The 57,671-nt window shown below is 47.7% G+C and carries 52 protein-coding genes (1 of these 52 running past the window's edge); 27 read left to right on the forward strand and 25 right to left on the reverse strand.

From position 1 onward, the window contains the following. A partial coding sequence (locus J4G07_09420; protein ID MCE2414211.1) for a hypothetical protein occupies positions 1 to 196 on the reverse strand: 196 nt, incomplete at its 3' end. Between the two features lie 496 nt (positions 197 to 692). Between J4G07_09420 and J4G07_09425 the strand changes: the two genes are divergently transcribed. The 7 genes from J4G07_09425 to J4G07_09455 all read left to right on the forward strand — a co-directional run bounded on the left by J4G07_09425 (position 693) and on the right by J4G07_09455 (position 6,701). After that, a complete protein-coding gene (locus J4G07_09425; GenBank protein ID MCE2414212.1) occupies positions 693 to 1,544 on the forward strand; it encodes a phytanoyl-CoA dioxygenase family protein in 852 nt (283 codons plus the stop codon). 67 nt (positions 1,545 to 1,611) lie between these two features. After that, on the forward strand, positions 1,612 to 2,460 hold the full coding sequence (locus tag J4G07_09430) for a phytanoyl-CoA dioxygenase family protein (protein ID MCE2414213.1): 849 nt from the start codon (positions 1,612 to 1,614) through the stop codon (positions 2,458 to 2,460). A 31-nt stretch (positions 2,461 to 2,491) separates the two neighbouring features. Next, positions 2,492 to 3,541 (forward strand): pectate lyase, encoded by a 1,050-nt coding sequence (gene pelA / locus J4G07_09435; protein ID MCE2414214.1) that lies wholly within the window; start codon positions 2,492 to 2,494, stop codon positions 3,539 to 3,541. A gap of 25 nt (positions 3,542 to 3,566) precedes the next feature. Then, on the forward strand, positions 3,567 to 4,424 hold the full coding sequence (locus tag J4G07_09440; GenBank protein ID MCE2414215.1) for a phytanoyl-CoA dioxygenase family protein: 858 nt from the start codon (positions 3,567 to 3,569) through the stop codon (positions 4,422 to 4,424). A 177-nt stretch (positions 4,425 to 4,601) separates the two neighbouring features. Next, positions 4,602 to 5,387: a phytanoyl-CoA dioxygenase family protein gene (locus J4G07_09445; GenBank protein MCE2414216.1), complete on the forward strand. Its 786-nt coding sequence runs from the start codon at positions 4,602 to 4,604 to the stop codon at positions 5,385 to 5,387. A gap of 25 nt (positions 5,388 to 5,412) precedes the next feature. Next, positions 5,413 to 6,012 carry an HD family phosphohydrolase gene (locus J4G07_09450; GenBank protein ID MCE2414217.1) on the forward strand — a complete coding sequence of 200 codons (600 nt, stop codon included), beginning with the start codon at positions 5,413 to 5,415 and terminating at the stop codon, positions 6,010 to 6,012. An 11-nt stretch (positions 6,013 to 6,023) separates the two neighbouring features. Beyond that, positions 6,024 to 6,701 (forward strand): alpha/beta hydrolase, encoded by a 678-nt coding sequence (locus tag J4G07_09455; protein MCE2414218.1) that lies wholly within the window; start codon positions 6,024 to 6,026, stop codon positions 6,699 to 6,701. 186 nt (positions 6,702 to 6,887) lie between these two features. Here the strand turns inward: J4G07_09455 and J4G07_09460 are convergent, their stop codons facing one another. Next, positions 6,888 to 7,067 (reverse strand): hypothetical protein, encoded by a 180-nt coding sequence (locus J4G07_09460; protein ID MCE2414219.1) that lies wholly within the window; start codon positions 7,065 to 7,067, stop codon positions 6,888 to 6,890. Between the two features lie 326 nt (positions 7,068 to 7,393). On the opposite strand from J4G07_09460, the gene J4G07_09465 reads away from it, so the two are divergent. The 4 genes from J4G07_09465 to J4G07_09480 all read left to right on the forward strand — a co-directional run bounded on the left by J4G07_09465 (position 7,394) and on the right by J4G07_09480 (position 10,514). Beyond that, the gene (locus J4G07_09465; GenBank protein MCE2414220.1) at positions 7,394 to 8,536 is read left to right on the forward strand and encodes a mandelate racemase/muconate lactonizing enzyme family protein; all 1,143 of its coding nucleotides are present in this window, start codon (positions 7,394 to 7,396) and stop codon (positions 8,534 to 8,536) included. Between the two features lie 338 nt (positions 8,537 to 8,874). After that, positions 8,875 to 9,405 (forward strand): hypothetical protein, encoded by a 531-nt coding sequence (locus J4G07_09470; protein ID MCE2414221.1) that lies wholly within the window; start codon positions 8,875 to 8,877, stop codon positions 9,403 to 9,405. Next, a complete protein-coding gene (locus J4G07_09475) occupies positions 9,402 to 9,629 on the forward strand; it encodes a hypothetical protein (GenBank protein ID MCE2414222.1) in 228 nt (75 codons plus the stop codon). The genes J4G07_09470 and J4G07_09475 overlap by 4 nt, the downstream gene beginning before the upstream one ends. 117 nt (positions 9,630 to 9,746) lie before the next feature. After that, positions 9,747 to 10,514 carry a LamG domain-containing protein gene (locus J4G07_09480; GenBank protein ID MCE2414223.1) on the forward strand — a complete coding sequence of 256 codons (768 nt, stop codon included), beginning with the start codon at positions 9,747 to 9,749 and terminating at the stop codon, positions 10,512 to 10,514. Positions 10,515 to 10,681: 167 nt separating this feature from the next. Here the strand turns inward: J4G07_09480 and J4G07_09485 are convergent, their stop codons facing one another. From J4G07_09485 to kdsB, 7 genes are all read right to left on the reverse strand, one after another. Further along, positions 10,682 to 11,968, reverse strand: coding sequence for a TRAP transporter large permease (locus tag J4G07_09485; GenBank protein ID MCE2414224.1), 1,287 nt, complete (start codon positions 11,966 to 11,968; stop codon positions 10,682 to 10,684). Further along, the gene (locus J4G07_09490) at positions 11,968 to 12,495 is read right to left on the reverse strand and encodes a TRAP transporter small permease (protein MCE2414225.1); all 528 of its coding nucleotides are present in this window, start codon (positions 12,493 to 12,495) and stop codon (positions 11,968 to 11,970) included. The genes J4G07_09485 and J4G07_09490 overlap by 1 nt, the downstream gene beginning before the upstream one ends. Beyond that, positions 12,485 to 13,744 carry a DUF2088 domain-containing protein gene (locus J4G07_09495; GenBank protein MCE2414226.1) on the reverse strand — a complete coding sequence of 420 codons (1,260 nt, stop codon included), beginning with the start codon at positions 13,742 to 13,744 and terminating at the stop codon, positions 12,485 to 12,487. The genes J4G07_09490 and J4G07_09495 overlap by 11 nt, the downstream gene beginning before the upstream one ends. 264 nt (positions 13,745 to 14,008) lie before the next feature. Beyond that, positions 14,009 to 14,485, reverse strand: coding sequence for a hypothetical protein (locus tag J4G07_09500; GenBank protein MCE2414227.1), 477 nt, complete (start codon positions 14,483 to 14,485; stop codon positions 14,009 to 14,011). Then, a complete protein-coding gene (locus J4G07_09505) occupies positions 14,440 to 15,072 on the reverse strand; it encodes a DUF2088 domain-containing protein (protein ID MCE2414228.1) in 633 nt (210 codons plus the stop codon). The genes J4G07_09500 and J4G07_09505 overlap by 46 nt, the downstream gene beginning before the upstream one ends. Beyond that, entirely contained in the window at positions 15,069 to 16,703 is a 1,635-nt protein-coding gene (locus J4G07_09510; protein MCE2414229.1) for a CTP synthase, read from the reverse strand. Before J4G07_09510 ends, J4G07_09505 begins: the two co-directional genes overlap by 4 nt. 10 nt (positions 16,704 to 16,713) lie before the next feature. Continuing rightward, on the reverse strand, positions 16,714 to 17,445 hold the full coding sequence (gene kdsB / locus J4G07_09515) for a 3-deoxy-manno-octulosonate cytidylyltransferase (protein ID MCE2414230.1): 732 nt from the start codon (positions 17,443 to 17,445) through the stop codon (positions 16,714 to 16,716). A gap of 207 nt (positions 17,446 to 17,652) precedes the next feature. Here kdsB and J4G07_09520 point away from each other — a divergent pair, with 207 nt between their 5' ends. The 3 genes from J4G07_09520 to J4G07_09530 all read left to right on the forward strand — a co-directional run bounded on the left by J4G07_09520 (position 17,653) and on the right by J4G07_09530 (position 20,916). After that, positions 17,653 to 18,489, forward strand: coding sequence for a LamG domain-containing protein (locus tag J4G07_09520; protein ID MCE2414231.1), 837 nt, complete (start codon positions 17,653 to 17,655; stop codon positions 18,487 to 18,489). 73 nt (positions 18,490 to 18,562) lie between these two features. After that, positions 18,563 to 19,378, forward strand: a complete 816-nt coding sequence (locus J4G07_09525) for a LamG domain-containing protein (GenBank protein MCE2414232.1) — start codon at positions 18,563 to 18,565, stop codon at positions 19,376 to 19,378. 92 nt (positions 19,379 to 19,470) lie between these two features. Continuing rightward, positions 19,471 to 20,916 (forward strand): sulfatase-like hydrolase/transferase, encoded by a 1,446-nt coding sequence (locus tag J4G07_09530; GenBank protein MCE2414233.1) that lies wholly within the window; start codon positions 19,471 to 19,473, stop codon positions 20,914 to 20,916. On the opposite strand, the gene J4G07_09535 is transcribed toward J4G07_09530, so the two are convergent. After that, positions 20,858 to 21,148: a helix-turn-helix domain-containing protein gene (locus J4G07_09535; GenBank protein MCE2414234.1), complete on the reverse strand. Its 291-nt coding sequence runs from the start codon at positions 21,146 to 21,148 to the stop codon at positions 20,858 to 20,860. The genes J4G07_09530 and J4G07_09535 overlap by 59 nt on opposite strands. 277 nt (positions 21,149 to 21,425) lie before the next feature. On the opposite strand from J4G07_09535, the gene J4G07_09540 reads away from it, so the two are divergent. The 5 genes from J4G07_09540 (at position 21,426) to J4G07_09560 (ending at position 25,957) form a co-directional block, all read left to right on the forward strand. Beyond that, positions 21,426 to 21,857, forward strand: coding sequence for a phosphatase PAP2 family protein (locus J4G07_09540; protein MCE2414235.1), 432 nt, complete (start codon positions 21,426 to 21,428; stop codon positions 21,855 to 21,857). A gap of 107 nt (positions 21,858 to 21,964) precedes the next feature. After that, positions 21,965 to 22,738, forward strand: coding sequence for a hypothetical protein (locus J4G07_09545; GenBank protein MCE2414236.1), 774 nt, complete (start codon positions 21,965 to 21,967; stop codon positions 22,736 to 22,738). A 77-nt stretch (positions 22,739 to 22,815) separates the two neighbouring features. Beyond that, complete coding sequence (locus J4G07_09550; protein MCE2414237.1) at positions 22,816 to 24,003, forward strand: ABC transporter substrate-binding protein; 1,188 nt, start codon at positions 22,816 to 22,818, stop codon at positions 24,001 to 24,003. Between the two features lie 84 nt (positions 24,004 to 24,087). After that, the gene (locus tag J4G07_09555; GenBank protein MCE2414238.1) at positions 24,088 to 24,957 is read left to right on the forward strand and encodes a branched-chain amino acid ABC transporter permease; all 870 of its coding nucleotides are present in this window, start codon (positions 24,088 to 24,090) and stop codon (positions 24,955 to 24,957) included. Between the two features lies 1 nt (position 24,958). Continuing rightward, entirely contained in the window at positions 24,959 to 25,957 is a 999-nt protein-coding gene (locus tag J4G07_09560; protein ID MCE2414239.1) for a branched-chain amino acid ABC transporter permease, read from the forward strand. A gap of 109 nt (positions 25,958 to 26,066) precedes the next feature. Here the strand turns inward: J4G07_09560 and J4G07_09565 are convergent, their stop codons facing one another. The 4 genes from J4G07_09565 to J4G07_09580 all read right to left on the reverse strand — a co-directional run bounded on the left by J4G07_09565 (position 26,067) and on the right by J4G07_09580 (position 31,594). Then, on the reverse strand, positions 26,067 to 27,086 hold the full coding sequence (locus J4G07_09565) for a VWA domain-containing protein (GenBank protein ID MCE2414240.1): 1,020 nt from the start codon (positions 27,084 to 27,086) through the stop codon (positions 26,067 to 26,069). Positions 27,087 to 27,335: 249 nt separating this feature from the next. After that, positions 27,336 to 28,325, reverse strand: a complete 990-nt coding sequence (locus J4G07_09570) for a DUF91 domain-containing protein (protein ID MCE2414241.1) — start codon at positions 28,323 to 28,325, stop codon at positions 27,336 to 27,338. 89 nt (positions 28,326 to 28,414) lie between these two features. Continuing rightward, positions 28,415 to 30,097 carry a glycerol-3-phosphate dehydrogenase/oxidase gene (locus tag J4G07_09575; protein MCE2414242.1) on the reverse strand — a complete coding sequence of 561 codons (1,683 nt, stop codon included), beginning with the start codon at positions 30,095 to 30,097 and terminating at the stop codon, positions 28,415 to 28,417. Positions 30,098 to 30,172: 75 nt separating this feature from the next. Next, positions 30,173 to 31,594 (reverse strand): DegT/DnrJ/EryC1/StrS family aminotransferase, encoded by a 1,422-nt coding sequence (locus J4G07_09580; GenBank protein MCE2414243.1) that lies wholly within the window; start codon positions 31,592 to 31,594, stop codon positions 30,173 to 30,175. Between the two features lie 313 nt (positions 31,595 to 31,907). Between J4G07_09580 and J4G07_09585 the strand changes: the two genes are divergently transcribed. Both J4G07_09585 and J4G07_09590 read left to right on the forward strand, forming a co-directional pair. Continuing rightward, positions 31,908 to 33,035 carry an ABC transporter permease gene (locus J4G07_09585; protein ID MCE2414244.1) on the forward strand — a complete coding sequence of 376 codons (1,128 nt, stop codon included), beginning with the start codon at positions 31,908 to 31,910 and terminating at the stop codon, positions 33,033 to 33,035. A 146-nt stretch (positions 33,036 to 33,181) separates the two neighbouring features. Next, positions 33,182 to 34,012: an ABC transporter permease gene (locus tag J4G07_09590; GenBank protein MCE2414245.1), complete on the forward strand. Its 831-nt coding sequence runs from the start codon at positions 33,182 to 33,184 to the stop codon at positions 34,010 to 34,012. Between the two features lie 132 nt (positions 34,013 to 34,144). Here J4G07_09590 and J4G07_09595 read toward each other — a convergent pair whose 3' ends face one another. The 3 genes from J4G07_09595 to J4G07_09605 form a co-directional block, all read right to left on the reverse strand. Continuing rightward, the gene (locus J4G07_09595) at positions 34,145 to 36,502 is read right to left on the reverse strand and encodes an AAA family ATPase (GenBank protein ID MCE2414246.1); all 2,358 of its coding nucleotides are present in this window, start codon (positions 36,500 to 36,502) and stop codon (positions 34,145 to 34,147) included. A 101-nt stretch (positions 36,503 to 36,603) separates the two neighbouring features. Then, the gene (locus J4G07_09600; protein MCE2414247.1) at positions 36,604 to 37,824 is read right to left on the reverse strand and encodes a polysaccharide biosynthesis/export family protein; all 1,221 of its coding nucleotides are present in this window, start codon (positions 37,822 to 37,824) and stop codon (positions 36,604 to 36,606) included. 613 nt (positions 37,825 to 38,437) lie between these two features. Continuing rightward, the gene (locus J4G07_09605) at positions 38,438 to 38,827 is read right to left on the reverse strand and encodes a hypothetical protein (GenBank protein ID MCE2414248.1); all 390 of its coding nucleotides are present in this window, start codon (positions 38,825 to 38,827) and stop codon (positions 38,438 to 38,440) included. Between the two features lie 338 nt (positions 38,828 to 39,165). On the opposite strand from J4G07_09605, the gene rfaE1 reads away from it, so the two are divergent. The 6 genes from rfaE1 (at position 39,166) to J4G07_09635 (ending at position 48,075) form a co-directional block, all read left to right on the forward strand. Then, a complete protein-coding gene (rfaE1, locus tag J4G07_09610) occupies positions 39,166 to 40,185 on the forward strand; it encodes a D-glycero-beta-D-manno-heptose-7-phosphate kinase (GenBank protein ID MCE2414249.1) in 1,020 nt (339 codons plus the stop codon). Between the two features lie 349 nt (positions 40,186 to 40,534). After that, on the forward strand, positions 40,535 to 41,116 hold the full coding sequence (gene gmhB / locus J4G07_09615) for a D-glycero-beta-D-manno-heptose 1,7-bisphosphate 7-phosphatase (protein ID MCE2414250.1): 582 nt from the start codon (positions 40,535 to 40,537) through the stop codon (positions 41,114 to 41,116). A gap of 76 nt (positions 41,117 to 41,192) precedes the next feature. Next, a complete protein-coding gene (locus tag J4G07_09620) occupies positions 41,193 to 42,518 on the forward strand; it encodes a nucleotide sugar dehydrogenase (protein MCE2414251.1) in 1,326 nt (441 codons plus the stop codon). Positions 42,519 to 42,691: 173 nt separating this feature from the next. Then, entirely contained in the window at positions 42,692 to 44,326 is a 1,635-nt protein-coding gene (locus J4G07_09625) for an NYN domain-containing protein (GenBank protein ID MCE2414252.1), read from the forward strand. 134 nt (positions 44,327 to 44,460) lie between these two features. After that, positions 44,461 to 45,945 carry a hypothetical protein gene (locus J4G07_09630; GenBank protein MCE2414253.1) on the forward strand — a complete coding sequence of 495 codons (1,485 nt, stop codon included), beginning with the start codon at positions 44,461 to 44,463 and terminating at the stop codon, positions 45,943 to 45,945. A gap of 159 nt (positions 45,946 to 46,104) precedes the next feature. Next, entirely contained in the window at positions 46,105 to 48,075 is a 1,971-nt protein-coding gene (locus tag J4G07_09635; protein MCE2414254.1) for an alkaline phosphatase family protein, read from the forward strand. A gap of 99 nt (positions 48,076 to 48,174) precedes the next feature. Here the strand turns inward: J4G07_09635 and J4G07_09640 are convergent, their stop codons facing one another. From J4G07_09640 to J4G07_09675, 8 genes are all read right to left on the reverse strand, one after another. After that, on the reverse strand, positions 48,175 to 50,106 hold the full coding sequence (locus J4G07_09640; GenBank protein MCE2414255.1) for a PHP domain-containing protein: 1,932 nt from the start codon (positions 50,104 to 50,106) through the stop codon (positions 48,175 to 48,177). 162 nt (positions 50,107 to 50,268) lie between these two features. Then, positions 50,269 to 51,126: a permease-like cell division protein FtsX gene (locus tag J4G07_09645; GenBank protein MCE2414256.1), complete on the reverse strand. Its 858-nt coding sequence runs from the start codon at positions 51,124 to 51,126 to the stop codon at positions 50,269 to 50,271. Between the two features lie 229 nt (positions 51,127 to 51,355). Next, positions 51,356 to 52,003, reverse strand: coding sequence for an ATP-binding cassette domain-containing protein (locus J4G07_09650; protein MCE2414257.1), 648 nt, complete (start codon positions 52,001 to 52,003; stop codon positions 51,356 to 51,358). Further along, positions 52,000 to 52,188: a hypothetical protein gene (locus J4G07_09655; GenBank protein ID MCE2414258.1), complete on the reverse strand. Its 189-nt coding sequence runs from the start codon at positions 52,186 to 52,188 to the stop codon at positions 52,000 to 52,002. The genes J4G07_09650 and J4G07_09655 overlap by 4 nt, the downstream gene beginning before the upstream one ends. Then, positions 52,172 to 54,457, reverse strand: coding sequence for a type I DNA topoisomerase (gene topA, locus J4G07_09660; protein MCE2414259.1), 2,286 nt, complete (start codon positions 54,455 to 54,457; stop codon positions 52,172 to 52,174). Before topA ends, J4G07_09655 begins: the two co-directional genes overlap by 17 nt. A gap of 289 nt (positions 54,458 to 54,746) precedes the next feature. Then, the gene (locus J4G07_09665; GenBank protein ID MCE2414260.1) at positions 54,747 to 55,520 is read right to left on the reverse strand and encodes an acetyl-CoA carboxylase carboxyl transferase subunit beta; all 774 of its coding nucleotides are present in this window, start codon (positions 55,518 to 55,520) and stop codon (positions 54,747 to 54,749) included. Positions 55,521 to 55,644: 124 nt separating this feature from the next. Next, positions 55,645 to 56,421: a LamG domain-containing protein gene (locus tag J4G07_09670; protein ID MCE2414261.1), complete on the reverse strand. Its 777-nt coding sequence runs from the start codon at positions 56,419 to 56,421 to the stop codon at positions 55,645 to 55,647. 376 nt (positions 56,422 to 56,797) lie between these two features. Continuing rightward, a protein-coding gene (locus J4G07_09675) for an AAA family ATPase (protein MCE2414262.1) crosses the window boundary here: on the reverse strand, positions 56,798 to 57,671 show its 3' end. 1,034 nt of this gene lie beyond the right edge of the window; only the last 874 of its 1,908 coding nucleotides appear in the window; its start codon lies off the right edge, out of view — the gene reads right to left on this strand; it ends in the stop codon at positions 56,798 to 56,800.

A 57,671-nucleotide genomic window follows, 5' to 3' on the forward strand; every position in this document is an offset into this window, starting at 1 on the left:
CGTTGGCTGAGAAAATGGCGTTGTAACCGTCATCTGATTCAGGTTCACCATCGTCTTCTGGGTCGGTTAGGTCTCCTCCAAGCAGTGAATCCGTTCCTTCTCCCAAGACTTCCTCCGCCTGTGCCATGTCGCTCGTGCTGATAACACAAAAAGCTATCATCAACACAAATCCTGCTAATACTGACATAATTTTCATGCTGTTCAATCTCCTATAGAAATGAATCTCACTTTTACGTGAGTTTCCACTTCTCATATAACTCTAACGTGAATCTGATAATAAAATGCGAGTTCGCTTTAATCACTTTTCATCTGTAAAAAAGGTGGATTATTGTAGCATAAACTGTTAGTTTGTACCGTTTTTTGCCAAAACTGACTGAGGACGCTACGGGTATTTTTTTTAAACTCACATTAACTCTAAAATACACTGATAGAATAACACATACACAACCCCATTTTCAAGGAAATGAACAGAATCTTTCAAGGCATCGCACACCAAACACCGTTGAACATAATCCATAACCAAAAGCGGGTGTGAAGTCTACTTATGACCCCGCCTACGTAGAGATATTACCAGAGAAGAAATTGTTTGAATGCATAGGGAATCCTATTGTATACTAAGGAGTAGAGTCTACAGCGTATACAACTCAACCAAGAAAACCGCTTATTGCAAACATTTATTAAAAGGAGAATGAATGGATACAAATACGACTCCTGAAGAGCAGAATTTTGGACTGACGCCTGAAGAACGAACCTCTTGGGATGAGAACGGATACTTTATCCGTTACGACGTTTTTTCAAAAGAAGAAAACGACCTTTTAACCCAAGTCGCTGATGACATTGCTCTCGGCAAAATCCCCTTCCCAGATCATCGTATCTTTCAAAACGCTTTAGTCAGAGATGGGAAAGTTGAAGCATCGGGTGTCAACGCGATGCACAGTATCCATCAAATGAACCTTTATTCTCCTGAATTTCTCGCACGCACACGTGATCCGCGTCTCACCGACCCCGTTGTGGACATACTCGGTCCAGATCTCCTCGGTCTCAACAGTCTTTATATTTGGAAACCACCAAAAATTGGTCTCGGTTTTCCATGGCATCAAGATAGATGGTATACTCGACCCCAGTTCAAAACCGAAACGACTGTCGGAACATGGACTGCGATTGATACGTCAGATACGGAAAACGGGTGTCTCTACGTTATCCCGGGTAGCCACAAAACAGGCATTCTTGAGCATGATGACCTTGAAGGCTCACAACAACAGGAGTTTAAACAGGCACTCGGTGCCAAGGACGAAGATGGAGTCGCTGTTGAAATTCCACCCGGAAGTGTCATTTTTTTCGACAATCGAATCCTCCATAAGAGCACGGATAACAACACAGAACGTTTTCGACGAAGTAACATCGCGCATTATATCAGTGCCAAAGCAGAACGAGTTCCACATAAGAATTACATGCGTCCTCTTATGTGGGTTAGAGGTAAAATATACCCAACGCTGTCTGATGGCATCTACTGTGACCCTTTACCGATTACAGAATCCGAGTAGTATAGCATAGGGTGAATGGCTGAGAATCCAGAACCATACCGTATAGAATTCATCAATAGGAGAATGAGTGAATACAAAAACAACATCCGAAGAACAGAAATTTAGACTGACGCCTGAAGAACGCTCCTCTTGGGAGGAAAACGGGTACTTTGTTCGTTACGACGTTTTTAAAAAAAAAGAAAACGACTCTTTAGCGCAAATCGCTGATGACATCGCTCTCGGAAAACGCTCCTTCCCAGACTATCATATCTTTGAAAACGCTTTAGTCAGAGACGGTAAAATCGAAGCACAAGGTGTCCACGCGATGCACAATATCCAATATGTGAGTTGTAATTGTCCAGAATTCCTCGCACGCACGCGCGATTCCCGTCTCACCGACCCTGTTGTTGACATCCTCGGTCCAGATCTCCTCGGTCTCAACAATCTCTATATTTGGAAACCGCCAAAAATCGGTCTCGGTTTCCCGTGGCATCAAGATAAATGGTATTTTAACCATCAGTATAAAACCGGAACGACAGTCGCAACATGGAGCGCGATTGATGACGCAGATGAAGACAACGGGTGTCTCTACGTTATCCCGGGTAGCCACAAGTATGGAGTTCGTGACCACGTTGAACTTGAAGGTTCACAACAAGGGGAGTTTAAACAGGCACAAGGGGCTCGTGATGAAGATGGTGTTGCGGTAGAAGTTCCTGCTGGGGCGGTCATCTGGTTTAACAGCCAAGTCCTCCATAAAAGTACGGATAACCACAGTGAACGTTTCAGACGCGCAAACATCGCACACTATATCAGCGCAAAAGCGGAATGGACACGTCCGGAGGCTATAAATAAAAAACGCCCTCCTATGTGGATTCGGGGGGAAACCTATCCCGGTATGACGGATGAAGTTCAATGGGATGTAATATCAATTCTATAATCCGATTGGCTACTAACGGAAGAATACTCTCATGAAACTACGATTGACTACCATCTGGGTCTTGCTTCTTCTTTTATTTTTCTCATCTTCCGATGCAACCGTTCCTTCTAAATACGCCAAGCAATCCGTCGAATGGTTCCAGAGCGAGGAAGGTCGTCGTATTGCCGACAACGTCCTCACCTGGCAGACACCACACGGCGGTTGGCCCAAGAATAGAGACACGGCGTCTGAACCGTTTGATGGGAAAAGTGAGGATCTGCACGCAACGTTCGACAACGGTGCGACCACTAACGAACTACGGTTTCTTGCCCGTGCGTTTCGTGCGACAAACGAGCCGCGCTACCAACACGCATTTCTCAAAGGTCTTTCGCATATCCTTGAAGCGCAATACCCGAATGGCGGGTGGCCACAGTTTTATCCGCTAAGCAAAGCTTACCCTCGTCACATCACGTTCAATGACAATGTTATGGTCCGCATTCTCGAACTTCTCCGAGATGTCTCTGAATCTTCCGACTATCGGTTCCTGAAAACAGAGGAGCGCACTAAGGCTGAAACTGCTGTAACCAAGGGCATTGACTGCATCCTGCGCACGCAAATCAAGCAGAATGGCAAACTCACCGTCTGGTGCGCGCAGCATGACGAGAAAACGCTTGCGCCTGCGTGGGCACGTTCCTATGAGCCACCATCGCTCTCAGGTGCCGAAAGCGTCGGCGTCGTGCGATTCCTGATGTCAGTTGAAGAACCCACGCCAGCGATCATCGCCGCTGTTGAAGGATCCATCGAGTGGTTCAGGAGCGTCGCTATCCACGGCATGCGTCTTGACAAGTTCACCGACGCAGAGGGGCAGGACGATAAGCAAATCGTAGCGGATCCCGACGCAGGACCGCTCTGGGCGCGTTTCTACGAAATCGGCAGCAACCGTCCAATCTTTCTCGACCGCGACTCGGTGGTCCGCTACTCGTTTTCCGAGATTGGGCAGGAACGCCGCACCGGATACGCCTACTACGGGAGCTGGGCCGCCAGACTCCTCGCAGATGAATACCCACGGTGGAGAGAAAAGCACAAGTTCCCAGAGGAATGACCGAACCCTATCAATAGGAGAATTAATGGACACGAATACAGCATCTGAGGAACAGAAGTTTAGACTGACACCTGAAGAACGAACTTCTTGGGACGAAAACGGGTATTTCATCCGTTACGACGTTTTCACCAAAGAAGAAAACGACGTGCTACGTCAAATCGCTGATGACATTGCCGCAGGAAAACGCCCTTTCCCGACAGGGAATATTGATCAAAACGCATTGGTCAGAGACGGAAAAGTTGAAGCCTCCGGTATCCACGCGATGCACAAGATCCATCATGTGAGTTGTTTTTGTCCCGAATTCCTCGCACGTGTCCGTGACCCGCGTCTCACGGATCCGATTGTTGATTTACTCGGTCCAGATCTCCTCGGTCTCAATAATCTGTATATCTGGAAAGCACCCAAGATTGGCTTAGGGTTCCCGTGGCACCAGGATAAATGGTATTTTAACCACCAGTATAAAACTGAGATGACAGTTGGAACGTGGACTGCGATTGATGCAGCAGATGTAGATAATGGGTGTCTATATGTTATCCCGGGTAGCCACAAATATGGCATTCTTGAGCATAGGGACCTTGAAGGCTCACAACAGAATGAGTTTAAAATAGCACGCGATGCCAAGGACGAAGACGGTGTTGCAGTTGAAGTGCCACCTGGAGCGGTGGTTTGGTTCAACAATCAGCTCCTCCATAAGAGCACTGACAACCGTAGTCTTCGCTTTCGGCGTTGTAATGTTGCCCATTACATTAGGGCAAATGCAGAACGTGTCCCTTCTAAGAATGTAAAGACCGTGCGTCCAGTCATGTGGGTTCGGGGTGAGACATACTCAGAGAAGATGGAACCCGTCTATCGGGACGTTTTACCCATCCCAGAGTCCGATTGATAGCGATAGTGTAAATAAATATTTCGGTAATTCTGTCCCAGAAAACCACTGTAGGGGCAGGTCTTGTGCCTGCCCGTATATTACTTCATTTAACCGCACCTAAACCCTGAAATTTGACAAAAGATTTCCGCTGCGCTATACTGACATACAATAGGATTATTCGTAAGGAAGAGGGTTATGTCTTACCTTAGTTCCGAACGCCACCGAGATTGGAAAACCAACGGCTACTTGAAAATCCCCGGCTTTTTCTCCGCCGAAGAGGTAGACGATTTACAAGCATGGGTCTCTGAAATATCGGGATGGGAACCGACACTCGACAAGTGGATGCACCATTATGAATCCACGCCAGCCGGACCACGACTCTCTCGCTCAGAAAATTTCGTGCCCTACCACACCGATATGAGAGCCACCGTGACAGATGGCAAAGTATTAGATGTTGTCTCCGGTGTGATGGAAGAACCGGCAGTTCTCTACAAAGAGAAAATCAACTACAAATATCCTGGCGGTGGTGGTTACGCGGCACATCAGGACGCACCCGCTTACGAATTTATTAACTACCATATCACCTGTCTAATTTCGGTGGATTCAGCGACTCCTGAAAGTGGATGTCTCTATTTCGCGCCGGGTAGGCACAACGAAGGATTCATCGCGTTGGACGAAAAGGGATGTGTCGCTCCTGAAACCGCTTCAGCGATGGAGTGGGTCGCTGTACCTACAGATCCGGGTGACATTCTTCTCTTCGGCTCTTACATCCCACATAAGAGTCCGAGCAACCGTGCAGATCGACCAAGACGCATTATCTATCTCACTTACAATGCCAGTTCCGAAGGCGATTGGCGCGAGCAGTATTACGCAGACAAGCGGCAGGCTTTCTCGCAATACGCAAAAGATGGCTCAAACCGAGACAAACAGATTAGCAAAATCGCACATTTTCAAGGGAAATCAGTAAACCATGACTTTTAATAGCAAATCTCAGCTTTCAAGCGAGATTGAAAAGTACATTGATCCAAGTCTCGCACAGGAAATGAAAAACAGAACAGCAGAACAAAAGGTTGCCATACTGTTCAGTTATATGGAAAAACGTGGACAGTCGTTCTACGATGAAGTTGTGACGCAACTGGAGCATGCCCTCCAATGTGCCGCCCTCGCGCAACAGAACGGCGCAAGTGCCACGCTGATTACGGGCGCATTACTCCACGATGTCGGACATATCATCTTAGATGAACACAATGCCGATAGAGCGTTCCTTGATACGGATCTGACGCACGAAGAGGTCGGCGCGCAGTATATGGAACCGTTTTTCCCAGATGCAGTTACAACACCGATCCGGCTGCATGTTCCCGCAAAAAGGTATCTCTGTACAACCGATACCTCTTACCATGACGGGTTATCTGAGGCATCGAAAAGGAGTCTTATCGTTCAGGGAGGCGTCATGTCGGACGAGGAGCGGGAGGCGTTTGAACAGATTCCGCATTTCCAAGAGGGGGTCACTCTACGGCGATGGGACGATCTCGCAAAAGTGAAAGGACTGGAGACTGCTGAATTAGAAACCTATCGAGACATCGTGCAACAGTGCTTAATTGACTAATGAGGTAAAAAATGAGCTACGAAGCAATCGAATCAAAATTCATCGCAACACCAGAAAAAGGCGAGGTCTCCTCAATACTGATACGTCCAGACGACGCGAAGTGGCTGTTGGTACTCGGACACGGTGCCAGTACGACTATGAGACATTCAACGCTTCAAACGATCGCTGAACGGTTAGCAGATATCGGCATCGCGACATTCCGTTATCAGTTTCCTTACATGGAACGCGGCGGGGGGGGTAGGGAATCACAAGCAGTGGCTCTGGCAACCGTGCGGTCCGCTGTCGCAGCTGCACATGAGGCTGCTGACGATGTATCAATTCTCGTTGGGGGGCATTCCTATAGCGGACGTATGTCGTCACTCACAGCAGCAGAAGCACCGATCGAACATGTTCGAGGTCTCGTATTCTTCGCGTTCCCGCTGCACCCTTCTGGAAGAGAGGGAACAGAACGCGCGGAGCACCTTGATGATGTTACAGTGCCGATGCTATTTTTATCTGGCACCCGCGACAAATTGGCAGTCCTCGACCTATTGGAACCAGTCTGCGAAAACCTCGGCGACACGGCGACCTTACATTTACTGGATACAGCCGACCATGGGTTCAAAGTGCTCAAGCGCCGTAAAACGGAAGAAGACGTTTTCGTAGAGATGGCGCGAGTTCTCAGTGAATGGATCGAAACACTGGATTAATAAACCCACCCCAAACTATACTTCGGTAGGTGCGGTTTCATGAGGTTTCAGAATTTAATTCGGTAATATTTATTTTCCCTGGACCGGTAGGTGCGGTTTCCTAACCGCACCGGATATGTTACGGAATTACCGAAATATTTATTCAAACTTCATCTAACCGCACCGAATATCACAATCCGGTTACTTTTATCTCGGAAGTGCACTGATAGCATACCATAGAAGCGTTGCAATGCCGCCCTGTTGATGGTTTTTCGATTGTGAAGTTCTATAGTGAATGCTACCGTGCCGACGTCCCGTCGCATTGTAGAGTGCAGTTCTTCTTACACTTACCAGTTTTGCTACACTTTCCCTTGTCAACTTCGACATTTCAAACTCCTCTAAACGCTTCCAATTTATGGGAATTTAACGTAAAGAATGCTCGCTCGGTACAAATAATGAATCCTTAGACTGAATTCATAAGAAAATGAATCTACAATATAAGTAAACGAAATAATAAAAAACAAAGTATCTGCAGCAAGGCTACGATTACTTTTGACAAACCGTTGAAAATAGCATATAATCAGAACCCAAAGCACTGCGGAAAATACATATACGTCAACTCAAAATCAGCGTTTTGAGTAAATTACCTCATTAAGACGGAATCTAACAGAATTCGGTTAATTTTTTTTATTACCCGCGTTAGGATGAAAACGATGCCTCCACATTCTTTTAAAATCATTGCCGTTGAAAGCGAGTTTTACGAGTGGGACAAGCCACCGATTTGGAACGGCATGCACGTCTACGATAAAGGTAGACTCCATCTCGTTAAAGTTACCGCCCAAAATGGAAGCGACGCATTCGTTGGATACGGCTTCAATGGCGGAACCGCCGCGACCCGTCCCCTCCACCTTTTCCCAATGTATGTAGATCTATTCCGTCACATTTTGATCGGACGCGATGTAACGGATACCGCTAACGTCTCTCGGTTAGCCGAGAACTATAAAATCTACGGACCCGGCGGTTATCATACACAGGTTTTGGCAGCCATAAACCAAGCGTGTTGGGATATCCGCGGGAAGATAAAAGGAAAATCCGTTCACGCCTTACTCGGCGGCACACAAGAACGCATCCGCACATACATTGCCGGTGGCTATTACGGTCGCGGTAAGGGATTTGATGAACTTCGTGAGGAGATGGAACGCAACATAAACGAATTCAATGCCACTGCAGTTAAGATGAAGGTTGGAGATCCAGCAGCTGGACTTGAGACGGACATCAAACGGATTGAGGCAGTCCGAGAAACCGTCGGTCCCGATACAACCCTAATGGTGGACGCGAATTGTGCTTGGTCAGTTGAAAGGGCGTCCGAATGCCTTCCAGCACTTCAAGCAAACGGCATCTTCTGGTTTGAAGAGCCGATCCACAGCCACGATTACAGAGGACACAAGGCATTGCGCGAAATAGCACAAGAGTATGGAATACAAATTGCCACCGGCGAAAATGGATACGGGTTACACTATTTCCAAACGCTCATTGATTATGAAGGCGCGGATGTTTTCAATCTGGATGTCGCAATTCTTCCCGGTTATGAACCGGCATTGCAGGTAGTCGAAGAAGCATTGGCAGCTGAAAAGTCAATCGCCCCGCACGGCGCACAAGAATTACAAATCCATATCGCTGCAAGCCGAGATAACGGTTTGATGTTAGAGTATTACCCACCCGCTGTTGATCCATTGCGAGGCGAAATGTTTCTCCCAACGATGGTTTTAGAATCCGATGGGCATGTTACAGTTCCAACTCGACCGGGTATCGGCTTTGTTCCTAACTGGGAGCTTCTAAAGCATCACCGTGTATAACCGTAAGTTGGTAGAAACTATTCGACTGTCTCCTGATCCCAAGATACAAACCCGTAATGAAATGGACAGCGATATAATGAAACTCGAAAATATGTGAATACATAGAATTGAGAACCTACCGCCTCGCTGGCGAGGTGTTTTGCTTGGGTATTTCTGCGGATTTCCCTCCTAACCTTGCCAAACTTTATTCTCCCGCAGGGAAAATTTAAAATATCTGTTACCGAATGCCCCATTCCTTCGTTACTTAATAACATAATAACATATTAAAATTTGTGTGATTACACACGAAGGTACCTACGACTTGTAACGGAATGCATTCCCGAAAGGAGATCCATATAATGGATAGGACAGCTGCAGACTATCAGAAAGATCTTCTCTGGCAGACAGCCCTTGAAACTTTCTATCGCGTCGCTTACACCGAAAGCCTCATGACCTCAGCATTGCAAATGTGGAAACCAGTAGATGGCGTTATCAAAAGCATCGTGACGCTCACCACTATTACCTCAGTCATGGTCGGATGGATGGCATGGGGAACGCCAGCAGGAAAGGTGGCGTGGTTACTCATCGCAGGAGGTGCTGCATTTTTAGCACTTCTGCATGTCATTCTTAAGATTTCGGACCGCGTCGCAGATTTGAGTCACAATGAGCAGTATTTCAAAAGTTTACGCCTCAATATGGAGCGGTTTATCTATGAAATGGAAGCCAATCCTGACTTCCCATTAGAGCAATTCAAAATCACATTTGAACAGTATAGAGAGTGGTTGTTGGTGGGCTCGCAAATGCTAAAGGACGATTTTCTTTTGACGCGTAGACACCGCCAGAAGGTTCAAGAAAAGTTGAACCAACAGATGGGAGATATGATTGTATGAAAGAACAACCTATTGAAACCAGAGAACACGTAATTGGGCATTCAATAGGCCAACGCCCAATACATACGAGTTACGAACCACCGGGACCGCTGCCACAGTTTCGGCCCCGTCCGAAATTAAGTCCGGTATCATCAAAACCACAACCCGTTCCGAAACGACTGCTACACGTGGCATCGGCTGTAAAAGCAACACAGAAGTCTGCACCAGAGGCAGCTTCTGAATAGGCAACCACACCGACCCAGAAAAGTAGTTGACTTAATTTATGATTTCTGCTAAAATCCTCTCAATATTAAAATGATGGGAGGTAAAGAATTGTGAGACTGGTTTATCTGGTTTTGCTTATGAGTTTATTTGTTGTGAGTTCTGCGTTTGCTGGAATCCCTGACGATGGGGATTTACTCATGTGGATCGGCGAGGGCAGTGGAAATAAAGTAGTTGATGGCACTGGAAACGGAAATGATGGCACTTTCCATGGTAATGCCAAATGGGTCGGTGACGGCAAATATCAAGCCGGAATCTCCCTCAAAGGGGCAGAAACTTACATGGAAGTCCCCAATGTTATCACTGAGGCGGGGAGTCTGCTGTTCTGGTTCAAACCCGATTGGAACGGCAAGGATGGCGCTGATTATCGCATTTTTGATGCCAGTTTTGGTCCCATCTACTTCTTCGTCTCGAAGGGCGCGAATCACGTTGACATCAACCCCGAAGACTTCGGTTTCTATTTTGAAGCAGCGGACGATGCCGATTGGCAAGATGTTGAATTTGACCCGGCAGGAGTCATAACAAAGGATAAATGGTTTCATGTCGCCGCAACGTGGGATTTCGCTGGTGGAAACCCGTTCTTGTACATTGACGGTAAAGAAGCCGCAACCAGTGGTAAGAAAATCACTGGCGGTTTCCCCGCACTTCACGAAAAACCGAGATTCGGATGGGAAACTATTCCGTATATTCCGCTGCAAAACGGCGCAGAAGGCACTATTGATGAAATCTCTTTTTGGGAGCGCGCGCTTGAAGAAAAAGAGGTCCAAGAAATGATGGATGTCAGCTTGGATGTCGAAGCGGCAGGAAAACTCGCTGTTACATGGGGTGAACTGAAAGCGAGACAATGATAGTGCATCCGAATCAGCCTTACGCTTGAATATTCGGGTTCATATCTGTGGCATCAAAGGACATATATCAAATAAGTCTGGTGATTCTTTCACCAGGCTTATTTATTTTAACTCGCATATAAGACGGGGTTGGACGGCATTGAAATCTTGACAGATAAAGGATAAGTTCAGAAAAGGGGTTGCGGTGTTTTTCCAAGCGCGCGCGGGAGCCAGAGGCTCAACTCCGGGACATACGTCACCAACACAAGTGCTATTAGCAGCAACGCAATAAACAATAGCACAGAGCGGTAAAGCAGTAAGACAGATCGATCAAACTTCATGCTTGAGATGAATAGGTTCATTCCCACTGGTGGTGTCAAATAACCGATTTCAAGGTTTGTTAAGACAATAATGCCGAGATGTGCCTTGTCAATTCCAAATTGTTCGGCGATAGGAAGCAGCAACGGCACAACAATAATTACCGCTGAGAAAATGTCCATCAGACACCCAACAACCAGTAGGAATATATTAAGCCCAATAAGTGTGATGACACGGCTTTCTGTTGTTGACTGAATCCAGTCAAGGACAGTCATAGGCACATCAAGCGTGATGAGGTAGTTTGTCAATCCTAAAGCGACACCGAGAATAATGAGAATCGCGCCGACAAGCAACGTGCTTTCTTTGACAATGCGCGGCAAAACTCTCAACGAAATAGAACGATGGATGCCAAACTCCACGATACACGCATAGATGGCTGTTAGCGCAGCCGCTTCGTCGAGCGTAACGATACCCGATAAGATGCCTCCTAATACAATAAACGGCAGCAGCATCTCCCACTTCGCGTCCCAGAGTGTTCGCAGAAAAACTCTCCAATCAAATGGAGTTGTCTCAGTCCGTTTGAAGAGACTCCACCCACAACTATAGAAGCTTAGGATAGCCAGAATCAGGATCCCGGGGAGAATACCCGCAAGGAACATCCTGTCGATACGAACTTGGGCGATAATCGCATAAAGAATAAGGGGGACACTCGGCGGAAACAACAGCCCGATACTCCCAGAAGCCGTCACCAAGCCAAGCGAAAACTTTTCGTTATACGTCTGCCGTAGAATCGGATAGAGCAATCCACCGAGAGCAATAATCGTTATACCGGATGCACCTGTGAAAGTTGTAAAGAACGCACAGGTAAAGAGCACGACGACAGCAATACCACCCGGCAACCAACCAACACTCGCACGTGCAAACGCCACCAATCGTTGTGGTGCTTTCCCTTCAGCAACTATATACCCCGCAAATGTAAAGAGCGGGATAATCAGTATCGTCGAGTTCCGTGTGAGTCGGTTGAAATCGATTAGAATTGTTGAAATCGGTTCGCCTGCTGTAGCGTATCCAATAATTGAGGCACCACCAAGCAAGACGAAAAGTGCACCCCCGAAAAGCGCGAACCCCACCAACCCAATGCCGATTATTAATCCCATTAATCCGATTCTCCTGCGACAATGTTTGGTGTCTGTTCACCACCCATTAAATGGATACCAATTTGGAGGAATAGATGGATGCCGATGAGAACAAAACCGTAGGGGATAATAGCCTTCGCCCACCATAGCGGAACACTTCCGATTAACACAGCATCGCTTAATTGTTCATCATGGAGAAAAATAAAGCCGTAATGTGCCAGAATTCCAACGACGATCAAGGCGAGGCAATCAACGACAAGGTTGCTCCAGCGCGTAATATTTTCGGGCAGGATTCGGCTGAGCACATCAATGCTGATGTGCCTTCTTTCGCAAGTAGCAAGTGCAGCGCCCAACAGGCAGAGCCAAAGGGTGAGGTGCTGCAGCATTATATCGCTCCACAAGAGGCTTGCGCTGAACACGTAACGCATGACGATTTTGAGGATCGCGAGTCCTAACATCATTGCGATAATAAGACACAGCAAACCGGTTTCGATCTTACCTAAGGTGGTGTTAATGTTCTGGAAGAAAGTTTCTAATTTATGATTCATTTGCGAGTACTTGGATTCCAGCCGCTGGCAGGACAGCGACCTTCGCTTGCGCCGGGAGGCTTTCTGCAAACAAAGCAATCAACTGCTCCAGATCTCGGAAAAGGAGCGCGCCGGGATGTTTCTTGTAAAAATCATCTACCAAGAAATGTTCTGACCAGACGTGCAACTGATCTTGAGTGCCGAGTTGTGGTGCTGGCAGTTCAGGTTGTGTCCGTTCCTCTTTCTGCTGTACGAAGCGAGCATAATCAATCTGTTCAAACAACCCGTGGTAGCAGATGCCATCGCTTGCCGGGTTGAGTGCCATCCTGTGTGCCTTCTCAAAATGCGATAGTGCCCACATTGCCTTGCCCGTTTGGATTGGGTCGCTATCAAGCGGATAGCAGTTAAGCACAACCAGATCGGTCTCTTTTTGGCTTGCCTCCGGTATCACTGTGCCGTAAGTGTCCAAAGCGAAGTACGCGCCCTTGCGGTGCGCCTGCACAAAATCGCCCACAAACAGCCCACATATTTCCCGACGACTATTGAGCACAACATTAGCGATGACGTCAAGACCGAGGACACCTGCTACCGACTCGGAGAAATCGCGATGATCCGGTTCACTCCCTTTTCTTTCAATCACAGCGTGTCCGCGTCCCGGCGAAAAGGTGTGGAAATAGAACATCGTCGCGAAACCAGAAATTCCGGGTACAACTAATTTCGCACCACCACCGAAACCGACAGAACCGTGTGGGTAGATACCCCCCAAACAAATCTTGAAATCCGAATCTGCAACCACACGATTCAGATAGATCGGCATACCGTTATCAAGGTTTCCCAAGGCACGTAGATCACCACTCATAAAGTCGTGGCTTGTCGCTTCATATTCAGACGCAATATCCGCGCCGATCTTTTTAGCGACCTCTTCATCGGTGAGCGGACGGTGTGAACCACCACCAACAACAAATCGGATCTCGGATTTTGGGACACCCGCTGACGCTAACTCACGCAGAAGGAACGGAATAACGCTCGCAGCAGGTGTCGGACGGCTCAAGTCATCCACGATGATAGCGGCACTCTTTTTACCTTTCGCCAATTCCGAAATTCGGGGAGTGCCGATCGGTTCAGCAAATGCGCGTTCAATTTGGACATCAGAAAGCGCAGGCGCATCTTTCGGACCCAGCATTTCTACTTCCCAGCCGGTCGGAAAATTCAGCGTCAATTCCTCGTCTCCATACCAAGCCCGGGAGTGCACAGTAGCAGTGTTGTTCATAATTGCCCTCCATTTGTGGATCACAGAATGCGTAAAACAGAAGATGTGTCCCGCCCAGTTGCAGGAACATCCGTGCTCTTACGTCAGTACCTGTATTCCTCCTAAAGGTAAAATAGCGACTCTGGCGTGTGTCGGAAGTTTCTCCACGAACGATTGAATCAGCCCTTCAAGATTTCGGAAAAGCAGTGATGCCGGATACTCTTTGTAGAAGTCGTCCGCCAAAAAATACTCAGACCAAACATGGAGTTGTCCACGCCGTCCGATCTACTGCGGAGGGGCTTCCGGTGGCATCTGTTCGGTTCGTTGTCGAAGATAGCGTGCGTAATCAATTCGGTCATACAACCCGTGGTAGCAACTGCTATCGCTCGCAGGATAGAGTGCTATCGTGTAAGCGTTTTCAAAATAGCTTAAAGCCGCTAATGCCTTATCAAGTTGAATCGCATCAGCATCAAGCGGATAGCAATTAATCACCACCAGATCGGTCTCTTTTCGGATCGTTTCCGGTATTACTGTGCCATAAGTATCCATCGCGAAATGTGCCCCTTTACGATGTGCCTTAATAAAATCACCGACAAACAACCCACAGATTTCACGGCGGCTATTAAGGACAACGTTGGCGATCATATCAAGACCGAGAACACCTGCTGCGAGTTCGGCAGTGTCACGACGGTCAGGTTCACTACTTTGTCCCTCAATCACAGCCGGTCCGCGTCCCGGTGGGAAAGTATGGAAATAGTACATTGTGGTAAAGCCAGCGATGCCGGGCACAATGAGTTTCGCTCCGCCACTGAAGCCAACGGAACTGTGCGGATAGAGCCACCGAGACAAATCTTAAAATCCGCGTCCGCGACGATACCGTTGAGATACACCGGTGTGCCATTCTCAAGGTTGCCAAACGCACGTAAGTCCCCACTCATAAAGTTATGATTGGTTACCTCGTACGCAGCAGCGATGTCTGCCCCAACTTTTTTCACAATATCTTCATCAGTGAGGGGTCGGTGGGCACCGATGCCAGCGACAAATCGGATCTCAGATTTCGGGATACCTGCCTCGGCCAACTCGCGCAGGATAAACGGAATAACTTGTGCAGCCGGTGTTGGACGACTCAGGTCATCCACAATAATAGCGGCACTTTTTTTACCTTTCGCTAACTCTGAGATTCGGGGTGTATCAATCGGCTCAGCGAACGCACGTTCAAGTTGGGAATCAGAAAGCGCAGGCGCATCTTTCGGACCCAATACCTCTACTTCCCAATCTGTAGGGAAATTCAGCGTCAATTCTTCATCGCCATACCAGGCACGGGTGCGCACTGTAGCAGCATTCTTCATGAATTTTTTTCCTCTTCCGGGTGATTAACTTGGCATCGGCGGGAGAGGGCCGCCGCGATAAAATCTCGGAAAAGCGGATGCGGTGCAAGCGGTTTCGATTGAAATTCGGGGTGAAATTGAGAACCTACCATCCACGGATGCTCGGTCACCTCAGCAATTTCGACAAGGCTCTCATCTGGAGACAGACCGCTAAAACAGAGCCCCGCCGATTCTAACTGGGATCGATATTGATTATTCAATTCATAACGATGACGGTGTCGTTCTACGATAATAGGTTGTTGATAGGCGGTATAACTTTTGGTATTCTCTTTGAGGACGCACGGATAATGTCCAAGTCGCATTGTGGCACCGAGGTCAGCGACCGCGCGCTGATCATGCATTAAATCTATAACTGGGTGCGGCGTTTCTTCATCTACTTCCGTGCTGTTTGCGTTTTTTAACTGCGCAGCGTGTCGAGCAAACTCGATCACCAGACACTGCATTCCAAGGCACAATCCCAAATACGGTATCTTATTTTCACGGGCGTATCGTGCGGCAACCAACATCCCTTCAATCCCGCGATAGCCAAATCCGCCCGGAACCAGTATCCCGTCGGCGTTCTGGAAAACACTATCAAGGTCCGGATGTTCTGTGAGCGATTCCGCTTCTATCCACTCAATTTCAACGGCGGTTTCGTTGGCAATCCCACTATGCTTGAGTGCCTCTTGGACGCTAATATACGCGTCACTGCCAGTTGTGTATTTGCCAACAATCGCGACTCGAGTTTTCTGCTTCGGATTTTTGAGTTTTTCGACCATCGCGCTCCATTCAGCATCCATCGGTGGGCGCGCTTCAAGTCCGAGTCTCTTTAAAACGAGATGCCCCATGCCCTGTCTCTCAAAATTGAGCGGGATTTCATCTACGCATTTTGTGTCTAACCCTTCAAAGATATATTGTTCATTAATGCCGCAGAGGAGCGCGATTTTCTGACGGAACGCATCATCCAGCGACTGGCTCGTGCGGCATAGCAACAGATCTGGTTGGACCCCCAACTCTTGGAGTTTTCGGATGCTATGCTGGGTCGGTTTGCTCTTGCTTTCGCCATTCGGTAAGGTGTAAATCAGGGAGACATGGAGGAACATTGTACTCTCGCGCCCGACTTCAACTGCCATCTGACGAATGGCTTCAACGAAAGGTGGCATCTCAAAGTCCCCAATCGTTCCGCCTATTTCTGTAATGACGATTTCGGCTTCGTTATCCTTCCCAATTTGATAAATACGACGTTTGATTTCGTCAGTAATATGTGGGATCAGTTGCACGGTTTGCCCGAGATAGTCCCCACGGCGTTCCTTCGCAATCACTTCACTATAGACAGATCCGGTAGTGAAGTTAGAATGCTTGTTCAAGTCGATGCCGAAAAACCGTTCATAGTTCCCTATATCCAGATCGGTTTCTGCGCCATCATGAGTGACGAACACCTCGCCATGTTGGAACGGATTCATCACACCTGCATCCACATTGAGATACGGATCAATCTTGACAACAATCACTTTAAACCCTCGGTTGATAAGCAACCTACCAAGGGACGCGGTCGTGATGCCTTTACCAATACCTGAGATAACTCCGCCCGTCACGAAAATGTATTTTGTCATGAAAATTGTCTTATGAAGCCTCCAAAATTTGTTTCACCCGCTCCAGGTCGGCGGGAACATCAACCCCAATAAGTGGCGTATCCGTTTCAACGACATGGATGGGGACACCGTGTTCTAAAAAGCGCAATTGCTCTAACCCTTCTGCAAGTTCGTAAGGGGTACTGCCCCACCTCGTGAACGCTAGAAGCTGCTCTCGGCGGTAAGCGTACAACCCGACATGCCGATACACTGGGAACTTATGTAACTCTGTTTCGCTGGCGTTTCCAGGCAAAGAAGCACGCGAGAAATACAACGCATCGCCCTGAAGATCTGTAACGACTTTAACGACGTTAACGTCCTGATAATCTGCAGCAGTTTCAACCCGCTGTTTTAACGTGCAAACTTGAACCTCTGGTCTGTCAATAAAGGGCTGCAGCATCATATCTATCTGCGCAGGTTCAAGCAACGGCTCGTCGCCCTGTATATTGGCAACAATATCACACGTTAAACGCTCCGCGACGACGGCGACACGTTCGGTACCTGTAGCACATTGACCCGTCATCTGAACATTCCCACCGAAACGTGTCACGGCATCATAAATCCGTTGGTCATCTGTAGCGACAATAACTGCATCTAATGTTTTTGCGCGGCACGCACTTTCGTAAACATGCTGCACCATCGGCTTCCCGAGCAGATCCGCCAACGGCTTGCCTTTAAAACGGCTTGAGGCATAGCGTGCTGGAATGATTCCTACACTTTGCAACCGTACACTCCCTCATAACTTCCTGTTTTTTTACATTTTATTTTTATTCATTTCCTAAATCAGTTTAACGCAAAGCGGAGTTAAAATCAAGATTTTTTTGGTTTTCGGTTGCAGACCCGAATCGAAAAGTGGTAAACTTTAACGTAAGTGAATTGTTTCGTAAAAAGGTGAAGGAATGGTTCATCTGCTTAAAGGAGGACTCAAAAGATGAAACGGAACCCAATATTTACAATACTGACTTATAAACTCACGCTTTGTTTGGCGTGTTTACTTCTAATAGGCACCCTCTGTGTACCTACGGCAGAAGTTTTCTCAGCCGATGTTTTAGACCCGGACTTGGTGCTTTACTTCGATTACGAAGATTTCGACGGTAACACCGTCGTTGAAAAATCTGGACGCGGTTACGACGGCGATATTAATGGAAAGGTCACACAATCCAATGATGGAAAATTCGGCAAAGCCGGCAATTTCGCAGCCGGTAGTTTTCTGGATTTAGATGGCCCCAATGTTAAGCCTGAAGACATCCCTACCGAAGGTATGAGTATCGTCGCGTGGATTAACGTTGAAGCCATATCGGATATGGCGATCTTCAATGCCCGTGCCGGTGATAATACATGGCTTGTCCATCCGGAGGCACGCGGTGATGGAAATTATCGTTGGCTCAATCGAAGTCCGGGCGGCGCGACTATCTTTGACATTCGCGCTGGAGATAACAAGGCAAATCAATGGCAGCATTACGCTGGCACGTTCAGCCGCGCGGATGGGGTAGCCGTCCTTTACATCAATGGAAAAAACGTCGGTGAAGAAAAAGCCCGCGTCGGCACGCCTATCGCACCAGATTGGGGACAGGGCGCACGGGTCGGCTTTAATATTGATAACAAACGTCCTTTTACCGGATTGATGGACGACCTCAACGTCTGGAAACGTGGATTGACAGAGGAAGAAGTCAATGGCATTATGAACGATGGTGTCGACGCGTTTCTCGCTGTAGAAGCACAGGGCAAACTCGCGACGACTTGGGGAAAACTTAAGGCATCAAAGTAAGCCAAAACCAGTGAAAGTGGCTACATAAAACGGGAAAAGAATGGTTCATCTACTTAGAGGAGGATCTCGAAAGATGAAACGGGACCTTATACTAACTCCTTATTTGATGTGTTTATTTCTGATAGGCACGCTCTGTGTACCTGCGGCAGAAGTTTTTTCAGCCGATGCTTTAGATCCGGATTTGGTGCTTTACTTCGACTATGAAGACTTCGACGGAGATACCGTCGTTGAGAAATCCGGAAATGGTTACGACGGCAAGATCGATGGAGATATCACACAATCCGATGACGGGAAATTCGGGAAAGCCGGCAATTTCGCATCCGGCAGCTTTCTCGATTTAGATGGATCCACTGTTGAGGCTGAGGACATTCCTACTGAAGGCATGAGTATTCTGGCATGGCTCAACGTTGAATCCATCACAGATATGGCGATTTTCAACGCCCGCGCAGCTGATAATACATGGCTTGTACACCCCGAAGCACGCGGCGATGGAAATTATCGTTGGCTCAATCGGAGTCCGGGAGGCACAACGATATTCGACATTCGCGGTGGCGAAAACAAAGCCAATGAATGGATACATTACGCAGGAACATTCAGCCGTGCTGAAGGATTAGCTGTGCTTTATATCAATGGCGAAAATGTCGGTGAAGAAAAAGCTCGCGTCGGCACACCTATCGCAGGAGACTGGGGGCAGGGCGCACGTGTCGGTCGTAACATTGATGACAACCGTCCTTTCACCGGATTGATGGATGACCTTAACATTTGGAAACGTGGGTTGACAGAGGAAGAGGTCCATGATATTATGAATAACGGTCTTGGAGCATCGCTCACAGCAGTAGAAGCACGCGGTAAACTCGCAACAGCTTGGGGTAAGCTTAAAGCAAACTAACGAAACCGATAAGGATTCAAACCATTTTTCAGTAGGCGCGCTTCCTCAGCGCGTCTACCTAATTTGCGCAAGTCTCGAAGAGCGAAGAATGCATGGAAAACCGACCGAATATACTCTGGATTTGTAGCGATCAGCAACGATACGATTCATTAGGGTGTTACGGAAATCCGTTTGTCCAAACACCGAATTTGAATAGATTGGCACAGGACGGTGTGCTTTTTGAACACGCTTACTCGCAAAGTCCCGTCTGTACACCGAGCCGAGCAAGTTTCCTCACCGGACGCTATCCACGGACAACACGCTGCAGGCAAAATGGTCAGGCAATTCCACCGGATGAATTACTCGTGACAAAGTGCCTCCACGATGCTGGATATGTCTGCGGTTTAGCGGGTAAACTACATCTCGCACCCTGCAATCCGAGCGTCTGCAAAGGTACAGAGCAACGCATTGATGACGGATATGACCAGTTTTTCTGGTCACACGACCCAAATGATGCTTGGTTCACACATGATTACACACAGTGGTTACGGGATAAAGGGCTCCACCGGAATAGCAAACCGTTCCAAGGATCGAAACACGTCCAAGTAATTCCATCAGAAGAACACAGTCAAACGACATGGTCCATCGAACGTACAATATCATTCATCGGAAGTGCTAAGCAGTTTAATCAACCGTGGCTTTTCTCTCTGAATATGTTTGACCCACACCACGCGTTTGATCCACCCATAGCCGCATTAGAACGCTACCGACCTATGCTTGATGATATACCGTTGCCCAACTACGTTGAAGGCGAACTCGAAGATAAACCCATCTGGCAACGGATTGATCACGCCGGGGCATACGGCAACAGAGCTGGATATCCGTACAAAGACATGAGCGATGCCGATCATCGGTGGATACGCGCCGCTTATTGGGCTATGATTGATGTCATTGACGCGCAAGTTGGACGTTTACTGAATTTTTTGGAAGAGACTGGGCAGCGTGAGAACACAATCGTTATTTTTACATCCGACCATGGGGAAATGCTTGGAGACCACGGTATTTACCTTAAGGGACCTTATTTTTATGAACCCGCTATTCGCGTTCCTCTGATTATCTCTGGACCGGGAATGCTGAACAACGGTGCGCGCTCAGACGCACTCGTAGAATTGGTGGATCTCGCACCAACCCTACTTCAGGCAAGCAATATGGAGCAGCCCGTAGGCATGCAGGGACAAAGCCTACTACCCCTGCTCACAGGTGAAACAGAGCTGGATACACACCGAGATGATGTCTATTGTGAGTATTACAACGCGATGGGTTGGCATCGCGAACCTGCAGCGCACGCCACGATGGTACGGAGCAGACAGCATAAGATAGTCGTGGCACACGGAACAGGAAGCGGGGAACTCTACGATCTTGACTCTGATTCGATAGAAACCGATAATCTCTGGAATTCTCCGGAGAGTACGCCTATTAAACTCGAGATGCAGGAACGAGTTATGGATCGGATGGCGTGGACGGTGGATCCTCTTCCGATGCGTCAGGCTCCGTGGTAGTCTCTGAAGATGAACACATGCTTAGCACTTGAGTAAGATAGTCCTCCTGCGAAAGCAAGTCTTTATTGGCACGAAGACTCGCCTCATGGAACCGATAATTACCGTCACCGAGTTGGTAGTAATACTGGAGGTGCCCAGTACTGACCGCCCGCTTGAGGTCTGCGGGTGAGATTCCGAGCATCCGTGCCGCCTCTTCAAGGTTGTATTCAACCACAGTATGGCGTATTCGCATCTTATTTTCTCCATTTCGGTGTTGTAACGCGAACGTACGTGCTATTTAAAATTACACGGATATAACACAATAGACGGGATCAAATTTCATGACGCAGCATCGGAGTGCCAGTTACGCCTTAGTGAAATCTCTTAAATCGTCGCTTCTATGCACATTGGTTTTCTGTACTATTATAGCAGGATCAAAAGCAAATGCCGAGAACTTTCTATCCAGATGGGATCAGACCCTCTTTGATCGTATCTATGATGCGCCACCACACCAACAACCGACGTGGACAATGATGGAAGGGATAACAGAATTTGGGCATTATCGGGCAGTTATGGGACTTTCTATTCTTCTCATGGCTTACGGTGATGAAGCACATCAGGAAACTGGAAGGCTTTTGTCTTCGGCATTCCTCGGAACTGGGTTGGTAACGTTTGGTATGAAGAGATTGATTGGTCGGAAACGCCCGCTTGATGAGAGTTTGGGAAATCCGGCTTTTCCGTCTGGACATACATCCTTGGCGTTCAGTTCCGCAACGATTTTAGGATATCGGTATCCGAAATTACGGATCCCGCTCTACATTGGGGCAGGACTTGTCGGTTTTTCACGTATCTATCTCGGACGCCATTACACGTCAGATGTGATAGCGGGAGCAGCAATCGGTACAGCAATGGGAATGCTGGTCTGGCATCAGCGCGTCACCTTGTTGAAATGGGAATTTTAGGGGTTTCAAAACGCTGTTTAGCGTAACTGAACTATTACCAACAATTAAAACCTTTGACAACAAAACGCATGCGACGTAAAATATAATAATATAGGAGGGTAAGACTGATGAGCCATACCAAAGATCGCATACATTTCCGGTATCAGATTATAGGCAAAATCGGTATGCTTCTCTTAATAGGAGTGTTATCAGCAGGATGTGCTGTCCCACCGCAACCTTCAGTTGATGTTTATATGGAACCCATCGTAGGACGCTTTAACGCGCAAATTAACCCAGAGACAGGGGCAGCAACTGTTGAAAAAAAGGGGATTGCCGTTACTATTAAACCCTTTGATGAGGTTGAACTGTTCGCACTCATCGAAGATCCGAGAGTGAATCCGTATCTCTTAGTTGGGAAGAACGGTGCCGTTGAGCCTATCTACACAGTGTTCGATATTACAGTCCATAACCGAGAGAACCGACGCGTTTTGGTTGACGATACAGCCATCCTTATTGATGGGAACGGCGGGCAATACGCTAATCTATCCAACGATTATTTCGACGCACTCTATGATAACGTAAATCTTTCGCAGCGTAACTCTTGGGAGGCGGGTTATCCTTACATGCCTACCGCCTACGGCTACTATCCCTACTACGGTCACTATCAGTCTTACATAGATGCCGAAGCACTTGAGTTGGGACGGATTGTGATAGAGGATCATATCTTTGAAGGTGCGAAGTTGTTCTCTGGCGCGAAACGGAGTGGTTTCTTAATTTTTGATCGGCTTGAGAGTGCCGCCACAGATATTCGTATCGTTGTCCCTCAGGTTCGGATTGTCCATCCGAACGGTAAAGAGGACAAATTGGAATTTAAAATTGACTTTAGACAGGTCCTGCCATAAAATAACGATAACTGCAATGGCTTAATACAGGTTAACAACGCAAAACTTGCCATTGTAATGAAGGGAGTAATAATAAAATGAGAGATTGCCTTATTATATTATTGATAGTGGGACTTATATCCGTTTACGGATGTCAACCCCCGAGTAAAGACCAACAGAAAGCCCAGAAAGAACTCAAAGTCGCTGTAGCAGCACCATTTACGGGGAATGCAGCAGCATTTGGGGAAATGATTAAGCGCGGGGCTGAGCTGCAAGAAAAAGAAATTAATGACGCTGGGGGCATCAACGGTATGAAGTTGACGCTGCTTTTTGAGGATGATGCCGGCAAAGGATCAGAAGCGAGTCTTGTGGCAGAACGTATCTCCAGTAATTTACAAATCCTTGCAGTCGTTGGACACTTTAACAGTACCTGCTCATTAGCGGGTAAACCAATTTACCGACGCGCCGGTATTGTCGAACTTTCTCCTGGCTCAACGGCTGTAACCGTTTGTGAAGGAAGCGATTGGACATTCCGCAACTTGTATCGTGACGATTTCCAAGGACAATTCATTGCCCGATACATTGACGAGATCTTGACAGACCTCCAATCTGTCGCTGTCTTTTTTGATAATGATGATTATGGGCGCGGTTTAAGAAACGCATTCGTTACAGAAGCCGAGAGAATAGGACTTAACCTCGTTGCTGATGAAGCGTATGAGAGAGACAATACTGATTTCAAGGCACAACTCACCAGCATTAAAGCCAGAAACCCAGACGCTATTTTTATCTCTGGACTCTACGCCGAAGCAGGTTTGATTGTTAAACAGGCACGTGAAACTGGAATCACCGCACAGTTTTTCGGAGCGGATGGCGTGGATTCACCTGATTTTCTCGTAATTGCAGGCTCTTCCGCAGAAGGGACGTATCTCACAACGCCTTTTACGTTCGGTGCAGCTGGAGAGGACGCACAACAGATGGCAGCCAATTTTGAAGCACTTCACGGGGTGGCACCCGATACATGGGCTGCATTGACGTATGATGCTGTTGGAATGATTGCGGAGGCACTTGAAAAAACCTATAACTCGGAAGCATCCGTTGTAGATAATCGGAAAGCGATCCGGGACCATTTGGCATCCTTGGATACACCTGAGGAAGGCTACAAAGGTGTTACAGGGTTAACCTATTTTGATAGAAATGGGGATACGGTCAATAAACCCGCTTACGTGAAAATTGTGAAAGATGGACAAATGGTTGCAGCCCAACGACAACTACTTGAATTAGATTGATTTTAAAACGGGTTTCTCCTTACAGCAATATGCGGAGGGAGGCGCCAGAGGCTTCTATAGCATCAATACCTAAAGAAGAAAAATATGGCGCAATTTTTGGAACAAATTATTAACGGATTGGTGCTCGGTGGCATCTACGCACTTATCGCCGTCGGTTATACCATGGTTTACGGTATTATCCAACTGATTAACTTCGCACATGGCGAAATTTTCATGTTTGGTGTTTTCGGTATACCGTTTTGGATAGCGTTGCCACTGAGTATGATTCTATGTGGAATATTGGGGATGCTGATGGACTTGGTAGCGTATCGCCCCCTCCGGGACGCACCGCGTTTATCGGCGTTGATTACAGCAATAGGTATGTCCCTCGCGTTGCAAAACCTCGCGCGCATGATTTGGTCAGCCCGTCCGCGTCAATTTCCTACCGAAGCCCTACCGACTATCTTTCTCAGTCAAAATGCGATCCCACTCCCGGGGGGTGCAACCTTACCTTATCGGGACGTGTTTATCATCTTGTTGGCACTCGTTTTAATGATTGCCCTGAATAGGTTGATTCACCTGACCAAGATTGGTAAAGCGATGCGAGCCTGTGCCCAAAATCCGGTTGCAGCAAACCTGATGGGTATAAAGACGAACCAAGTTATTGCTATAACTTTTATTATCGGCTCTGCTTTAGGAGCGGTTGCGGGTGTGATGGTCGGTTTGCGCGAAGTAGTTACGCCAACAATGGGCTACTATAAAGGGGTCGCAGCTTTTGCCGCTGCTGTCCTCGGCGGTATAGGGAACATCACTGGCGCAATGCTCGGCGGCATCATCATCGGAATCGCCGAAGTCATTGGTGCCGGATATATATCTTCAGGATACCGATTAGCGATTGCCTATATTATCATGATCGCAGTGATTGTTATTCGTCCATCCGGACTGTTTGGAAAATCAACCGGACACCGAGCTTAATATGAAAAATAAACTAACACCGAAAAATATCATCTTTGGCTTAGTGGTCTGTTTTCTACCCGTGTTGATGTACGGTATAGATGCGATATCGCTCTACTTGTCGCAGTATGATATTTACCTGAATCTCCCAAGTGGCGATTACATGCTGCGGATTATTGTCCGCGCATATCTCTATATGCTCCTCGCTATCGGACTGAACATTGTATGTGGGTTCACAGGTCTCCTGGATTTAGGCTATGTCGGTTTTTATCTTATCGGTGGTTACACCGCAGGGCTCTTGATGGCACGACTTGGGGTGACTTATTGGATTGCGTTGCCTCTCGCTATAATTAATGGCGCGTTGTGGGGACTGTTGCGTGGCGCACCCACTTTACGACTCACGGGGGACTATTTCGCGATTGTCACCTTTGGATTCGCCGAACTGCTTTTCCGTATCGTGAAAAATGAACAGTGGTTGATTGGCGCACCGAACGGACAACTTCGTGATATTCCGTCTCCTACTCTTTTTGGAGTAGCGTTCAACCAGAATTGGCACAATTACTACCATATTCTTATCCTGTTACTCCTTGTCGTTTTTGTCACCTATCGACTGCAGCATTCTCGCGTCGGTAGAGCATGGGTCGCGATTCGTGAAGATGAACAGGCAGCAGAAAGTATGGGCATCAATGTCGGTCGCTATAAATCATTGGCGTTTGCCGTGAGTGCGGCAATCGGAGGGTTAGGTGGTGGTTTCATCGCGCAATTCCAGGTTAACATTAGTGCACCTTTCTTTGAATTTTGGGAATCAATCCTCATCCTCTGTATGGTCGTCCTCGGCGGGATGGGAAGTATAAGAGGAGCAATAATAGGCGCAGCGATCCTTGGATCGTTGGGTGAGATTCTGAGGCCCGGTTTCATTATTCCATATCAATTTGGCAATGCCCGCTATCTTATTTTTGGAATTATTCTTATCCTCTTAATGCGTTTCCGTCCAGGTGGATTAACGCTCAAAAAAGCTTAATAGTCGTCAGCTATCAGCTATCAGTTCCCATCGAAAATAGTTATTCTACTCGTGAGGATTTAAACCGTTCACAGCGGAGCTTGAAAACTATAGCTATTCCTGCTGACCTCTATCCCGCTGACCGCCGGCTGCCGACTACTGACTGCCATCTCTCACAAATAAGCAGGACCAACGCCACCACCACGAACAACTGGAAGCGTTCCTGATATTCACCATCCGATCGGATCCTGAATTTCTGTTTTTCGAGTCGTGCCAAGTCTGCCGTTAACTGGGCAATCCCTGTATTCACGTGATAGTAACGACCGTTTCCAGCTTCAGCAATTTCCCGCAGTTGATTTTCATCCAACGCTGTTAGGACGAGTTGTCCGTTGGCATCGCGCTTGTAAGGGGCAGTTGCCATGGCAGTGTCTTGCGGAAGTGGAATAGGTACAGGGCGGACAGCGTTGCCAATACCGACACAATAGATATGCACACCCTTCTGGGTCGCCGTTCTTGCTGCTTCAATAGCCTCCTCACCGTGATCCTCTCCATCTGTGAACAGAATCAGGACCTTCTGTCCTCCGAAGTCGACATCTACTGTTGTATCGTTCTGATTTGAGCTGAGTCGAGTGGTTGCTGTTTCAATGGCATTGCCGATACGGGTCCCGCTGTGGGTAAGCGTTTCGGCAGTTATCGCTTCCAAGAACTCTCTGAGAGTCGCAGTATCACTCGTCAAAGGACATACCACGAAACTCGCTTCAGCAAAGTAGAGTAATCCGACTCGGTCGCCTTTCAGTTCCTCTAATAGTGAAAACATAACCTCCTTCGCATCAGTCAATCGTCGAAGGGATTCTTCATCTTCGGCGAGCATACTCGTCGAAATATCCAATGCGAGCATGACATCTAATCGTTCCGAAACCGGTTCAGGTTTGGCACCCCACTGCGGACGCGCGATTGCAAATATTAGGAAGCAATAACTCAACAGCAACAATCCCGCTTGAATTCTATGTCGATGGAGATGCGCTGGATCCACATTGCTGTAGAATCGCAGCAGTGCTTTCCGTTTCTGTTGTAACCCAAAGAGAAGCAACAGTGCCAATAGTGGCACTACCCATAATAAGTGGAGAAATTCAGGATGGGCAAAACGCATTTTTAATTATCCGCAAGGCGCGAAATGAGGTGCTTGGTTTGTTGACGTTTTTCTTTCATATCCGCTTGCGCCGTTGTTGCAAGCTGCCGTCTTAAGCTAATTTTCGTAACCGTAATGCCAGTTTGAGAATAAATCTGTAGGTGTTTTTGCTTGGATATTTCTTCAGATAGATGGAATGCACGCAATCGTTCAAACGTCCTTTGCGCAAGCCTCTATAGGAAACCTGCGGTACAATACCCGCAAGGAAAATTAAAATAGGATGGAGTTACGGACGCGTTCAAAAATCTCAATCGCATAGTCGAGATGTGCTTTAGAGGCAATGTTAAAAGAGACACCGAAATTCTTGACTGTTACATTGGGCAAATTAGCTCTGCACTCAACTATATGGAGCGGTGTGAAGTCACCGTGGACATCAACCCGGAAGTGGGTTGCCCTTCTCGACGGATACATATCAAGCCACCAGTGTCCCCCAAAAGTCATTCTCAGTTTCGCGATGCGAGGTCGAAGTGTTGCACCGCACGCCTCGACGTATTCCACAAATTCATGGGCAATTTGCAAGAGTTCCTCGTTCTCCTGTAGCATCTCAAGGAACAATGCGAGTGTCATAAATTGCTGAGTGGTGTGTCCGTAACTTCGTTCTTCCTCCTTGACGACTGTCCCACCGAGAACGGTCTCGGTGGCGACCAAGATTTCATCAGGGGCATGGTAGGAAAAATAAGAGATATAGGTGAGATCAAGTCCCAGAGCCCGTAGATATTCTGCGACCTCTAAGACGCGCGGGTCTACTCCCTCGGAAACAAGCACCAACCGCTGTTTTTGATTGAATGCCGATTTCCGAATATCGCCGGGTTCGTATCCAAAGAACTCACTATGTAGCGCAGTGAGGGAGGAGAATTCTTTGCCCTGTTGTCGGCACCAGCGGTACGCGAGCGTCTCCAGCTCTGTAAAAGAAAGTTGAGAAACCCCGGCGGCATACTCTAAAATCTGTGTGATTGCGGTTCGAGAGGGCTTTCCGCGCTTGAGTTCAATAATCACACAATTGCCCTGTCGGTCGAGTGCCAGCAGATCAATTTTCTGTTTTGATGTACTCAGTGGCGGTTGCCGACTGATAACGCAAAGCGGTTCACCGAGGACCAGCGTTGCGTCCTTTTCGAGCAGATCTTCGAAGTCGCGTTCCTCACCAAAACGCAAAGGTTCAAGTTTTCCAAATTTCCGGTCTTCCCAACGATAAACTTCCATTTTTAATCATTGTCCCGCAAGCCTATAGAGGCTTGCGCTATTGTGATTTATGTGATATCTTCATGGAAATGAAGATATGTGTGGTTATTCTACACATTAAAATTTAACCAACGGATACGTTCCCGATAGGTCTCGACCTCTGCTGTGATTCGGGTATCATTCCAATTGTTTTTCTTGCCCAAAAATTGCGCAATTTGCGGTGCTATATCAACACCTTGACCCGGTGTCCAACCGATCCGTGTGCGTCGCCAGAGAACATCTTCGAGTGTGATCGCCATTTCACCCCAATAGGCATAGAGAAGTTCAGCTTTTATGAAGGGAAGGGAGGGTGTTACGGGTTCCGCAAGCGTCGCATCTTCGGTGATGAATTTTTGGATCGTGCTATACCCTTCGCCATATCGTTTAACGAGACGCTCCGCATCAGCCCCCGATGCCGCTCCGATTGCATTTGGCAATGGATAAGTGGCAGTTTTACAGGCGCGTGGGACCTTTAAAAATGCGGCAAGGTGGTTCACGGTCTCTTCCGCCATCTGACGGTGTGTCGTTAGTTTTCCACCATAGAGATACATTATCCCGCTTGGACTCTCTGTGATTAAATGTTCCCTTGAAACAAAACCGGTTTTTGCGAATCCGTGCGAGTGCCGGTTCGCGGCGATAAGAGGTCGAGTACCAGCATACGCTGCGATGATAGAATCCTTATTGAACGTCTTTTCCGGGAAGATTCGCTGTGTTTCCGAGAGCAGATACGTCACCTCATTCGCTGATGGGCGGACGGATGCCAATTCCTCTTCTGGTGTTGTTTCAGTGGTGCCGACAATGGAGGTGTTGTGGGCACCGGGTAAAATAAAAATGACTCGCGGATTCCGTCTCTGCTGCTTATCCACCTTCGTGAAAGTTATCAGACCGTAAGCACCATCCTTCTCTTTTCCGCAGCGCGGTAAGAGGAGATGGATCCCTTTCGCGTTTTCTATCAACAAACGCGATGTGCCGTCGTAACTCGGATCTTTACACCATATATGGTCGCTCCAAGGTCCCGTTGCCGATACAATTTTCCGTGCCGAAATCTCAAAACGTTGTCCAGAGATAACATCTTCAGCCGCTATCTTGTACATCCCGTCCTCGACATTGGCAGTCTCCGGTTGTCCGACAAAATCAAGAAAACGTATGTAGTTTGCGACAATTGCCCCGTGTTGATGGGCGTTCTTGAGTGTCGCCAGCGTCAACCGTGCATCATCGACCATGCTATCCCATAACAAGACACATCCCTTTAAGGAATTTGTGGCTATAGGTCCGACAAGATGCTGTATCTTTTGAACATCGCGAATCGCTATTGACTTCTCCGTTTCATCCGTTTTAGAGAGGCGATTGTAGTAATGCGCAGCGAGTTGCATGCCTGTCAACGGATACGGATCGCCTTTGTAGCAAAGAAGTGCTAACGGGATAGGCTTCACCAGATTCGGCGCGATCCGGCGAAGGATTTCACGTTCCCTGCGTGAATTTTTGACGAGTTCGATGTCACGCTTAAGCAGATAGCGAAATCCGCCATGGACGAGTTGGGACGTAGCACTACTCGTCCCGTTTGCGAAATCGCCTTGCTCAATCAAGCCGGCTTTTATGCCACCGTTGAGTGCAAGATCTCGGATTAAACCCGCACCGACAATACCACCACCAATAACTAATACGTCTAACAGTTCAGTCTTGAAAATTTCTATATTCTGGGCGCGAGTCCGAACTGAAAATTCCGCTTTTTTAATTACGGGGCCTCCTAACATCGTTCTACAGAGAGGTATCGGTTACCGGTTACATCAGTCCGGGGTTTATCACAACCTCTGACAACTGACAATCGACTACCGACGACTATTTATCGAATGACTGTGTAAAGAGACTTTGCGGATAGCCTCCAAAATTCCTGACACGGCACCTGCTACGGGTTCTGTTAACAACGGTAAAAATATAAGCTGCGAACAGGTCCTTTCGGTCACAGGTAAATCCCCGGGAGCATAGGTTTCAAACGTTCCGCCCATATCACTGGTGCAGAGGGCACCGCGACCGCCCATGTACATATCGAGTCCGTGTGTAAAGAGCGGTAAGGTATGTAGAAGCGGATACGGATTGCTATTCGTCGGAAACCTGCTCCCTGAAAATACAGGCACACCATCGCCAACAACAAGCGGATAAGGGTTATTGTTTGCCAAAACACCCTCTTTTCGGAGAGCATCGGCGAATACGGGTGCCGATAGACCATGCATTTCTTCCTCGTGATAGTGGATAGGAAATCCAAAGAATCCGGCGGATTCAGCCCCTGGATATGTTTCAATAGGAGAGACTCCCGGAATTTCTCGCAACCCGTCGGAGATTTCTTGGATATAAGCACGGCGGTTTGCATTGAGTGTATCAAGTTTCTTCAGCTGCACGAATGCAATACCGATAGCGAGCGGATGTGCGCGAAATTTAACACCAAGTCCCATCGGTGGGAGATGTGTATAACGCAGTCCTTCCACTGTTTCTCCGACAACACCAGCCGGACGATTGACTTGCCCGAGCAGACAAGCCCTCTCAAAAACATTGACATCGTTGGTAGCAAGCATTCCACCTTCGCCGCCGCTAATGGGTTTACTGCCCTGCAAACTCCATGCCCCTGCGTGACCGATACTGCCGCACGGTATGCCTTTGTAAGAGGCACCGTGTGCATGAGAACAATCCTCTATGACCGGCACGCCTGTTTCTGCACTGAGTGCCATGAGTGCGTCCATGTCACACACATTACCCCACAGATGCACCGCCACAATCGCCTTGGTTCGCGGTGTTATACGCCGGCGAACATCAGCGATGTCAATTAACAGCGTTCTCGGATCCACTTCACAAAAAACCGGCTTTGCCATCAACGTCAACGCTGGTGTAATTGAGCCCATCCACGTGTAGGTCGGACAGATAACCTCATCCCCCGGACCGACACCGAGTCCGAACATCGCGCTGTGTAGTGCGGCTGTGCCATTGGTAAGACTCAAGGCAAATCGGATCTGGTGGCGTTCTCGCCAAGTTCGCTCAAATTCTTGAACAGTCGCAGATACGCCGGAGAGTTCGTTCTGAAGCGTCATCTCGTAAACAACCTGAGCCTCTTCTTCTGTCACCTGGCTCCACTGCTCCAACTTCGGATAGGACGCATCAGGCGTTTTTTCAAAGACAGACACTCCACCCAAAACAGCAGGAAGATCGGTTTGGGTAGATTCATTTTCAAGATGAGATGACTTCGCTCTGTTTTTCTTCATGGGGAATCATTGCTGCCTTTCCTTACAGGGCTATTCAGTTTTCCGTTTTTTTTTTCGCGTTTGGAGACCTCGGCCCGGTAGGTGCGGTTTTGCGGCGTACTCGCCCCGACGAGTGCCACACGCGCACTCGGCGTTGATTCATGCGATCTGTGGGAAGGGACACCGGATCCACCCAAAATCCCATAGTTGCTTAAAACTAAATGACCCTGCCTTCCTTAACCAATGCATTGTTTTAATCCGACACCTGTGTTATGCTAACAGGTATATTATAGGTAAACCTAATACCACGTATAATACCATGTTTTGAGGCTTTTTGTCAAATTTCAGCAGAGACATCAACAAAACCTTGAATATCCAAAAAGTGTTCGCGCCGCTGTTGCAGAACAGAGCATCCCAAGCCAAACATCTGTTCGTTAACTTAATACCGTCCCTCCTTGCGCTTGCCGGGTTTTTTCTTTTGTGTGGGCTTGTGCTTCAGATACGCGGTCAGGATCCACTGGAATTCTATAGCATTATCCTTGTGAGTGGATTTGCAAGTTTTGATGATTTCGGTTATGTCCTCTTTAACGCAACCCCACTTATATTTACAGGGCTTGCTGTCGCTATCGGATACAAAAGCGGGCTGTTTAATATCGGTTGCGAAGGGCAGCTCTATATCGGAGCGTTCGCTGCCGCATGGATAGGCATACACCTGAATCTTCCTCCCTTTCTGCTGATCCCTTTCTGTATAGGTGGTGCAATGATTGCCGGTGCCGGGTGGGGCGCGATTCCGGGTCTCTTAAAGGCGAGATACGGCGCGCATGAAGTTATCAATACCATTATGATGAACTTCATTGCATTCGCCCTCATGAATTATCTTGTTACGTCCGTCTACCAAGAACCGGGTCAGATGATTCCGCAAACACAACAGATTCACGAAGCGGCACGGCTCCCACGGTTGGCATCTTTCCTCCCCGTTCTCCCACACAGCAACCCGCTAAACGTGAGTTTCTTGCTCGCTTGCGCGTGTGCTGTATGCTGTTATATCTTCTTAACGTATACCCGTTGGGGATACGAACTCCGATTGGTAGGAAATGCAAGGGATGCTGCAGCTTACGGCGGCATAAATCCCGGTGCTGTGACGATATGGGTGATGGCGTTGAGCGGTGCGATTGCAGGGTTAGCGGGTGTGGCTGAGGTCATGGGCTACCGCCATCGGTTTTTGGATAATTTCTCATCAGGGTGGGGATTTACAGGGATCGCAGTTGCACTGTTAGGCAGAAACAATCCTTTCGGTATCTTGGTTGCTGCTATCCTGTTCGGATCGCTGAACAAGGTTGCCTTAGATATTGACATTCTGTTGGGAGTCCCGCGCGGTCTATTTCTTGCGGGTCAGGGCATGCTAATTATCTGGTTAGTTAGCATAGAAAGCATCTCGCGGAGAGGCACGAGAAAGTCCTAACTCCCCTAACTGAATCGCAAGGTAAATTTAAAAAGTAGCCTGCAACAATACGCAGAAATACCCAAGCAAAAACACGCAGGCGGGTCTACGGAAAGGCACTTCAGCCATCGAACCCACCTGATCGAACCGCAAGGTAAATTTAAAAAATGATTCCAAGTACTATACGAATGGCAACACCGTTGGGATTCGCCGCACTCGGCGGCATTTATTCGGAGCGCGCCGGGGTCATCAACCTCGCTCTTGAAGGTATGATGCTCATCGGGGCTTTCGGTTATGTTATCGGAACACAGGCTTCGGGTTCAGTATGGGTTGGACTGCTTGTGGGAACAGGCTTTGCGTTAGCATTGGCACTACTACACGCTGTCGCAACGGTTACTTTTCACGCGGAGCAGATTGTCACGGGAGTCGGTATCAACATCTTAGCATTAGGAATTACAGAGTACCTCTTACCGACGACTGAACAGGTAGGCGGTCTACCACACTGGGAGTTACCATTTATCGGTTCTTACAATTTCGTTGTCTATTTGTTACCGGTATTGATGGTAGCAAGTCACGTTCTTCTATTCAAAACCCCGTGGGGTTTGCGATTGCGCGCAGCAGGCGAATCAACAGAGGCACTTGCCGCACTCAGTCTGAGTCGGACGAAATGGCAGTATATCGGCGTTCTCCTAAGCGGCATCCTGGCAGGAACCGGCGGCTGTTTTTTAGCATCTGAAGTTCACTATTTCACAAAAGGGATGACAGCAGGACGTGGCTATCTCGCACTCGCGGCTGTCATCTTCGGAAATTGGCGTCCTTTGAGCGGTATTGCAGCGTGCTTCCTTTTCGGATTCGCCACCGCTTTAGAACTCGCAAACCGATGGAACATTCCCGGGCAATTGTTGAATAGTTTGCCGTATATCTTAACAATGGTTGTTCTGGCTGGGTGGGTAGGGACATCACGCCCACCTGCGAGTTTGGGGAAGATGAAATCGTAGAAGAGCGGTCATCAGTCAGCGATCAGCAAGAGGTTGGAAGGATGGAAGAAGGGAGGGACGGGCTTCCAACCTTCCAGTTTCCTTCCAATCTTCCAGCCAAAGGCTAAAGGTTACTGAGAGCCAATAGCATTCTTAGGTCTCGTCTCCGTCATCCACAAGCCCATGGTAGCTGCCATGACGACTGTAATACCCATAGGATTTGGCGTGCTTCGGATTGATCATATTGCAAAGTACACCGATGCCTTTCATTGGGAAGGCTTCTGTCAAATGCCGAATTCCTGTAAGTATATCAAAACGCCGGGTCTTCGTGATGTCAAACACGTAGACAATGGCATCAACGATGTTTGCCAAGATCATCGGATCAGCAACAGCACGCACCGGCGGCGAATCGATTACAATCACATCATATTCCGATTTTGCAAGTTCCAACCAATCGGTCATCATTTCCGAGTTCAGAAGTTCAATTGGGTTTGGTGGCACAGTACCACTCGGCACAAGATGCAAATTAGGAATGTCGGTTTGCTTGACAGTTGTGTGGAGGATGTCGTCCCCGTTTTCTGAGTTTAAATGGATAAGGGCTTCGCTTAATCCGGGTTTACGGGTGTCAACGCGCGCGATAGGAAAATCAGCATCAGATGCCGCTCCCGCATCTTCCGCCTGAGAAAGTTGTTCTGCCGGAAAAGTGTTGTGTTGAGAGGGACGGCGCATGTCAGCATCAATTAATAAAACTTTATTTCCCCTTTGCGCAAGCGCGACAGCAAGATTCGAGGAGATCGTGCTTTTCCCTTCGCCCCGAGTCGCACTCGTAACCAGAATTGTTCTCACGGGTGCTCCTGGATTCAGGAACGGCAGCTTCGCTTGTAGGACCCGAAACGCCTCAGCCGACCGTGATTGTGGAGCATCGTGAACAATTAGCGGAAGTCGATAAGCATTGCGCTTTTTGATGGAGGGGAGGACACCAAGAAAACTTGGTGATTCGGGTAAGGTATCCAATTGACGCACCGCATCTTCTAAACGGAGATATGTATCGTCGAAGTAATTTTTCGCCACAGCAAATGTAAAACCGAGTAGCATCCCTGCCATTGCTCCTAAAGCGAGATTCAGCTTTAGGCGGGGTTTCAACGGTTCTTCGGAGGCTCGTGCCATATCTAAAGTTTTGATACTCTCTGTGCGTGCCTGTGCGAAAATTTCCGCTTCCTGTAGTTTCGTTTCTAACCCCGTCGCTTGTAAGGTATGAATTTCAACATCCCGCTTAAGTCGATAAAACTGCAATTGCGTCGGGGACCAACTCCCGAGTTTCTCAAGGTGCGCAGCGATTTTCGCAGCGACCTCTTCTTTCTGTCTTTTTAAACTGATAATAGCCGCTTCCGCCTCATTCACCTTCTCTGTGAGTGCCTGGTGGAGCGGATTGTAAGAAGAAGTTGTACTCTTTATTTCTTTCTCTTCTCTATCAAGTCGTGTTCGCGTCTCTCTTATTTTCTCATCAATTGCCGTAACTTCAGGATGCGTTTCATCATATTTCCCCAGCAGTTCCGCCCGGTCGATTTCATATTGATGTAAACTATCTTGTAACTTGGAATGCGAAGGGTTCCGCCCAATTGTTTCTGAAACGAGATTCTCTGATAACTTCTCCAACTCTGCCTGATAGGTCCCCAGTCTAAATTCAGCACTCACCAAAAGATCTATCAATTCATTTTCTTTCACTTGAAGTGTCAGGATTATCTGGGCCTGCGTTCCGCCTTCTGCGTTCAAGGTAATCTCCGGGTACTCTTGCTGAAATTTAAAGAACGCCTCTTCAGCTTGTGTGAGGTTATCCCTTGTCTGATTCAACATCGTCTGTGGAATAGGTTTTTCCCACCACTGCATTCTTTCAGCCGCTTCCGCTTCAACGACTGCCTGAAACACAGCCGCAATTCTGTTGGCTATATTCTGTGCCCGTTCCGGTGTCCGCTGCGTCACAGTAACAGCAATTACACTTCCATCCGGTGTTTCTTCAACCTTTAGCTCCTCGTCAATAAGGGTTTTGATGAAGAAGTCTTCCCACTCCGTGAGGGTGAGATCACCCTGTTCTGTCGCCTCCTGAGCAAGTGTAATATTCAACAAATCCGCAAGCCACACGACAAACCGTCCACGATGAACAGGCAATGGATCCAGGAGTCCCTCCTCTCTGAGTTGACGGATAGCCGGTGCAATCACGAGGTCTCGCGATTGTATCTGTGCGGCATAAGCCCCCAAAGAGGGACTGCCCAATAGTCCAGATATCGGTAATTGTGAAAGTAGTGAAGAAGTGGGTTGGCCGTCTAAGACGCGAAGCGTTGTTTCGGATTGATAAACCGGCGAAGTCAGGTCGGTTATAAGAAACGCCACAAAAACGGAGAGCAAAAAAATAAGAAGAACACTCCATTTATGCCGAAAAAGGATCCAAAAATAGTCTGATAATCGAATTTCTCTGACTTCTTCAAAGTGCCTATTATCGGTTGTTTCTGACATCTCTAACCTCTTGAATGGCTGTCAGCTATCGGTTGTTAGTGAAGAGAGTGTTTGTTAAACGCAACCCTCTTTCTGATGGCTGACCGCTATCTTACGCTATCTTAATTGTATCTCAGCAAGACTGTAACAAGCAAGTTCACAAAAGATGTCGCGAAGGTGATGACTCGCCAGTCTAAACGGGTTCTTTCACGGACTCTGAGCTGATCCTTCGGATTCAAGTAAACATCCGAATGCGTTTGATCGAAGTCCAGTTCTTCCTCTGTCCCATCTGCCCGCGTGATTAAGCATTTCTTCGGATTTGCCCTCTCCTCGTTAAACCCACCTGCCATTGCAATGGCTTGACCGAGCGACACCGGTTCAGTAATCACATATTGTCCCGGTTTCTCGACAGCCCCCGTAACACTAATTTTCGCTTCCGCCAACGGGACATACAACGTATCTCCGGGTCCCATCATTACCTCAACATCCGCTGCGGCGAGATCGACTAAAATGCGTTCTTTGTTGGTGATGATTTCTGACTTGTGTAAATTCGCGAAATCCGTCCTCGATCCTCCCGCGATTTTCAATACCTGACTCGCCGGCACCTGCGGTGCTGTTATAGGATAAACACCTGGAGCTACCACTGCTCCTATGACACGCACGGGTCGTTGCTGAAAGACCGACGGAATGAAGATTGTATCATGATCCTTCAAAGGAATATCGGGACCACCCGCATTGATGAGCTGAAGGTAATCAACTTTTTTATAGAGTTTTCCATCCCGCCAGATAGAAATGTCCGTAAGATCCGCAGCTTCATAGTTGATGCCAGAAGATGCGAGGGCTTGGAGGAGATACACCTGTCCGACTTCAAAGACATGGAGATTTCCGCGTGCCCGAAGTTCGACTGCCCCGAACACAAGAATCGTCCGCTTCGGGCGCATGAGCGTTACAAACACACGCGCTGTCGGGAGATGTTTGGAAAAAGCGGACTGCATCTCCGCTTCCAGTTCAGAAACGGTGAGATTCACCGCCTTGATAAGCCCAATCAACGGATACGAGACATAGCCGTCTTGTTGAACCGGCACAGGGACTCGCTCTTTGCTATATTCAGGATAGCCGTCCACCGTGACAACAAAACTGTCACCAACTTGCAATTTATACGTAGATAATTCCGACTGTGATTCTTGTGATTTAGGTTTTGGATCTTTCGACGCAATCTCTGTGTCGATGGTCGGATTTTCGGTGGGGGAATCCGCTGCAGAAATGAGTCCGGAAAGACTAAGTTGTAACACACTCAGCAAAAGTAATATGAATCTTTTAAGAGAAGGTTTTGGGCTGCTCATACATTTGGCGCAAACTCCACCAAAAAACTGATTTCGTAAAGCAGATATGTTCATGTTTTTAATTTTACCTTGCGGAGGAACAACGTGCGTTCAAATTTTGAAGCAATCTTCTCAAATCCGCCTTCCATTTCATTACAGGCTACAAGTTTTGAGGTTATTTTAAGAGAACCCTTTGTTAAACGCAGACCTCTTTACTGACAACCGACTGCTAATTCCTATTTTTTCTTGCGGTTCGGTGAGGTGTAAGAAAGTTTGATAGTGTGCTAAAGCGGTGAAAAATTTAAAAGTTGCGAAGTGGACTCAAGTTGTGAAGTTGCAAAGCAGTCTCTTCCAACTTCCGAACTTTACAGATTTCAGAACACTTTACTGACTTCCTTTTCGTCTATCCGACTGCGCCGTTATTGCAGGCTGCTGCTCGGTATTCATTTTTATATCGGTGAATATTCTAACAGACATTCGCTCAAAAGACAAGGGAAATCACAGGTTATTGGCAATACGAATCTCTTCTTCGCTAAAGGCTTCGTCATGCCATTCAGTTATACGCCATTCGTCATTTCTTTTTTCGAAGATAAAAAGGTTATCACCTTCAGCGTATACACCACTAAATCCACCCTCAAGTGAATGTCCATCGGTCCGCCTGATTCCCATCTTCGTTCATCGTAATTTCTGGTGGGACAGAGAGTTCTATCTCAATATCCTGAAACTTCTCAAAGACGCGAGTAGCAGCGTCTCGTTCCTGTCGAATGTCATCAAACTCTAAATCGTCCGTTTTATCTCCATCTGTTCCCCAATCAGAGACATACAGGAAACCGTCTGCCCAGAAAGTGTTGATATAAGAGTTGACATCCTCGGTTTCATAACCTTGCCGCCACTGATCTAAGACTTTATTGATTTGAAGGAGTTCTTCAGGCGGCACCTGACCTACCTTGTCAGCGTCCCCACACCCCATAAAACCTATGAGTAAAATGAGTACGCCGGTGATTTTTGCAAAAACTCTGAACATAATAATCAAGTATCCTCTTTATTCAAATTGAATTTTGGACCATTTGGATAATATTCCGTTGATTTCTACTGATTTTATTTGCACGTTAGTTGCAAGCCGATGAGGTCTCCTTCAAAAAAAATCCTGATTGTCAACCGTGTTAGGTTAAATCAAGTTGCTACGGACGAGGTTTTAGATATGCAGACCTCGTTTTTCATGGCGGTGGTTGATTATCCATTCTCCGCGCTCACGATCTGGCTGATTAATAACCGCTGATTGCTGACGTCTGACAACTGAATGTCCGTTCTCTATAAGAATGTATATTGCTTTAACCTACAGGTTTATGCTAATATAATGTCGTGAACTTAAAAGCCGTTTTTGAACAACTTCAAGGCAAGCGGGTAGTGATTATCGGCGATGTCATCTTGGACGCATATATCTGGGGGGATGTGAAACGAATTTCGCCAGAAGCCCCTGTTCCAGTGTTTGAAACGACGACAGAGAAGACCGGATGTGGTGGTGCAGCGAATGTCGCTCAAAACGTTGCAAGTTTAGGCGGCAACGCAACTCTGGTCGGGGTCATCGGTGAGGACAGGGAAGGCGAAAAGTTAGTCCAGATGCTAACCGAAATGAATCTCGTTACGACCGGGGTCTACACTGATCCGCAGCGACCGACAAGCACAAAAACACGCGTCATTGCTCGTGGTGCCACGACCTTTCCAGATCGGGAACGGGATTCGGACCATCATTTGCTCCGCATTGACAGGGAATCCAAACAGGAAATCTCTCAGCAGATACGGGAACACCTACTGGACACTATCGTTTCTCAGTTGCCAACAAGTGATGCAATCATCTTCGCTGACTACGATAAAGGGGTCGTCACTGCCCAGTTTATCAAAGGCGTTATGAAACATGCTAAGTCTTACGGTATCCCCATTATCGTCGATCCCAAGCAAAACAACTTCTGGCACTATGAAGGTGTAACCGCCGTTACGCCGAACTACAAGGAAGCAAGTGCCGCTGTCCATGAAGAAATTATGGATGTGTCTGATCTCGTTACTGTTGGTGAGAAAATTCTGAATAGGTTATCCCTCAAAGCGTTGCTAATCACTCGCGATGCGAAGGGGATGTCTCTGTTTCACTGTCCGACAGATAGTACCGTAAAAGTAGAACACCTCCCACCACATTCAAACATCGTGACGGATGTTACAGGCGCAGGGGACACAGTTGTTGCCGCTTTCACGCTCGCGCTCGCAGCGGGTGCTGAATTTCGTAGTGCGGCGGTGCTGTCTAACCTCGCAGGCGGAATAGCCGTTGGTAAGATGGGGTGTGCGACCGTCACACAGAAGGAGTTGCTGCATGCTATTGAGACTTTTTAGTTTTACCTTGCGGTTCGGTCAAGTGGGTTCATAATTTCACGTGCCTTTGCGTATATCCGTCTACGTGTTTTTGCAAACGCTTACGGACGGGCGAGGGTGTGGCTCATTCCTTCGTCTGTGAGCAACACCGTTACCATCTGCCACTTCGTTGCAGATGTATTTCTGCGTATTGTTGCAGGCTGCCATCTTGGTTAAAATTAAGGGGTGTGGCATAAACTTTAAGTTTTTGCATTCAAAGTCGTAGCCCGTAACGAAGTGGAGGGCGGATTTAAGGGATGTGCGCAAAGTTTCAAAACCGCGTTATTTCTCCGCAAGGTAAAATTAAAGATCCGCAAGGTAAAATTAAAAAATGAAGACGATCTTTCTGGATCGAGATGGTGTTATCAATCGGAATCCACCTAATAGAGGCTATGTCCGGAAATGGACAGAATTTACCTTCATTCCAAATTCCCGGAAAGCGATCCGGGAATTAACAGAAAATGGCTATCGAATCATTGTGATAACCAATCAATCAGGAATCGGGAGAGGTCTTTATTCCGAGGAAGATTTGGCGGATATCCACGCACGAATGGTCGCCGAAATTAACAAAGCAGGCGGGAAGATTGACGCAGTTTATTACTGTCCACACCATCCCGAGGCAGGATGTGAGTGTCGAAAACCGAAGTCGGGTATGTTAATACGCGCTGCCCGTGAACACAATATTGAACTGTCAAGTGCCTATTTGATTGGTGATTGGACCACAGATATTGAAGCAGGACAGCGTGTCGGTGCCACAACATTTCTCGTTTTAACAGGACTTGGACAGGAGAGTTATTACCACTACATCAATACGAAACCGTGTCGGCGTGCGGATAAGAACGGACACCGTCCCGAGAAAATCTTCACAAATCTTTACGCAGCAACGCGCTGGCTCAGGAAAATTAAAGGATAGCCTGCAACAACGACGCAGGCGGATTTGAGAAAGGCACGTGAAAAATAAAACCCCCGTTGTTTCTCCGCAAGGTAAAATTAAAGATCCGCAAGGTAAAATTAAAAAGATAGAAACTCGGACAGCTCGTGCGGGTGTTATCGGGCTTGGATATGTCGGGCTACCGCTTGCGGTTGCGATTGCAAAGGCGGGATTCCGAGTTACAGGCATCGATATCTGTTCAGAAAAAATAGAGCGGTTGAAACAGGGTATCTCCGACGTTCCTGATGTAACCAATGCAGTGCTTGCTCCCCTTATTGCGTCCGATCAAATTCAGGTAACAACAGACTTCTCTGTGCTACGAGAATTGGACACGGTTAATATCTGTGTGCCGACCCCTTTAGGTGAAAACCGAACCCCCAACATGCAGTTTATCATCGCTGCGGTTCAGCAAGTTGCGCAATACCTCCACCCCGAACAACTGATTATCCTCGAAAGCACCACCTACCCCGGCACCACCGAAGAAGTCGTGTTACCGGAACTCGACACCCGGTCTCCCGGCACCCTAAAAGTAGGACGTGATTTCTATCTCGCCTACTCACCCGAACGGATTGAACCAGGAAATAGCACTTACTTCGTGACAAACACCCCTAAAATTATCGGCGGTGTCACACCACAGTGCACCCACGTCGCGAAAACCTTCTACGCACAGTTCATTAGTAAAACACACACCGTATCTTCACCTCGAACAGCAGAAATGGTCAAACTCTTAGAAAACACGTTTCGGAGTGTCAACATCGGCTTAATTAATGAAGTCGCGCTTATCTGTGACCGGATGGATCTGGATGTGTGGGAAATCATTGATGCCGCTGCGACAAAACCGTTCGGATTTATGCCGTTCTATCCAGGTCCTGGACTCGGCGGACATTGCATTCCTATTGACCCGCATTATCTTTCTTGGAAGGCACAGATGTATCAGTACCACGCTCGATTTATTGAGCTTGCTACCGAAATTAACAGTGAGATGCCGAAATACGTGTTAGACAAAATCATCCACGCCCTGAATCTTCAACGTAAACCCTTGAATGGAGCGAAATTATTAATCTTAGGCATCGCTTATAAAAAGGACATCGGCGACATTCGAGAATCACCTGCCCTTGAAGTAATTCGTTTAATTCTTGACAAAAAAGCGGAATTCCTATATCATGACCCCTATATAAAAAACGTGGCTCTTGATGACACAGAGACTTATCACTCAGAACCCCTAACAGTAAATCTCGTAGAAAGTGTTGATTGTGTTGTCATCCTAACTGACCATAGTGCTATAGATTACGACTGGCTTGTCGAGCATGCCCAGTTGATTGTTGACACACGCAATGCAACGCGCAGTGTGAAGAAAGGACAGGAAAAAATTATCAAAATTTAACTTTTAATTTATGACCACTTGGACTGAGCTCTATTCCATTACGCGCTGATTCTTGATGTAATACAAAGCGCGTAGTCCGTAACGAAGTGGAGGACGGTTCTACGGTGAGACGCGTTAAATACCTAACTCACCTCACCGAACCGCAAGGTAAAATTAAAAATCGGAGTATAATAATGTCAAGTCCAAATCTAAAATTTCATATACAGCGGGACCAACTCACATGGTTTCTCGATCTACTTTTAGACGAAAGAGAGATCTTTCAATTGAGTGCCTCTACCGGCATCGTACTCGATGTGGATCGGCTGTATGCCTTATCAAGGCGAGAATTACTCGTAAATTTAGCCGATGTGTTTTTAGATGTCGTTGGCACAACAATATCTGAACTAAAAAATTCCGAAACTTCGCCGGAAGCACACCATCACGATGATCGGGATCGGATGACTTCCGAAGTCAATACATTAGTCAGCCAATTTCTTACCGAAAAGGCACAAGCTGCAATCTCCCGAGTCGGGTATATGGAAATCTCCGAAATCGAAACGTTTTTCAAAACGTCTGATGTCCTCATAGAGGGCGGCGATTTCGGCGAAGTCGTCTGGGCACTTCTCACCGACCAGCGAACCGCAGTCGTTGAACATGGCTATAAACTCCTCAACACAACATACGAATCTATAGAAGTGGCTCATACAAATGGTAGCGGAAACGACCATGGTATGGATCAATTGGAAGGAATCGACGCTCAACCCATTTACAACACGGAAAGTGAACTGCAACACTCGGATACACCTGACCAAGGCATTGAGCATCTTGAACAACAACTGGCAGACTCTAAAGCAGATTATACCTCGCTTGAGCAAAAACATAGCCGGTTAGATCAACAACGCGCGCTTCTATTGGAGGAAAACAAGGGATTAAAAACCAAAGCCGAGGAAATTTATGGAAACGAAAAACGATTGACGACTCTTGAACAGGAAAATCACATACTTCGTGAACAGGTTGCACAATATATTGAAGATACCGCCGGACTACAACAACTTGCCGACCAACATGAACGCCTCCTCGTTGAAAAAGAACAGATGGCAGAACAACTAAGAGAGTATGAACAAATTAAGGCAGCCAAGGAGACCTTCACTACCGATCTCAAGTTGGTTGAGGAGGCAGTCTACAAAGGTCATCAAGGACTCGAAGACTTTCAAACAACGCTTGATAGCCACTTCGATATTCTGGAAAACTGCCATCAGGCGGCACGCAGCGCATTGAATCAGATTCGCCATACGCTTACTTATCTGGATACGCAAGAAATCGTCGAGGGTCAAAATCCCTACGATCTAACGACAGAGCAACCCCGTGTCGGTGTGTTCGTTGATGTTCAAAATATGTTTTATGCTGCCAAAGATCGTTTTGGACGCAGGGTTGACTATATCAAACTCCTTGATTTGATAGTTGGACCGCGGTACCTCATGGTAGCCTATGCTTATGTCGTCCAGATACCCGAAATTAACCAATCCAGTTTCCTGTCCCTTCTTGAGCACAACGGTTATACGATTAAGAGTAAAGACTTGCGTTTGCGAGGCGACGGATCTGCCAAGGGGGACTGGGATGTCGGTATCGCAGTGGATGTCGTTTCAATGCTCGGCTCATTGGATGTTGTCATTTTGGCAAGTGGTGATGGCGATTTTTGTCCGCTTGCCGAACTCATCAAACAGCAGAATAAGCGTGTGGAGGTAGTCGCTTTTGAGCATAATACCTCTATGGATCTACAACAAATCGCAGATCAGTTCTTTCCAATTGGAGACGAACTGCTCATCTGAAATGGCTGTCAGTCATCAGCAGTCAGTTAAAAACCATTCCTGACAGTTTGCCTAATTTGGAACGTTCCAAGTCAGGGAATTGTTACAGAGATCCGATTTTACTCACAACCGATAACCGACAACCATTCTAAAAAATGAATTATCTTCTTCAGTCTATCTGTGATGCTGTCGGTCCGCTTTTGAACCCTCACTTTTTTCTGCGACTTGGAATGTGCCTCGCGCTTGTTATCCTCTTCCTGCCTGTTTTGATAGGTGTAACAGATGCGGAATGGTCCTCCGCAACGACAGAAAATCTTCCATTATGCACAGCACAGAACGAACAACACTTTCCTGTCCTCGTTACCGACGGGCAAGGTGGTGCTATCGTTGCATGGAGTGATGCCCGGCACGCGAATCGTGATATTTTCGCACAGCGAATCAGCGCAACCGGGAACGTTCAGTGGCAGGCAAATGGTATTCCAATCTGTGACCTACCATCTTCGCAAAGTTGGCCCCTAATTGTCAGTGATAGCGAAGGTGGTGCTATCCTCGTTTGGGGAGATACCCGGCACGGTAATCAGGACAGTTACGCACAACGCATCGACGCAAACGGAAACAAATTGTGGGATCCCGAAGGGACACCCGTCTGTACGCATCCAACGTTGCAAGATGATTTGAACGCGATCGCGGACGGTAAAGGTGGCGTAATCGTTGTGTGGGAGGATTGGCGGAACGGAAATCAAGATATCTACGCCCAAAGAATCGACAGTACTGGAAAGCCAGTATGGGAAACGAACGGTGTGCCTGTCTATAGTGGCGATGGGGATCAGTATGACCCGGTTCTAATCGCCGACGGGCAAGGGGGTGCTATTTTCGCATGGTGGGACATCAGCACTCCAGATTGGAACATTTTCGCGCAACGACTGTCAGCAGATGGACATCAGATGTGGAATTCCGCCGATGGTCCAATTTCCGTCTGTACCGCAACTGGCAACCAAGGCGCGCCAGTTGCGGTCAACGATGCGAGTGGCGGTGTGTTCTTCGTCTGGTCGGACTATCGCAATGACCCAAATTTTTATACGACCGCGCAATTATACGCACAACACATAACTGCTGAAGGACATGCCTTATGGGAAAAGGACGGCATCCCAATCTGTGAACTGCCTGTCAATCAACAACAACCTTACTGTGTACCTGACGGGAGTGGTGGTTTCATCGCCGCATGGTGGGACGAACGGGATATTTTCGCTGACATCTATGCGCAACGTATCAACGAAAATGGCGAGGGATTATGGAACGACGAAAACGCGCAGTTCCAAAACGGAGGCGTGCCTGTTTGCACCGGCGCAGGGGTTCAACGTCTCCCTCAAATCGTGTCTACTGGTGAGGCAGGGGAATCCATCATCTATTGGCTGGATTATCGTGAAGATTTCGGGGATTCGACAGAGGATGCAATCTACGCGCAACAGCTCGATGCCGATGGGAAGCCACTTTGGGAAATCAACGGCATGCCTGTCTGTCACGCACCGAAAGAACAAATCTCCCCTCAAGCTGTATCCACAGGTGAGAGTGCGGCAATCGTCGTCTGGAGCGATGCGCGCGGACGAGATTACGACATCTATATTCAGCGTGTTCCATAACGAATGAGGTTTTTAATTCATTGCTTCAGCACCGCGCTCCATTCCATTATGATCGGGTTCTTGGTGAATTGTAACCCTAAGCGTAGCGGAGGGCGGATATACAGTAAGAAACGTTAGTATTCAAACCCACTTTACCGAACCGCAAGGAAAAATTAAAAAATGGCAAAACGCACTCAACATGCTCCCGCAAAACGTGCGATCATCATCGGGATGGATGGTGCAAGCATGGAACTGGTCAAGAACATGATTGACTGGGGACATACCCCAAACATGGCGACACTCCTTCAGAACGGTGTCTACCGACCGATGATCGGAGTATTCCCGACACTGACACCGCCCGGGTGGACAGCACTCTCTACCGGTTCATGGCCCGGCACACATAAGGTGATGGATTTTAACATCCGTGCTGTTGGAGAACGCCTCGATAAGACGGTCTGGGGTATTAATACCGGTTTGTGTCAATCTGAATATCTCTGGAACCTCGTAGAACGGGTAGGCGGAAAACCGATTCTGGTGAAATGGGAAATGTCTTGGCCCCCCACCGTCACAACAGGTATTCAGGTCGAGGGAACGGGACCAGGTGTCTCCAATCACCATCAGGTTGCTGGGTATCATCTCTTTGTCGCAGGAAAATGGGCAGCGCGCCCTATCGGTGGACAGCGAGACCCTGAGACACTTGATCCGAGCGCATTACAAGGCGTTCAGCACATTGATCCGGTCACTATTGAACCGATTGAGGAGGGAGAATGGGATGCCTTGCCTGATTCCACAGCACCCGTAAGAGAGGTCGAACTCACCATTCAACCGTTGGCGCGCGGTAGAGAAGATGTGATGCCTTCAATCTATTCCAAAAGTGAGGTATCCTCTGACACTTCTGGTCAAAATGCTGGGCGCATTCCCAAACCGTTTTACGGGTTGATTTATGCCTCTGGCGATAACGGCTATGATCGGGTGCGGATCTGTCGGAGTCGGTCTGGAGACGATGCCGTTGCGGACCTGGGGGTTAGTGAATGGAGCGAGTGGTGGCTGGATACTTTTGAAATTGAAGCCGCTGAAGTGGAAGGTTACGTCCGAATGAAACTCGTGACGCTCACCCCAACAGCGGACGCTTTTGAACTCTTCGTCCCACAGATTTGGCCGAGAGAAGGGTACACCGTTCCTGATACAATTGCTACCACGATTGACACTGAAATCGGTTCATTCCTTCAAAATCCGGCTCGCGATGCGCTTGGGCAAATGGACGATGATACCTATTTCGAGGTGCTTGACTACCACCATCAGCGTCTCGCGGATGTCGCGACGCACCTCGCAACAAACAACGATTGGGATGTCCTAATGGTCGAAAGCCATGCCCCGGACTACGCCAGCCATTTCTTCCTCAGTCAAGCAGATGAAATCAGCGGTGCAGCGCCTGAGACAATTGATCGGTGTCGTGAGGGATTACGACGGACGTATGAATCTGTGGACCGGATGATTGGGCGACTGATGGAACACGCCGATGAAGAGACCGTAGTTCTTGTCTGTTCCGACCACGGCGGCACCCCTAACCAATTCCGTGCTATAGATATCGAAGAGGTGCTCGAAGAAACCGGATTCATCGTTAAAGACGAAAACGGGGCGATAGACTGGACAAAGACACGAGCGGTCAATGTCGGATTAGTACATATCTTCATCAACTTAGCTGGACGTGAACCGGATGGAATCGTGGCACCTGAGGACTACGAAGCAACGCAACGTGAACTCATCGCAGCATTGCATACCTATAAGGACGAGAAGACCGGCCGACATCCCTTTACATTGGCTGTGACACGAGCAGATGCGGAGATGTTTAACTTACACGGGGATTTAGTCGGTGATGTTGTCTACGCGCTTCGACCAGAGTTCGATGGTGCGCACGGCAAACAGCTGCCCTCCGTGAGTTTCGGTATCGGCGGGCAGCACTCTACATTTATGCTATCGGGGGCTGGGGTTCGACAAGGGGTAGCATTGCAGCGGCAGGTTCGTGTTGTTGATGTCACACCGACGCTCTGCTATCTACTGGGGCTGCCAATGCCTGACAATGTGGAGGGGGGTGTCGTTTACGAGGCGTTAGAGGATCCAAATTGGCATTTGACTCAACTTGCGGAATAGCCATCAGCCGTCAGTAAAGAAGCGTATGGTAGCGAAAATCGCTCGGTTACGCTTGTGTCTTCCACTGACAGTTGACTGCTTCTTTGCTGATAACTATTCTTAGCCGATATTACATTTCTCGTGTAACTCTTCTAAGGTATATGTGTTGATGACTTCGTTCTTTGTCAACCACCCGCGACGTGCGACATTCAACCCAAATTGGCGGCGCGCGAATAGCCCGATGTCATGTGCATCGGTGTTGACTGCTAAAAGCACCCCTGCTTTTTTTGCCATACGTACAAATTCAGGATCGAGGTCCAATCGGCTCGGCGAGCCGTTAATTTCCAAAACTGTTTGATGCTCCGCAGCAGCTTCTATAATCTCCTCAATATTCAGCGGATACATTGGTCTACGTCCGCGCAATCTCCCTGTTGGATGACCGATGATGTTAACAAATGGATTTTCGATCGCACGGACGATGCGCTGTGTCATCTCTGCTTCGGAGAGTGTGAAATGACTGTGAACGCTTGCGACGACAATATCAAGCTGCGCTAAAACTTCATCAGGATAATCCAACTCACCGTACCGTCGAATATCTACCTCAGAACCTACGAGGAGTGTGATACCCTCAACCTCTGCATCCAATTCGCGAACCCGCGCTACCTGTTCCAGAAGCCTCTCCCGATCTAAGCCGTTTGCAACGGTAGAGGAAACAGAATGGTCGGTGATAGCAAAGTACTCAAGCCCCTCCGCTTTCGCCGCAGCCACCATATCTTGGAGTGTATTTCGTCCGTCACTCCAATCGGTGTGTGCATGTAAGTCGCCTCGTAAATCCGTGAACTCAACGAGTTTTGGCAAAGCACCCGCTTTCGCCGCAGCCACTGAGGCACCGTCCTGTCGAAGTTCCGCGGGAATATAGGCGAGCCCGAGTTTTTCGTATATTCTCTCTTCCGTCATATCACGCGCTTCATGCCAAAAACCGGTCAGCTCCAGAAAACCGTTATCAGAAAGCGCGTCAATGTGAGCGTCTGTCGCTGTTGTCAAGAAGAGCGTCGCTTCATAGGTAGCAGCAGTACACAGATAGACGGATACCGGAAAATCTCTGTCAATATAAAATTGAATCACAGGTAGCGTGTCACGAACGTCCCCCGTCAGTTCGCGCTGGCTTTCTTCAAAATGGCTGTCGGTTAAGAGGTTTTCTGGTGAAGGGGCATCCTCTTGCTGATTGCTGTCGACTGACGGCTGATCGCTATTTTTGCTGTCATATCGGTACTGAATTTGGCTGTCCGTTTTGAAAACAATCGGGTTCTCCGGCGTTAGAATAGCGTTTAGTGGCTCAAGAAGTGCTTGTAGCGGCGCAGACACGATGCCACTTTCAAATTGAAACGTGCCTTCATCTTCATATTCAACAATCAACGCTATACTTTGACATACCTCTTCGTGCCGCCGTAAATCACCTGTCCATTGGTAACGTTTTATCCAACCATCATTTATCAATAGCGTCAGATGATCGGAAATGTTTTGGACAGTGGGTAAAATTTGCAATAGCGGACGTTTGTTCCGTTGTTCTGTCTGAAACGCCAGACTCTCAGTTATCATCCGGAGCTTTTTCCGTCCGATACCCTTCACGCGCCTCATCTGTCCGTTTTCAATTAAGACTCGGAGGTCCTCGATATTCCTGATACCGAGTTCTTGATAAAATCTGCCAACGATTTTTACACCGACCCCTCGAAGATTGAGCAATTCAAGGATTTCTGTTCCCATTTCTGCGGTGAGTTCATCATAGAATTTGCAGCGTCCGGTTTCCAACATTTCAACGGTCTTGTCTTCAATGGCTTTCCCAATACCGGGTGTTGCTCGGAGTCTTTTTACTGCCTCTCTATTGTATCCCGGTGTATTTTGTTGGGAATCTTTGGAAGCCAATTCATCGGGGAATTCTTCAATGATATCGGCGGCTCGTTCATAAATCCGAGAGCGAAAAGCATTTTCACCGCGAATTTGTAGCAGGGATCCGATAGCTCGAAATATAGCACTGATCTCATGATTTGTCATATTTTTAATTTTCCTTGCGGTTCGGTCAGGTGGGTTTTATGCCTGAAGTGCCTCTCTGTATATCCGCCTGCGTGTTTTTGCTTGGGGTGTTTTGGCATGGATATTTCTGCGTATTGTTGCAGGCTATCACATGTCTGCTGCTTACGTGATCGGTTTAGGCTGCTACACCAACTTCCGCTGCGCGACAAAACCGGCAAGGAACCCAATTACCATTTCTCCGATAACAATCAGAATAGATTGATAGATCGTAAGGAAATTGACTGTCCCTAATTGGGATTCGAAGATATAAAACATTCCGTAAAAGCAGCCAAGTCCACACAATGCGCCAAGACCGCCAAGGAAAAATCCATGAATAACAAAAGGAACGAAGAGATAATGGCGGGACATGCCGAGAAGTTTCATGAGGGATATCTCTTCGGCACGAGCGATCGCTGTTTTGTTGATAACAGAACTGATAATGAACCAGATGACGACAACTGCTATTCCGATGGCGATGAGAGTCGTACGCTCTGAATCGCGTAAACGATCCTTCAACTGCCCCTGCCCTGTCAAGAGCACATCCTCAATTTCGCTGTGGGCTTTAATATCCAACACAATCTGCTCTAAAGTTTTACGCGTTATCAAGTCTTCGTCCACATAAATTTTGAGGGATGCCGGAAATGGATTTACGCCTCTGGTCTCTGCGAATGCCTCCTTAATGAGGATACCCAAATCTTGGAACTGGGTTTCACCACGGGCGAGGCTTTCTGCCTTTGAAGCGTAATTGACAGCGAGTACCCGTCCATTTTTTTCTATCTGGCTCACCAAGGTGCGTCCGGTTGACTCATCAACACTGTCTTTTAGAAACGCGATAAGGGTAGGGGCATGGCTTTTAAACTCAGACTGCTGTAGTATAAACGAATGGTTCAATAGTAAGGTAGCAAGTAAGACAGTGATGAAACCGATGCCAAAGAAACTCATCACACTTGCATTGCCAGCACGAGCTATATGGGATATGGCATTCTTAAGATGATAACGCATTTTTTGTAGTTATCGGTTGTCAGTTGTCGGTTGGAACAGCCACTTGATTAAACGTGAGTTTGGTTTATAATAAATTGTCGGAAACCAAAATGTACGATTTCAAACAATATTCGCTCCGAAAACCGCCACATCGCTGGCGAGGTTTCCTAACCTCGCCTATTATCAAACTTACGTTGATTAAACAAAGCACCTCTTAACTGAAAACCGATGACCGATGACCGATGACTATTCAATGGATGCCGCCATCCCGTAGTTCAATAATCCGCTTATTACATTTCTCAGCGAGTGTTCGGTCGCTCGTGGAGACGAAGATAGTCATCCCCTGGAAGTTAAGCGCATCAAGAAGTGCCATCACCTCAAGTGAAAGACGCAAATCTAAGCCTTCCGTTGGAGCATCCGCAAGTAGTAACAAAGGATTGTTGATAATTGCTCTCGCTATAGCAAGACGACGTCGCTCGTTGCCAGATATTTCTGATGGGAGGGCATTGTGATGGTGATAGAGTCCCATCTGGTTCAGGAGTTTATCGACATTTTCCGTAATCAGCTGCGTGGGGGTCCCTATCAACCGCTGTGGCAGTGCCAAATTTTCTCGAATTGTTTTGTTTTCTAAGAACTTGAAATCTTGGAAGACGATCCCTATCTTCTGCCGAAAGTAAGGGAGACTGACTTTGTCTAACCTCGCAAGTTGTTGTCCAACGACACTCAGATCACCGCCGACTGGGTCTAAATCCGCATATAACAGCCGCGATAGTGTGGTCTTGCCAGAACCGCTTGGACCAACGAGAAATACAAATTCGCCGCGCTCCACGCGTAGGCTCACCTTCTCAAGCACGCTAAGTTCGTTATAGCTGAAACTGACCTGGTGCAACTGTATCATTTTTTATAGTTTTCGGCTCGAACCCGCAACTCGTGCTTTGCTGTCTTGTATCGGAGTCGAGTTGAGGGTTCGGGTTTTCGGTTTCCATCAGTAAGAGTAATTATCGAAGCCATCGACTTTCGACTTTTGGCGTATTGGCTATCGGCTATTTCTGCCGACTGCCGATGGCTATTTTCTATAGTCACAATTTGCTGTGTGACAGATGAGACGCTTAGTTCCGGCTTCGCTATCTTTCGATTTTTCCGTCTTTTCAATGAGAAATGGCGCGTTGCATTTCGGACAAGGCTCTGGCACAGGTTTATCCCACGTCGAGAATTCGCATTTCGGATAGTTGCTGCAGCCATAAAAGACCTTTCCACGTCGGCTACGGCGTTCACCAAGGTAGCCCTCACACTCAGTCTCTGGGCAGTCAACTCCCATTGGAATCGGCTTTGCGTTTTTACATTTTGGGTATCCACTGCACGACAAGAATTTGGCACCCGCACGGCTTACTCTCACAACCATCGGTTTATCACACTTGTCACAGGCAATGTCGGTCGGCTCCGGTTCCGCAGTAGGTGCGTCCTCCGCAGATGTTAAACGCTTGATATTCTGACATTCCGGATAATTGGCACAGCCGAGAAAGCGTCCATATCTGCCCCACTTGATGATCATATTGCCCCCACACTTTTCACACTTCTCGTCCGATTGCTCTTCCATCGCCTTTCGGGCTTCGTACATCTTATCGGGAGCTTCCTGCAGTGCCGTTTGGAAGTCAGGGTAAAACTGACCTAATGTCTCTACCCACTTAATTTTTCCATCAGCGATCACATCAAGTTGATCTTCCATTTTTGCTGTGAATTCAACGTCGACGATGTTGGGAAATCCATGTTTCAGGAGTTCGTTAACAAGCCTTCCAACATCTGTAGGCGTAAGCCGGCCACGTTCTTTGGAGACGTATCCTCTGTCCTGAATTGTTGATAGAATAGAGGCGTAGGTACTCGGACGTCCGATTTCCTTCGCTTCCAGCATTTTCACAAGCGTAGCTTCACTGTAACGAGCGGGGGGTTGCGTAAAATGCTGTTTCGGTTCTAATTTACGTAAGTCAAGTGTGTCCCCTTCTTTAACGTCGGGCAAGTTGATCGCCTCTTCATCCGATTCGCGTTCATCGGTAACAGGATCATCTTTACCTTCCATATAGACGCGCCTGAATCCTTGAAATTTCATCACTGAACCGGTGGCGCGGAACAGATAAGTGCCTGCTTGGATGTCAATTGTTGTGCCGTCGAAAATAACTGGATTCATCTGACACGCTATAAACCGCATCCAAATTAGTTCATAAAGTCGGTACTGATCTTTACTCAAATATGGCTTCAAGTCTGCCGGCGTTCGCAACGGTAGGGTCGGGCGAATCGCTTCGTGTGCATCTTGCGCACCTCTTTTGCTCCGGTAATTCACCGCACGATTGGGTAAATATTCTTCACCGTATGTTTCTTTGATGTATGCGCGTGCTGCCTGAAGTGCTTCCTGAGCAACCCGTGTCGAATCGGTACGCATGTAGGTAATGAGCCCGACGGATCCTTCGCTGCCAATCTCCAGTCCTTCGTAGAGTTGTTGCGCAATGAGCATCGTCTTTTTGGCAACAAAGCGGAGTTTCCGAGACGCTTCCTGTTGTAAGGTACTCGTGATAAACGGTGGGACAGGTCTCTGTCTTCGTTCACGTTTTTGGACTTTTTCAACGAGATATTTCTGGGGCTGTGCATCCGCCGCGAGTTCTTTGGCACGCGTTTCGTCTATACGGAACCCGTAATTATTGATTTCGCCCTTCTTTTTCCCAATTTTGTGTAACTTCGCTGGGAAGAGATGCTGAACCTTGGTCGGTGTCAATGTAGCTGTGAGTGTCCAGTATTCTTCTGATTTAAACGCCTCTATTTCTGCTTCGCGCTCGCAAATCAGGCGTACTGCAACGGATTGAACTCTCCCAGCACTGAGACCGGGTTTAACACTACGCCACAGGATAGGGCTAATTTGGTATCCAACGAGCCTATCCAAGACGCGACGCGCCTGTTGCGCATCAACGAGTGCCATATCAATATCGCCAGGTTTTTGGATTGCTTCTAAAATTGCGTTTTTGGTGACTTCGTTGTAGGTGATCCGGTAGATGGGCTTCTTTGTTTTCTTGAGTTCCTCAGAAAGGTGCCAACAAATAGCTTCGCCTTCCCGATCTGGATCCGCGGCAAGATAGATATTATCGACCTTACGCGCTTCGCTTTGGAGGGATTTCACGACCTTCCCTTTTCCCCGAATCAAGACGTATTTCGGAGCAAAGGCGTTCTCAATATCAACACCGAGTTCCTTTGGAGGGAGATCCCGGATATGCCCAACAGAGGATTCAACGACGTAATCCCTTCCTAAGATCTTTTTAATAGTCTTCGCTTTCGCCGGCGATTCAACAACGACGAGTGACTTTGGCATGGTTCATTCCTATGTGTATGTATATTTAAATTGCTAAGGGCACCGATATAGTATACTCGGTTTTCAATGCCGTATTAGCGTTCTCGTCAAAAGCGAAATGTGTAAGGTGTAAGATGCGGTACACTGGAGCGGATTTTTTCTGTACCCCGCACTGAAGTCATAATTACACATCTCTATTAACGTTCATAGTTATTAACGGTTTCATGTCCCGCTCATTCGTCCATTTGCGGTAGAAGGCACAAATTTTATTTTTGGATGGGGAAAGAAGAGAGAAGACAGGTAACATACTTTAGGCGGCGAAGGCAATCAAATCTATAAGCATCTGACGCATATCCGCCCGGTGAACGATCGAATCGATGAATCCATGTTCCAGCAACGATTCTGCTTTTTGGAAGTTTTCTGGGAGTTCCTCACGGAGGCTGGCAACGGCTAACGGACCCGCGAAACCGATCCGAGCCCCCGGTTCAGCAACGATTACATCGCCGAGAGACGTGTAACTGGCAGTCGCACCACCAAACGTTGGATCGGTCACAACGGAGATATAAAAGACTCCCGATTTGGCGTACGCTGCACAAGCGGCAGCGGTTTTTGCCATCTGCATCAAGGCAAGCGTGCCTTCTTGCATCCGCATCCCACCACTCACCGAAACAATTACTAACGGCAACTGGTTTTCAAGGGCACGTTCAATACATCGGGTAACCTTTTCACCGATAACAGAACCACATGTGCCCCCTATAAATCCGACATCGCCAATTGCAAGAGCAGTCGGATAACCACCAATATTGGCTATGCCAGAGAGCATCTCCGATCTGAGTCCCGTTTTTGCGACATCTCTTTCGAGTTTTTGCGGGTATTCTGGGAATTCCAGCGAATCAATAGAGTAAAGATTGGCATCGTATTCCTCAAAACTGTCCGCATCTATAATGAGGTTGAGTCGCTCGTGAGCACTCATATAGTGATGGTAATCGCAGTGGGGGCAGACCTTGAGATTGTTAGTGAATGCCTCTATCACGATCTGTGCATCGCAATTTCTGCATGGAATTGTTTTTGAAGTTTCAGACATTTTTTATTCACACAGCGGGGTTAAAAATCCCCTACAGAAAAAAATGGAAATAGGCGAGGTGTTTTGCTTGGATGTTATTCCCAGAATACCTCGCCCAATGAAAAAATAAGTTGCGAATTTCAGTTTAACGTCCCGCTTTCAGGCTGCCCCAGGTTGTAGAGAGTTTTCCAATCGCTTCAACAGCGAGCGCATCTACGCCCTGGTCCATGAACGTATTGATCTCATCCTCACTCAGTGCACGATTCCAGAGACGGACCTCGTCAATAATTCCAGCGAAGACGTAGTTGAGACGCTCACAATCCTGTCCAATCCGCCACGGATCATCGTTGGCTGCAAGCTTGCCGGGGACATCCCCTTCAGCTTCTTCCTTGCCATCAATGTAGATTATGCCCTTCTTGGTATCGTTGGTGAAAGCAATATGGATAAATTTCTCGGTGTCAGGCAGACCGGTCGAAATATCGTTGCGACCTGCTTCGGTTTCAAAACGGAGTTTGAAGGTGCCACCTTCACTAAACAATCCGTATTGAACCCGACCGCCGCAACCGCCATGAACCGATTTACCGACAATCTGGCGCGTACCGTTCCAATGCTCGGCGTTAACCCACGCCATAAACGTCATTTCATCCACATTTAACTTCGGAGTGCTTTCAACAGTGACAAATACGTCGCTGCCTTCACCGCCAAATTCCAACGCCTTTCCGAATTTGCCATCAACCCACGTGGGGTTGTCAATTACACCGTGATGTTCGTTTCCGCTAAGATCTTCCGCTTCGTCCCCTTTGCCTTCGTCATAAGCGTGGTAAACCACCAATCCATCCAAAAATTCTGCTGGACCGATGGACATAGCGAAGGGGGCTACCATCAAGAGTAGTGTGATGGATAAACAAATAGATAGTTTCATTGTTAGATTTTCCTCCCTATTAGGTGAAGATGAGGTGTTTTCAATGAGAATAGGGGCTACAGGTTTCCTAAAAACTTGTAGATAACGTGAGTTTGATAAAAGTGTCACGTAGGGTTTCGCTACCATTATTGACACAGAAAGTGCTTGAAAAACGCCCCGTCTCTCCGCATTCTGCGATTTTTTCGGCGTATTTACCGCTCTACCTAGGGGAAACACCCAAGCAAAAACACCTACAGATTTATTTTCAAACTGGCGTTAGATAACAAGTTGGGTTATTATAACAAACAGAGAAACACCTGTCAAGAAAAAATGTTAGGAAGAAGAAGTCGGGATTCGGAGATCCCTCCTACAGCAGGAAATAGCGGAGAGATAGACATCAGATGTTCAAGCCGAGTTGACTGCTCAGTTCCATCAAGCGTTTATTAATTCCGGTCTTATCAATCCGATTGCCCTCTATAAATTCTTGGTATGGCGGTAACAGTCCGTCTGGGATCATGATCCGGGAATTCGCCTCTCGTAACGCTAACAATCCCATGAAAAGCTGCATTTCCGGCGAGTAGTCGGGTATGAAGTCATCCAACGCCTGACGGAGTTCGGCTTCGGTGAAGGGGTCGCGCCCGTCGAGTTTTGCGATGTTACTCGCGCGTTGGACAATCAAGAACAGGTCCCGCCACGTCAATCCATCTGTTTCTGAATCTCCGACAAGTGCCCGGAAGTTAAGTTGATCGGTGGCTTGTCCTTGACAAAATATCTTTAAAATTTCCATCCTACCTTCAGCAGTTGGGGGTAGCATGATTAATTTGGTATCGAAGATACCATATCGTCGAAAGATCTGCGGCATCAAGTCGGGACGGCATGAGGTGCCGACCCATATCACTCTCCCGTGCAAAGATGGATCGCTAATAGCGTTTATGAGGTTCTGCGGAAATGTCTGCTGTTCTTCGGGATTCATTGGGGTATACGGTGGCACTTGTTCAATCTCATCCATAAAGACAACCGTCGGTGAAATACCGCGGATGAAATTGATAGCGGCATTAAGATTCCGTTCGTAGGTGTTTCCATTCTCATTGATATTTATTGTTATCTCGCCGACCTGATTAGCATAGCGGAGTTGGACGAGGGTCATGTTCGTCTCACCAGCGAGTACCTTTGCAGCGTAAGCCTTGCTGGTCCCTGGCGGCCCGAGTAAAAGAATGCCTCGTGGCACGCGTCGCAAGTCCCGATGTCTCATACCATTCGCTATATCCCAA

The sequence above is a fragment of the Candidatus Poribacteria bacterium genome (genome assembly GCA_021295715.1).
Lineage (GTDB): Bacteria > Poribacteria > WGA-4E > WGA-4E > WGA-3G > WGA-3G.

Coding starts and splice junctions, on each gene's coding strand:
- J4G07_09425 (MCE2414212.1), top strand. CDS start 693: ATGGATACAAATACGACTCCTGAAGAGCAGAATTTTGGACTGACGCCT.
- pelA (MCE2414214.1), top strand. CDS start 2,492: ATGAAACTACGATTGACTACCATCTGGGTCTTGCTTCTTCTTTTATTT.
- J4G07_09440 (MCE2414215.1), top strand. CDS start 3,567: ATGGACACGAATACAGCATCTGAGGAACAGAAGTTTAGACTGACACCT.
- J4G07_09445 (MCE2414216.1), top strand. CDS start 4,602: ATGTCTTACCTTAGTTCCGAACGCCACCGAGATTGGAAAACCAACGGC.
- J4G07_09455 (MCE2414218.1), top strand. CDS start 6,024: ATGAGCTACGAAGCAATCGAATCAAAATTCATCGCAACACCAGAAAAA.
- J4G07_09460 (MCE2414219.1), bottom strand. CDS start 7,067: ATGTCGAAGTTGACAAGGGAAAGTGTAGCAAAACTGGTAAGTGTAAGA.
- J4G07_09465 (MCE2414220.1), top strand. CDS start 7,394: ATGCCTCCACATTCTTTTAAAATCATTGCCGTTGAAAGCGAGTTTTAC.
- J4G07_09470 (MCE2414221.1), top strand. CDS start 8,875: ATGGATAGGACAGCTGCAGACTATCAGAAAGATCTTCTCTGGCAGACA.
- J4G07_09475 (MCE2414222.1), top strand. CDS start 9,402: ATGAAAGAACAACCTATTGAAACCAGAGAACACGTAATTGGGCATTCA.
- J4G07_09480 (MCE2414223.1), top strand. CDS start 9,747: ATGAGTTTATTTGTTGTGAGTTCTGCGTTTGCTGGAATCCCTGACGAT.
- J4G07_09485 (MCE2414224.1), bottom strand. CDS start 11,968: ATGGGATTAATAATCGGCATTGGGTTGGTGGGGTTCGCGCTTTTCGGG.
- J4G07_09490 (MCE2414225.1), bottom strand. CDS start 12,495: ATGAATCATAAATTAGAAACTTTCTTCCAGAACATTAACACCACCTTA.
- J4G07_09495 (MCE2414226.1), bottom strand. CDS start 13,744: ATGAACAACACTGCTACTGTGCACTCCCGGGCTTGGTATGGAGACGAG.
- J4G07_09500 (MCE2414227.1), bottom strand. CDS start 14,485: ATGTACTATTTCCATACTTTCCCACCGGGACGCGGACCGGCTGTGATT.
- J4G07_09505 (MCE2414228.1), bottom strand. CDS start 15,072: ATGAAGAATGCTGCTACAGTGCGCACCCGTGCCTGGTATGGCGATGAA.
- J4G07_09510 (MCE2414229.1), bottom strand. CDS start 16,703: ATGACAAAATACATTTTCGTGACGGGCGGAGTTATCTCAGGTATTGGT.
- J4G07_09520 (MCE2414231.1), top strand. CDS start 17,653: ATGAAACGGAACCCAATATTTACAATACTGACTTATAAACTCACGCTT.
- J4G07_09525 (MCE2414232.1), top strand. CDS start 18,563: ATGAAACGGGACCTTATACTAACTCCTTATTTGATGTGTTTATTTCTG.
- J4G07_09530 (MCE2414233.1), top strand. CDS start 19,471: ATGGAAAACCGACCGAATATACTCTGGATTTGTAGCGATCAGCAACGA.
- J4G07_09535 (MCE2414234.1), bottom strand. CDS start 21,148: ATGCGAATACGCCATACTGTGGTTGAATACAACCTTGAAGAGGCGGCA.
- J4G07_09540 (MCE2414235.1), top strand. CDS start 21,426: ATGATGGAAGGGATAACAGAATTTGGGCATTATCGGGCAGTTATGGGA.
- J4G07_09545 (MCE2414236.1), top strand. CDS start 21,965: ATGAGCCATACCAAAGATCGCATACATTTCCGGTATCAGATTATAGGC.
- J4G07_09550 (MCE2414237.1), top strand. CDS start 22,816: ATGAGAGATTGCCTTATTATATTATTGATAGTGGGACTTATATCCGTT.
- J4G07_09555 (MCE2414238.1), top strand. CDS start 24,088: ATGGCGCAATTTTTGGAACAAATTATTAACGGATTGGTGCTCGGTGGC.
- J4G07_09560 (MCE2414239.1), top strand. CDS start 24,959: ATGAAAAATAAACTAACACCGAAAAATATCATCTTTGGCTTAGTGGTC.
- J4G07_09565 (MCE2414240.1), bottom strand. CDS start 27,086: ATGCGTTTTGCCCATCCTGAATTTCTCCACTTATTATGGGTAGTGCCA.
- J4G07_09570 (MCE2414241.1), bottom strand. CDS start 28,325: ATGGAAGTTTATCGTTGGGAAGACCGGAAATTTGGAAAACTTGAACCT.
- J4G07_09575 (MCE2414242.1), bottom strand. CDS start 30,097: ATGTTAGGAGGCCCCGTAATTAAAAAAGCGGAATTTTCAGTTCGGACT.
- J4G07_09580 (MCE2414243.1), bottom strand. CDS start 31,594: ATGAAGAAAAACAGAGCGAAGTCATCTCATCTTGAAAATGAATCTACC.
- J4G07_09590 (MCE2414245.1), top strand. CDS start 33,182: ATGATTCCAAGTACTATACGAATGGCAACACCGTTGGGATTCGCCGCA.
- J4G07_09595 (MCE2414246.1), bottom strand. CDS start 36,502: ATGTCAGAAACAACCGATAATAGGCACTTTGAAGAAGTCAGAGAAATT.
- J4G07_09600 (MCE2414247.1), bottom strand. CDS start 37,824: ATGAGCAGCCCAAAACCTTCTCTTAAAAGATTCATATTACTTTTGCTG.
- J4G07_09605 (MCE2414248.1), bottom strand. CDS start 38,827: ATGTTCAGAGTTTTTGCAAAAATCACCGGCGTACTCATTTTACTCATA.
- gmhB (MCE2414250.1), top strand. CDS start 40,535: ATGAAGACGATCTTTCTGGATCGAGATGGTGTTATCAATCGGAATCCA.
- J4G07_09625 (MCE2414252.1), top strand. CDS start 42,692: ATGTCAAGTCCAAATCTAAAATTTCATATACAGCGGGACCAACTCACA.
- J4G07_09630 (MCE2414253.1), top strand. CDS start 44,461: ATGAATTATCTTCTTCAGTCTATCTGTGATGCTGTCGGTCCGCTTTTG.
- J4G07_09635 (MCE2414254.1), top strand. CDS start 46,105: ATGGCAAAACGCACTCAACATGCTCCCGCAAAACGTGCGATCATCATC.
- J4G07_09640 (MCE2414255.1), bottom strand. CDS start 50,106: ATGACAAATCATGAGATCAGTGCTATATTTCGAGCTATCGGATCCCTG.
- J4G07_09645 (MCE2414256.1), bottom strand. CDS start 51,126: ATGCGTTATCATCTTAAGAATGCCATATCCCATATAGCTCGTGCTGGC.
- J4G07_09650 (MCE2414257.1), bottom strand. CDS start 52,003: ATGATACAGTTGCACCAGGTCAGTTTCAGCTATAACGAACTTAGCGTG.
- topA (MCE2414259.1), bottom strand. CDS start 54,457: ATGCCAAAGTCACTCGTCGTTGTTGAATCGCCGGCGAAAGCGAAGACT.
- J4G07_09665 (MCE2414260.1), bottom strand. CDS start 55,520: ATGTCTGAAACTTCAAAAACAATTCCATGCAGAAATTGCGATGCACAG.
- J4G07_09670 (MCE2414261.1), bottom strand. CDS start 56,421: ATGAAACTATCTATTTGTTTATCCATCACACTACTCTTGATGGTAGCC.